Origin of the sequence: Bradyrhizobium sp. U531 (assembly GCF_051710265.1) — a bacterium.
Classification (GTDB): domain Bacteria; phylum Pseudomonadota; class Alphaproteobacteria; order Rhizobiales; family Xanthobacteraceae; genus Bradyrhizobium.
Window position 1 is genome coordinate 1 of sequence record NZ_JASVEN010000015.1, and the last position, 57671, is coordinate 57671.

Here is a 57671-nt window from a genome sequence, read left to right on the forward strand (position 1 = left end):
TGCGCGCCGACGCCGTCGCGGCCACCGCATCCCGGCCCGCGTCTCGTGACGATCGCGAAACGCCCCTTGTGGCGGGCGGGATGGCCAGGTTTTTACGCCAAAACCGAACTTCTGTAAATTCGAATATTTTAACGCGCAGCTATCGACCCAACGCTGGCGTGTTTTGCCCGTCGGGCAACACAATGGATGGTGGGTGCCGATCGATCTACCCGTACAGCACCCGCGGCAGGATCGTGACGATGCCGGGCCACAGCGTCAGCAGCAGCACGAAGCCGATCATGATCATCAGGTAGGGCATCGTGACGCGCGCGATGTAGCCGAGGCCGTCATCCGTCAGGCCCTGGATCACGAACAGGTTGAAGCCGACCGGCGGCGTGATCTGCGCCATCTCGACGGCGAGCACCAGGAACACACCGAACCAGATCTCGTCGAAGCCGGCGCCCTTCACGATCGGCAGCACGATCGGCAGCGTCATCACGATCATCGAGAAGCCGTCGAGGAAGCAGCCGAGGACCAGATAGAAGACGACCAGCACGACGATCAGCATGAACGGCGACAGGCCGAGCCCCTTGACGAAGGCCGCGACCGCTTGCGGGATGCCGAGGAAGGCGGCGGCATTGCCGAGGATCGAGGCGCCGAGCACGATCAGCGCGATCATCGAGCAGGTCACGACCGAGCCAATCAGGACATCGCGTATCACCTGCGTCGACATCGATCCCTGCGCCCAGGCGACCAGCGCCGCGCCGAGCACGCCGACGGCGGCGGCCTCCGAGGGCGTGGCGAGCCCGCCATACATCGAGCCAAGCACGCAGGCGATCAGGAACAGCGCCGGCGCAAGATCCTTGAGCGCGGCGAAGCGCTCGCCCCACGGCACCTGCGAGAGCCTCGCCTCCGCCTCCGGCACCATCGCGGGCTTGAGGGTGGTGTGCAGCATCACCCAGGCCATGAAGGTGGCGGCCAGCAGAAAGCCCGGCAGTACGCCCGCGGTGAACAGCTTCAGGATCGAGACGTCGCCGAGCACACCATAGATGATCATGATGTTGGACGGCGGGATCAGGAAGCCGAGCGTGCCGGCGCCGGCGAGCGAGCCGATCGCGATATCGCGCGAATAGCCGCGGCGCAGCAGCTCGTTGAGCGACATGCGGCCGATCACCTGCGTGGTCGCGGCCGACGAGCCCGAGATGGCCGCGAAGATGGTGCAACCGATCACGTTAACGTGCAGCAGCCGGCCCGGCAGCAGGCCAGCCCAGGGCGCCAGCCCCTGGAATAGCGAGCGCGACAGGCGGGTGCGGAACAGCAATTCGCCCATCAGGATGAACAGCGGCAGCGCCAGCAGCTCCTGCGTGGTCAGGATGTTCCAGGCGTATTGCGGCAGCAGCTTGTCGAGCGGGATCGAGCGGAACATCGCGAGCAGCAGCGTCGCGGTGAGCGCAAGCGTGAGGCCGATCCAGACGCCGCAGGCCAGCAGCGCAAACAGGATCGCGAACAGGGCAACGACTTCGATGGTCATGCGATCTTGAACCTGAGAGCGAGCAAGACGGTCATTCGACGGGAGAAGCTTTCATGCGGTGATCCTCCAGCGGCAGGCCGAGCACGGCCTGGATCGTGCGCGCCAGGAACTGGAGCGTCAGCAGCAGCATGCCGAAGGTGACGACGGCTTCCGGAAACCACAGCGGCGTATCGCTGGAGGTCGACACCTGGCCGCGCGTGTAGGCGGCAAAGGCAAACTTCGCCATCGCCGAGGTCAGGAACGCCATGAACGCGAAGCCGGCCGCGGCCGAGAGGATCTCCAGCGCGCGCTGCACCGGCGCCGGCGCATTCTTCAAGAGCAGCACGACGCGGATGTGCCCGCCGACGCGCAAGGTCATCGCCGCGCCGAAGGTGAAGGACGCCGCCATCAGATAAGAAGAATATTCCCACGCGATCGAGATTGTCGGCGGAAAGAACGGCAGGAAGTTCGAGAGGAAGCGGGTGGCGACCTCGCACAGCATCAGCAGCGTCAACGTGAGCAGACAGCCGCCGCCGATCCAGCCGTCGAGCCGGCCGAGCCGGTCGATGCCGTCGAGCAGGATGCGCAGCGGCGCGGGCGCCGCTGCATTGAGGCTTTGCGGTGCTTCGTCCGTCACGCTCACCACGGCTCAGCCGCGCTTCATTTCGGCGAGATAGGAGCGCACCGGCTTGTCCGCGGCCGGCACGCGCTTGATGAAGGCATCGAGTTGCGGCGCGGTCTTGGCGCGGATGTCCGTCATCATCGCGTCCGAGACCGGCACCACCTCCATGCCGCCCTCCTTGAGGCGGTTCAGGCTGTCGACGTCGGCCTTGAGCGAATTCGCCCAGAAGCCCGGCTCCATCTTCGCGGCGATGTCTGCGACGACCTTCTGCTGATCGGCGGGAAGCGCCTTCCACGAGTCGAGATTGATGGTGAGCATCTGCGACGACCAGACGTGATTGGTCGGGTAGACATATTTGAGGAATTCCCAGAACTTGCCGTCGACGCCAGATACCGACGAGGTGGAGACGCCGGCGACCGCTCCCGAGGCGAGCGCGGGGATCGTTTCGCCCCAGGGGATCATCACCGCGGCCATGCCGATCGCATTCAGCATGTCGACCGCATTCTTGTCGGGCACGCGGATCTTGATGTTCTTCAAACCGTCGACGTCGGCGACCTTGGCCTTGAGGTGCAGGTATTGCGTCGGCCACGGCACGATGTAGAGGATCTTCTGGTTGTTGCGCGCGGCGATCTTCTCGTATTCGGGCCGCACATATTTGTGCAGCACCTTGAGCTCCTCCACGGAGCCGCAGAGAAACGGAATGCTCTCGACGCCCATGAAGGGCTCGTCGCCGACCTGCTGGATGTTGAGGACGTCGGCCAGCGGCACCAGGCCATCGCGCACGGCGCGCAGATGCTCGGGGCCCTTGAAGCCGAGTTGGCCACCCGCCTTCACGGTGATCGCGACCGCGCCACCTGTCTGCTTCTTCACCTCTTCAGCGAAGGCCATCGCATTCTGGGTGTGGAAATTGCCGTCGGGCCAGACCGTCGACATGTCCCAGCTCGTCGTCGCCGCGCGTGCGCGGGTGGAGATGTGACCGGCGGCGAGCAGCGTCGCTGCGCCCGCGGTGAAGTTCCGTCGCGTGATCATCGAGCCCCTCCGTTTGTTACCTCGCGCGCTGAGGCCTCAGCGCGCATATCCATAGATTGCAGCCGCATTGTCGGCGGACACGAGTCCGCTTTCGATGTCCTCTTTGACCGCCCCGCGCTCGCGTGTCGCGGGATCGCCGATGCCGGCGCCGCCGGGCGTCAGCACCACCAGCCGGTCGTCCGGCGGCACCTGCTGAAAGCCTTTTCCACGCAGCTTCTTGCCGGACTTGAGGCCGACATAGCCGGCCTCGCCATTCTTGCCGCCATCGCGGCCGCGCGGCGGGTGATCGATACGGTCGAACGCGGCGAGGATGTCGAACGGCGCATCGACGCCGCTGCCGACCTCGATGATCTGGCCGAGACCGCCGCGGGTGTGCCCTGCCCCGCCGGAATCCGGACGCAGCTCCTTGCGCCAGAAGATCAGCGGCGTCTGCGTCTCCGCGATCTCCACCGGCGTACCACGCACGCCGCTTGGGTAAGCGGTGGCGGACAAGCCGTCCTTGCCGAAGCGCGCGCCGGTGCCGCCATTGGAGGTTACCGCCATCGAGAACCCGTAATTGCCGCCGACGCCCGAACGGGTCTGGCCGCGCACGTTGAGATTCCACAGGCACGAGGTTCCTTCGGCCGGCACGCGCTCGGGGATGATCTGGCGCAGGCAGCCGAACACGACGTCGGGCAGCATCTGGCCGATGATGTGGCGCGAAGCGACCGGCGCGGGCTTGGGCGCATTAAGGATTGCGCCCGAAGGCGCCGACACCGTCAGCGGCGACAGCGAGCCGGCATTGTTCGGGATCTGCGAGGCGACGACGCAGCCGAGGCCGAACACCGTGTAGGCGATGGTGTAGGACAAGGGCACGTTGATGCCGAATTTGGAGGCCGCCGAAGTGCCATCGAAATCGACATGGATGCCCTGGTCCGAGATCGTCAGCGTCGCCGCCAGCGTGACCGGAGCGTCATAGCCGTCGACCACCATGGTGTTGCGCCAGCTCCCCTTCGGCAGCTTGGCGATCTCGGCCAGCACCGCCTCGCGCGAGCGTTCGCAGATGTAGTCGCCGAGTTCGTCGAGCGTATCGATGCCGAACTCGGTCATCATCTCGACCAGCCGCTCGCAGCCGACGTCGTTGCAGCCCGCGAGCGAATAGGTGTCGCCCTCGGTGTCGATCGGCAGCCGCGTGTTGGTGCGGATCATCGCCATCAGCGTCTCGTTGACGACGCCCTGGTCGATCAGCTTCAGCATGGGGATGTAGAGCCCCTCCATGAACACATCGGTGGCGTCGGGGCCGAAGCCGATGCCGCCGATGTCCATGAGGTGGCTGGTGCAGGAGAATAGCGCGACCGGCTTGCCGTCCTTGAAGCAGGGCGTGGTGACGACGAAATCGTTGAGATGGCCGGTGCCCATCCAGGGATCGTTGGTGATGTAGGCGTCGCCCTCCTTCATCGTCTCCAGGGGAAAGTGGTCGATGAAGTGCTTGACCGATTCCGCCATCGAGTTGACGTGGCCGGGCGTTCCGGTCACCGCCTGTGCCAGCATCCGCCCCTTGAGGTCGAACACGCCGGCCGAGAGGTCGCCGCATTCGCGCACGATCGGGCTGAAGGCGGTGCGGAGCAGCACCTGGGCCTGCTCCTCGACCACGGCGATCAGCCGGTGCCACATGATCTGCAGGTCGATCAGGCTCGCGCCATTTGCCTTGCTCATGATCAGGCCGCCTTCCGTTCCATGACGATGCTGCCGGCACCGTCGATATGCGCGTCGAAACTGGTCGAAACAAAAGTAGACGTCTCGTCCTCGGCGATCACGGCGGGCCCGGCGATGGTCGCGCCCGGCGCCATGTCCTCGCGGCGATAGAGCGGAATCTCGATCACCTCGCCTGCCCTTCCGTCGAAGAATTTCCGGCTGCCGGACGCCTTGCCCGCGGGCATGCGCGCGACGGCGGCAACAGTGGATGGATTGCGCGCATCGGTGGTCGCAAGCACCGACCAGCTCAGCACCTCGATCGCGGCGCCCGGAATCGATCGCTCGAACAACGCGGAGTAATCCGCCTCGAACTTCTGGCGGAGGCTGGCAAGATCGGCCGAATTCAGCGGCCGGTTCGGCAGCTCCACAGTGATTTCGTGGCCCTGGCCGACATAGCGCATGAAGGCCGCACGGCGTTCGCGCACCGGCGCACCGGCCGCACCCGGCTCGACCAGCGCACGCGCCTCGGTCACCATCTCCTGGAGGAGATCGGAGACCGCCTGGGTGTCGAAATCGTCGAGCCGCACATGGCGGCTGCGCACCAGTTCATAGGCGATGGGAGCTGCAAGGAAGCCGACCGCCGAGCCGACGCCGGCATTGGACGGCACGATCACGCGGGAGACGCCGATCTTCTCGGCAACGCGCGCCGCATGCAGCGGCGCCGCGCCGCCGAAGGCGATCAGCGTGTGCTGGCCGACGATCTCGCCGCGCTCGACCGCGTGCACGCGCGCCGCGCTCGCCATGTTCTCGCAGACGACCTCGTGAACGGCATAGGCCGCGGTCTCGGCGGAAAGCCCCAGCGGCTCGCCGACGCTGCTCAACAAAGCCTTCTTCGAAAGCTCGGGATCGAGCTTGATCGTGCCGCCCGCAAAAGCGTCGGGATCGATCATGCCGAGCGCAACGTCGGCATCCGTCACCGCGGGACGCAGGCCGCCGCGGCCGTAACAGGCCGGGCCCGGCTCGGACGACGCACTCTCCGGCCCCACGGTGACGCGCTTCATCGCATCGACATGGGCGATCGAGCCGCCGCCGGCGCCGATCTCGACCATCTCGATCACGGGGATGCGCACCGGCAGGCCTGAACCTTTCAGGAAGCGCGCGGCGCGATCGACTTCGAATACGCGCGAGGTCTCGGGCTGGTACTTCTCGATCAGGCAGATCTTTGCGGTGGTGCCGCCCATGTCGAAGGAGAGCACCTTGCTCTCGCCGAGCCTTGCCGCGATCTGCGCCGCGGGCCGGGCCGGATTCGACGAGACGCACCGGAAAGCGCCGCGCCGTCTCGATCGAGGTGACACCGCCGCCCGACGTGACGAGGTAGATCGCACCGCGAAATTGCTCGACCTGCAGGGCATCGGCCATGCGGGCGAGATAACCGTCGATCAGGGGTTGCACATAGGCGTTCGCAACCGCAGTCGATGTGCGTTCATACTCGCGAATTTCGGGGCAGACGGCGGACGACACGGTCACGGAGATGCCGGGCATCTCCTCGGCTAGGATCGCGGCCGCGCGCCGCTCGTGCTCGGGATTGGCGTAGGAGTGCAGGAAGGCGATGGCGACGCTCTGGACGCCCAGCTCGCGCAATTTTGGCGCGAGTGCGCGCACCGAGGCTTCATCGAGCGCGAGGCGAACGGCGCCGTGGGCGTCGATGCGCTCGGGTACGGTGAAGCGCAACGACCGCGGCGCCAGCGGCCTCGGCTTATCGATGCCGAGATCGTACTGGTCGTAGCGGCTCTCGGTGCCGATATCGAGCACGTCGCGAAAGCCCTCGGTCGCGATCAGGGCCGTTTTTGCGCCACGGCGCTCGATGATCGCATTGGTCGCGAGCGTCGTGCCGTGAATGAAGACGTCGATGTCGCTGATATGGGCACGGGCATCGGCGAGGATGAGGCGCATGCCGTCCAGCACCGCCTGCTCCGGACGCTGCGGCGTCGTCAGCAGCTTGCGTGTCTTGCGATCCAGACCCACGTCCAGCACGATGTCGGTGAACGTGCCACCGATATCAACGGCAAGCCGCACCTCGGCTCCCTCAAGCATTCCAAATTCTCCGCGCTGATCGTCAAGACTGAGGTCGAAAGCGCAGCAATTTCCATGCCATGGACGACAGAGACAAGGCCGCGCCCGGCCATTCTGCTTGGCACCTATGCAATAGGCAAGGCGTGTTCGCGAGCCTCGCGATCAGAGCAGGAATGCAAGCGCCGCTTCGCAGCGCTCCTCGACCTTGAGCGTCAGGAGATCGTCGGCGCGGGTGCGGCCGAGATTGACCGCGGCAATCGGAATATTGCGCTGCGCAGCGGCCTGCACGAAGCGGAATCCGGAATAGACCATCAGCGAGGAGCCGACGATCAGCATCGCGTCGGCCTGCGACAAATGATCCTGCGCGGTCGCGACGACATCGCGCGGCACGTTCTCGCCGAAGAACACGACGTCAGGCTTGAGGATGCCGCCGCAGGCTTCGCATGCCGGCACCTGGAAGGAGGAAAAATCCTCGTGCTCCAGATCGGCATCGCCGTCGGGCGCATCGGCGGCATCGAGCGCGAGCCATTCCGCATTGGCGCGGCCGAGTGCATGCTGGAATTCGCTCCGCGGCGTCTTCGCGCCGCAACCCATGCAGCGGACCAGATCGAGCCGGCCGTGCAAATCGATCACCTGGCGATGGCCGGCGGATTGATGCAGCCGGTCGACGTTCTGGGTCAGCAGCATCTCGCAGCGCCCGCTTGCCTCGAGCCGGGCCAGCGCGCGATGCGCGTCGTTCGGCTTCGCCTGGCCGAACCGCCGCCAGCCGATCAGGCTGCGCGCCCAATAGCGCTGGCGCGTGTGCTGCTCCGACATGAAGGACTGGAAATTGACCGGCTGGGTCCGCTTCCAGTTGCCGTTGCTGTCGCGATAGTCGGGAATGCCCGAATTGGTGCTGCAGCCGGCGCCGGTCAGCACGAACAGCTTTTCGTGCCGGTCGACGAAGTCCTCGAGCGGCGGGGCGACCGGCGAAACATGTGTCATGCCGCAGATGTAGTCCGCGGGAGCGGGTTTTGCCAGATGTCCGCCGCCGCACCGCTGCCAACCGCACCCAGTCGAAGCTAGCTCGCCCAGTTGTCTCGAAACTCGGGAAACAGCGTCAGGCCTCCGCACGCATAGAGGGTCTGCCCGGTGATGTAGCTCGCGTCATCCGAGGCGAGGAAGGCGAACACGGCGGCGATCTCTTCCGGCGTGCCGACGCGGCCCATGGGAATGTGGCTGGTGACGACGCCGCGCTTCTCGGGGTCGCCGGTCCAGGCCTCGTTGATCGGCGTGTCGATCGCGCCGGGGCCGACCGCGTTGACGCGGATACCTCGGCCGGCGAACTCCAGCGCCAGCGTCCGCGTCAGATTGGCCATGCCGCCCTTGCTGATGGAGTAAGCGAGATAGCCGGGCTTGGGGATGATCTGATGGACACTCGAGCAGTTGATGATGCTGCCCCCTCCGCCCCGCGCGACGAAATGCGCGAGCGCCTTCTGCGCACAGAGCACGGCGCCGTTGAGATTGACGTCGATGATGCGGCGATAGGTTTCGATGTCGAGCGCCTCGCTCGGCGATTCCTTCTGGAAGCCGGCGTTGTTGACGAGACAGTCGAGGCGCTTCCAGCGAGACAGGATCGCCTCGAACATCGCAGCGATGTCCTGCTCATCGCCGACATTGGCCTTGACGATGCAATGATCGGGCTTGCCGTGGCCGCGATCGCTCGAAGCTTCCCGCGCGAGCGCAAGCGTTTCCTCCGCCCGGTCCTCGTGCTCGAAATAATTGATGGCGACGGTCGCCCCCTCCTGGGCAAGCCGGACGGCAACCGCCCGGCCAATACCTTGTGATGCCCCGGTCACCAGCGCGTATTGGCCGGCGAGGCGCGAGTGAAAAGAGCTTGAGCGTTCGGTTTGCGGCATGGGGTCTCTCCGGGATAATCTGATCATCGACGGAACCGGGGATTTGTTCCATCTCGCCGTGCATACGGGGGAGGACGCATGACAGCGCCATTCTCTATCGTCATCGCCCGCGAAGGCGGGCGATCCAGTATTCCGTGACGGTGCGATTGAGCCGAGAAGCCGCGGCGTACTGGATTCCCCGCCTTCGCGGGGAATGACACCTGCGTTCGTGGCGCAATCCGAGGCTTCACTCTGCGCGTCGCCCCAGGATCAGGATCTGGTAGAGGAGAATGGCGCCGAAGGTTGCGGTGCCGATTCCGCCGATGGTGAAAGCGCCGAATTTGAGCGTGAGATCGCCCGCACCCGCGGTCAACGCCACGGCAGCGGTGATCAGGTTTGCAGGATTGGCGAAATCCACCTTATTCTCGACCCAGATCCGACCCGCCATCGCCGCGATCAGCCCGAACAGCACGATCGAAAGACCGCCGATGACGGGTCCGGGGATCGACAGGATCAGCGCGCCGAATTTCGGCGAGAAGCCGAGCAGTATCGACACGATGGCGGCGAAGGCGAACAGCAAGGTCGAATAGACCTTCGTCGCCGCCATGACGCCGATGTTCTCTGCGTAGGTCGTGACGCCGGTGCCGCCGCCGCTGGCTGCGACGATGGTAGCTAAGCTGTCGGCGAACAGCGCGCGCCCGAGATAGGCGTCGAGGCTCCGGCCCGTCATGGCGCCGACGGCCTTGATGTGACCGAGGTTCTCGGCGACGAGAATGATCGCGACCGGCGCAATCAGGAAAATCGCATCGGCCTGGAACGTCGGCGCCGTGAAGTTCGGCAGCCCGAGCCACGGTGCGGCCGCCAATGCTGCGAAGTCGACCGGCTTTCCGAAGCCGAGCCCGTTGGCGAACAGCAGGTAGAGAAGGTAGCCGCCGATCGCGCCGAGGATGATCGGCAGCCGGCGCCACAGGCCGGGCGCAGCAACGGCGACCACGCCGATGATCAGCACGGTGGCAAGCCCGATTCCGGTGTCGAACGCGTTGGCGCTCACCGCCTTGACCGCCACGGGCGCGAGGTTGAGGCCGATGGCGGCGACCACGGCACCGGTGACGGCCGGAGGCAGCAACCGCTCGACCCAGCCGACCCCGGACCACATCACGATCAGCGCGATCACCCCGTACAGCACGCCGGCTCCGACGATGCCGCCGAGCGCCACGGAAATATTGGGATTGGCCCCGTGCCCGGCGTAACCGGTGGCCGCGATGACGACGGCGATGAACGCGAAGCTCGACCCGAGATAGCTCGGCACGCGGCCCGCGACGATGACGAAGAAGATCAGCGTGCCCACGCCGGAGAACAGGACCGCGACATTGGGGTCGAACCCCATCAGCAACGGCGCGATGATCGTCGAGCCGGACATTGCGACGCAATGCTGGAGACCGGAGACGATGGTCTGGCCCCAGGACAGCCGCTCCTCCGGCATGATCACGCCCGACGTCTTCAGCGTCCAGTGTGGAAAATAGCTCCGTCCCTGCTCGTCCGAGCCCGTTGCAGTCGACATGTTCCCCCCATTGCGGTGCAGCGATCGATCGTCGTGCGATCCGACAAAAATGTGATTGTCGCTTCTGCGGTGACCATCACATGATGCAAGGATTCAATTCTTTGCAAGATCGATGCGTTCCAGGGCCCACACTATGACACAACTCGCGATCCAGCCAGCCATCCACCGGCGGCATCAGCCCTGGTACAAGATCCTCTATGTGCAGGTCCTGATCGCCATCGCGTTCGGAGTCCTGATCGGTTATTTCTATCCCGATCTCGGCAAGGCCCTGAAGCCGCTCGGCGACGGCTTCATCGCGCTGATCAAGATGATGATCGCGCCGGTGATCTTCTGCACCGTGGTGCACGGCATCTCCTCGATGGGCGACCTCAAGCGCGTCGGCCGCGTCGGACTGAAGTCGCTGATCTATTTCGAGGCGGTCTCGACCGTCGCGCTCGCGGTGGGCCTTTTGGTCGGCGAAATCCTCCAGCCGGGCCACGGTTTCAACATCGACCCCGCCACGATCGACCCGAAATCGGTGGCGACCTACGTCACCAAGGCCAAGGAAGAAGGCATCGTCGCCCATCTGATGGCGATCATCCCCGACAGCTATCTGGGCGCGATCGCGCGCGGCGACCTGCTCCAGGTGCTGTTGATCTCGATCCTGTCCGGTTTCGCCATCGCCTTCCTCGGCAAAGCGGGCGAGCCCATCGCGGATGCGATCGACAAGGCGGCGAAGATGTTCTTCGGCATCATCCGCATCATCGTGCGCGTGGCGCCGATCGGCGCGTTCGGCGCGATGGCGTTCACGGTCGGTGCCTACGGCCTCGGCTCGCTGCTCAACCTCGCCGCCCTGATCGGCACGTTCTATCTCACCAGCATCCTGTTCGTGCTGGTCGTGCTGGGTGCGATCGCGCGGCTCGCCGGCTTCTCGATCCTGCGCTTCATCGCCTACATCAAGGACGAGCTCCTGATCGTGCTCGGCACCTCGTCGTCGGAGACGGTGCTGCCGCAGATGATCCAGAAGATGGAGCATCTCGGCGCCTCGCGCTCCGTGGTCGGCCTCGTGATCCCGACCGGCTACAGCTTCAACCTCGACGGCACCAACATCTACATGACGTTGGCGACGCTGTTCCTGGCGCAGGCGACCAACACCCATCTGACCATCTGGCAGGAGCTCGGCATTCTCGGCATTGCCATGATCACCTCGAAAGGCGCCTCGGGCGTCACCGGCGCCGGCTTCATCACGCTCGCCGCGACGCTCTCGATCGTGCCCGACATCCCGATCCAGTCGATCGCGATCCTGGTCGGCATCGACAAGTTCATGAGCGAGTGCCGCGCGCTGACCAATTTGATCGGCAACGGCGTTGCCTGTGTCGTCATCAGCATCTCCGAAGGCGAGCTCGATCGCGAGGCGCTGCACGAGACCATGGCGCATCCGCTGGAGATGGGCGAAGCTCTGGAACCGGGTGGAAGCGTGGCCTCATAGCCGCGCGCGCGAGGACGACCGCCTGGTTCCAACGCGGTAGTTTCCCGGAGTAGTAAAATGATGCCGTACGCGTCACAACAATCGCGTTGGGATCACGGATTGATACTCATTTTATCCACCCGACGCGCTGGGGGCAGGGCGTCGGGTTTTTGAAAATCACTGCCATATCCAAATGGCCGGGCGGGATCAGATGGTCCCGCCATTGTGCAGCGCGCCGGCGGCAAGCCCGATCCGCCGCGTCATCCCGATCGCTTCCAGGAACGCTTCGTCATGACTGACGACCAGCAGCGCGCCGTCATAGGCCCGCAAGCCGGCCTCGACGGCTTCGATGGATGCGACGTCGAGATGATTGGTCGGCTCGTCCAGGATCAGCAGTGACGGGGGCGTCTGCCCACCGAGCACACAGGCAAGCCCGGCGCGAAACATCTGCCCGCCACTCAGGCTTCCGGCCATCTGCAAGGCTGCATCGGCGCGAAACATGAACCTTGCCAGCGCGGCGTGGCACGCGTTCGCATCTGCCTTCGGATTGAGGCGCCGAAAATTCTCCAGGATTGAGAGCGCGGGATCGAGCAGGCTGACCTTCTGGTCGAACAGCGCGAAATCCGGCCGGACCCGCACGGTGCCAGAGAACGGATGCAGCTCGCCCGCGATCAGCTTCAGCAGCGTGGTCTTACCCGAGCCGTTCGGCCCGACCAGCGCGACCCGCTCCGGGCCGACGATCGCAAGCGACAGATTGCGCAGGATCGGTCGCTCCGGCCGATAGCCCGCGCTGACGCCGTCGAACGAGACCACCTCCCTGCCCGCCGGCAGGTTCGTTGCGGGCAGCTTCACCGACAGCGGCTGAAGGATCTCGACGCGCCGGCGTGCCGCATCGACGGCCTCGAGCGCCTCTGCCCGCCGGCGCTCGGCGATCTGCGCGGTCTTGCCGCCGGTGTCCTCGCTGCGATCCTTGCGCGCGCCGGCCAGGATGCGCGGCATGTCGCCCTTGGCGCGTTTGTTCCGGCCGCCGCTGTCCTTGCGCGCCTTCCTCTCCGCGGCCTCCTGCGTCTTTCCGTCGATTTCGGACAGGCGTTTCTCGGCATGGGCGAGATCGTGCCTGACGGCCGCGAGCTCGACGGCCTTGTGCGCGCGATAGCTGCTCCAGTTGCCGCCGTATCGTGCCGCGCTCAGTGACGTCAGCTCGACGATCGCATCCATGGTGTCGAGCAGCTCCCGGTCGTGGCTAACCACGATCGCGCCGCCGCGCCACGCCGCCAGCAGATCGATGACGGCCTTGCGTCCGTGCCGATCGAGATTGTTGGTGGGCTCGTCCAGCAGCAGGAAGTCGGGCCCAGCGAAGATCAGCGCAGCAAGCCGGACCCGCGTAATCTGGCCACCGGACAGGCACGACAGCTCCGTGTCGGGAGACGGATCGAAGCCAAGGCGCGCCAGCGCCGCCTCGAGCCGCGCTTCGAGCGTCCAGTCCACGTCCGCAAGTTCGTCGGCCGAGGCCTCGCCCCGCTCGGCACGTCGCAGCAGCGCGAGGGCCGGCCGTACGCCGAACAGATCGGCCACGGTCGCCCCTGCAGCCAATTGCACGTCCTGGCGCAGCAAGCCGATGCTGCCGTTGACCATGAAGCGTCCGGACTGGGGAAGATGGTGCCCCGAGATCGCAGCAAGCAGCGTGGTCTTCCCGACGCCGTTGCGGCCGACGAGGCCGGTCCGCTCGGCCGCGAATGTCAGATCGACGTTGGAGAAGAGAGAACGGCCGTCAGGCGTGGACAGCGACAGGTTCGACAGGATGATTGAAGCAGGCATGGAATTCCCTGTGAGCAATGCGGATGGGCTTTGCGACCGGGGTGAAATCCATGGCTTTCGAATATCCTGATTGAGGAAGCCTCTTCCTAATCGCGCAATCGGGCGAGATCAAGGTCGCGGGGACGGCAGCGCGGTTGCGCTGACGTCCCTCGCTGTCTCAGCGATCAGGCTTTGAGCGCGGTGACCACCACTTCGATCAGCGCGCCGCCGAGATCGGCGACGCCGACGGTGGCGCGGGTCGGCAGGTTGTCGCCGAAGAACTCGGTCCAGACCGGGTCCATCTCGTTCTTCTTGGAGAGATCGGTCACGAAGATCGAGGAGCTGACGACGCGCGACTTGTCGGTGCCGGCTTCCTTCAGGTAGCCGGCGATCTTGCCGAGGATGTTGCGGGTTTGATCGCCCATCGAGCCCTTGATGTCGTCGGCGATGGTGCCGCCGATGAAGACGAAGCCGTTGGCCTCGACGGCGCGGTGCTGAATGGGCGTGCGGATTTTGCGGGTGATGCTCATGATGTCCTCTTGGGGTTAGAGCGTTGAAGGGTGGAAGCGGTCGATGCCGAGATCGCTGACGCGGGTCTGGCTGCCACCGTTGACGATCAGCTCCGCCATCACGGCGCCGGCGCCGGGGCCGAGCTGGAAGCCGTGCAGCGAGAAGCCGAACTGGTGATAGAGCCCCTTGTGCCGGCTGCTCGGCCCAAACACGGGAATGTCGTCCTTCATCTTGGCCTCGATGCCGGCCCAGGCGCGCACGATGGTGGCGCTGCGCATGACCGGGAACAGCTCGAACACGGTCTGCGCGCTGGTCGCAAGGCTCTTCCAGTCCAGCACCGTCTCGTTGCGGTCCTGATAGGGCGTGGCCAGATGGCCGCCGCCGATCAGCACGGTACCGTTCTTGAACTGCTTGAAGGACAGCTTCCGGCCGCGCAGGATCACGACGGGATCGATGAAGTGCGGCACGCGCGAGGTGATCATCAGCATCGGCGCCACGGTCTCGACCGGCACGGGCTCGCCGAGATCGGCCGCGATCCTGCCGGCCCAGGCGCCGGCGGCGTTGACAAGGACCGGCGCGGCAAAGCTCTCGGCACCGACATCGACAGACCAGAGGCCATCGCCGTAGCGGACATTCGTGGCGGCAACGCCTTCGCGCACGGTGGCGCCAAGCTGCTGGGCCTTGCGCCGGAACGCCGTCGTCGTCTGCGCGGGATTGGCCGCACCGTCGCGGCGCGAGACCACGCCGCCGGGACAGGTCTCGGCGACCGCCGGTACCAGCCTGCGCAGCTCGGTCGCGTCGATCAGCTCCTCATGGGTGAAGCCGAGTGCGTTGAGCTCGGCGACGCGCACGCGGCAGACGGCGAGCTCCTCCTCGTTCTCGGCGACCAGCACCTGGCCGTAGCTTTCAAAGCTGCAATCGTCGTCGAGGAGATCGTTGATCCTCTCCCAGATCCCCATCGAACGGATCGAGAGCGGGATCTCGGGGATGTGCCGCGCCAGCTGGCGGACGCCGCCGGCATTGACGCCCGACGCGTGGCGGCCGGCATAGTCCTTCTCGATCAGCACGGGCTTCAGGCCGGCGAGGCACAGATGCAGCGTGGTCGAGCATCCGTGGATGCCGCCGCCAATGACGATCGCATCCACGTTCACAGTCATCCGCGCACCACGGCCTTGACGTCGGCCTCGCTCTTGGGAACGGCGGCGAGCTCGGCGAGCGTGATCGGCTTCACCGGCGCGCGCAGCCGGTAGTAACCGATCTCCTGCGGAGACTTGCCACGCGCCTGCGCCATCAGCTCGGTGACGGTGAGGCCGCAGAGCCGGCCCTGGCACGGCCCCATGCCGGTGCGGCGATAGGCCTTGAGCTGGTTCGGCCCGGTCGCGCCGATCGCGACGGAATCGAGCACGTCCTTGGCAGTCACCTCTTCGCAGCGACAGACGATGGTATCGCCCGAGGGAATCCGGAACTGCGGCGCGGGGCGGAACAGCGTGTCGAGGAAGACGCGCCCACGCTCGGCCTTGGCAAGATCGGAACGGAGCGTCGCCATTGCGGGCAGCTTTGCGGCAGCCGCGGGCGCCAGCGCCTCCACCGCCGCACGCGCCGCGATGCGGCCGCGCACCACGGCGGCATTCGCGCCGCCAATGCCCGCGCCGTCGCCGGCGATCGCAATGCCGGGAACGGAAGAATTGCCGCTCGCATCCAGCACCGGCGACCAGCACAGTTGCAGATCATCCCAGCGATGCTCGACGCCTGCCGCCATCGCCAGGTTGACGTTGGGTACGACGCCCTGATGCAGCAGCAACAGATCCGCTGAAATGGTCTCGCGCTTGCCGCCGGCGACATAGCTGACGCTGGCGAGCTGGCCGTCGCCGGAAGCCGCAAGCTCGGTAACGCCGGAGACGATTTGCACCTTGGCCTTGACCTCACGCATCATCGACAGGCCCTTGGCGAAATAGGGCGAGGTCAGGAAGGCGAAGGCGTGCGGCAGCGCGGTGAAATAATTGCCGCGCTCGGTGGTGTCGAGGATGCGGTCGATGCGGCCGCCGAGGCGCAGGATCTGCGCGGCGAGCAGCCAGAGCAGCGGCCCCTGCCCCGCGATCACCGTGCGCCCGTCGGGCACCAGAGCCGAGGATTTCAACATCGTCTGCGCTGCGCCTGCGGTCATCACGCCCGGCAATGTCCAGCCGGGAATCGGGAACGGCCGCTCCAGCGCGCCGGTCGCGAGGATCACGCGCTTCGCCTTGACGAAGGCCGAGGCGCCACCGATCGAGATGGCGATGTCGAGATTGCGGTCGAGGCTCCAGACTGTGGCGCGGTGGATCACCTCGGCATTGCCCGCCCGCAGCGCCTGCACGAGATCGGCGCCGACCCAATAGTCCGCGCCGAGCTGATCGCGGTCGGTCACGGGCGTCGACGAGATGGCGCGGAACACCTGGCCGCCGGGGCCGATATTCTCGTCGAGCATCAGCGTCGTGAGACCGGCTTCGGCGGAGGCCGCAGCAGCGGCGAGGCCCGCGGGCCCCGCGCCGATCACCACGACGTCGTAATCTTCGCGCTTGGGAGCCACGCTCATCGTCCGATCTCCCGCTTGCCCTTCTGGATTTCGACCTGCATGCCCTCGGCGACGGGCACGAGGCAGCCCTGGCGGTTGCCGACGCCGTCGATGGTGACGAGGCAATCGAAGCACACGCCCATCATGCAGTAAGGCAGGCGCGGCGCGCCGCTCACCGCCGTCGAGCGCCGCGCGTCGACGCCGGAGGCCAGCAGCGCGGCGGAGACGGTGTCGCCCTGACGCGCCGCGACGGACACGCCGTCGACGAAGATCTGCACCTGCGGTCGCTTGTCCTGTTCGGATCGTTTGAACATCTTGGCTTCCTCAAAATCTCTAATAGCCGCTGTTGTTCGCCGCGCCCGCGCCGCCGAAGCGGCTGGCGGAGAACGCTCCGACCAGTTCGGGCTCGAGCGCGCCCTGCGCGACCATGCGCGCGATCTCGAAGGCGTGGTTGGAGGCGAGCGTCACGCCGGAATGGCAGCAGGCGACGAAGGCGCCGGGATGCGTCTCCGACTGGTCGTAGATCGGAAAGCCGTCCTGCGGCATGACGCGGATGCCGGCCCAGCTCCTGACCACGTTGAGCCGCGACAGATGCGGGAACATGCGCTGCGCGCGATCGGTCATGACGGCGCTGATCGAATGCTTCAGCGCGCGATCGTCCAGCTCGTCCTCCTTGCTGTCGCCGATCATCACCGTGCCCTCGTCGGTCTGGCGGATCGTGGTCAGCGGATGCGGCAGGAACGGCATGGTGCGCTCGGTCACCACGATCTGGCCGCGGGTCGGGCCCATCGGCGCGAAGAGGCCGACCATCGGCGCCAGCGTCTGGTTGGCATTGCCGGCGGCGAGCACGATCTTGGCGGCGCGCAGCTCGCCCTTCGGCGTGGTCAGGCAGAATTCGCCGCCGTTCTTGCTGATCGCCGAGACCGGCCGCTCCGGGAGATAGTCGATGCCGAACGCTTTGAAGCCGGTGTGGAAGGCGCGGAAGGTGCGCAGCGAATTGACGTGACCGTCGAGCGGGCAATAGCTGCCGCCGGACACTTCGGGGCCGATCAGCGGCAGCGACTTCTTCACCTCCGACGCCGACAGCATCTCCATCTTGTAGTCGGCAGCGCCGGTCTGGTTGTGCATGCGCTTGACCAGCTCGGTGCGCTGGCCGAACTCGTCGTCGCCGAGCGTGAGATGAAAGCCGCCGTTCTGCTGCAGGCTGACGTCGAGCCCGGTCTGCTGCTTCAGCTCCGAAGCGAGCCGGCCCCACGCCTGCGAGGCCTGCACGGTCCACACCGTATAAGCGGGCATGCCGAGCCCCTTGCTCTGGACCCAGACCAGCGCAAAGTTCGCGCGCGAGGCGCGCTTGGTGATGTCACCTTCGTCGAGCACGGCCACGCTCTTGCCGAGTCGGCCGAGGCCCCAGGCAATGGCGGAGCCGAGCAATCCGCCGCCGACCACGGCGACGTCGTAATCTTTGGCCATAGGTTCTCCTATCGTCCGCTATCGCCCTTGCCGGCGAGCACGCGGTCGAGCCCGTAGAAGCGGTCGAGCAGAATGAGGGCGGTCATGGTCACAGCGATCACGCAGGCCGAGACCGACGTCACCAGCGGATCGATGTTGTCCTGGATATAAAGGAACATGCGCACCGGCAACGTCTCGGTGCCGGGCGCCGCGAGGAAGACGGTCATGGTGAGATCGTCGAAGGACTGGATGAAGGCGAGCGCCCAGCCGCTGATGACGCCGGGCAGGATCAGAGGCAGGGTCACGCGGCGGAACAGCGTCCAGCCGCCGGCGCCGAGCGAGACCGCGGCCATCTCGACCGTGCGGTCCATGCCGGTCGCCGCCGCCAGCGTCAGCCGCAGCGCGAACGGAAACACGATAATGACGTGCGCGATGATCAGCGCGGCAAAGCTGCCGCCGAGGCCGACCGAGGTGAAGAAGCGCAGGAAAGCGATGCCGAGCACCACATGCGGGATCATCAGCGGCGACAGGAACAGCGCCGCCAGCGCGTCGCGGCCGCGGAAGCGATGGCGCGCGATCGCCAGCGCCGCCGGCACCGCGAACAGCAGCGCGACAAAGGATGACAGCGCACCGAGGCCGAGGCTGACCCAGAAGGCGTGGATGAATTCAGGGTAATTCGCGATGGCCCTGAACCAGCGCAACGAGAAGCCGTTGGTCGGCAGCGACAGGAAACCTTCGGGCGTGAAGGCGACGAGGCATACCACCAGGATCGGCGCTACCATCACGATGACGAAGATGGTGTGGAAGATCAGCGCCAGCGGGCCGTTCCGTCTCATCGGAACACCTCCGCATAGCGCCGCTCGATCAGCGCGTTGCTGCCGACGACAATCAGCACCAGCGCGGCCAGCAGCAGCGTCGCGACGGCGGCGCCGAGCGGCCAGTTCAGCGTATTGAGGAATTCGTCATAGGCCAGCGTCGCCGCGACCTTGAGCCGGCGGCCGCCGATGATCGCCGGCGTCGCAAAGGCGCTGGCCGAGAGCGAGAACACGATGATCGCGCCCGACAGCACGCCCGGCATGATCTGCGGCATGATGATGCGGCGGATGATGGTCACGGGTCCAGCACCCAGCGACATCGCGGCGTTCTCGATCTGCGGATCGAGCCGCTGCAGCGCCGCCCACACCGACAGCACCATGAACGGCATCATGACATGCGCGAGCGCGACGACCATGCCGGTTTCGGTGAACATGAAGGGGATGGGGGAGCGCATCACCCCGAGTGACATCAGCAGCTTGTTGACGAGACCGTTGTTGCCGCCGAACAGCAGCGCCCAGCCGAGCGTGCGCGCGACGACGGAGATCAGCAGCGGCCCGAGGATGACGAGCAGGAAGAAGCTCTTCCAGCGGCCGCTCATGCGGTTGAGGATGTAGGCCTCCGGTGCACCGAGTAGCGCGGTGAGCAGCGTGGTCAGGATCGCGATGCGAAAGGTCCGCCAGAACATTTCGGCGTAATAGGGATCGGTCGCGATCTCGTGCCAGTTCTTGAGGATGAAGACCGGTTCGATGCCCTTGTACTGGCCCCAATCGTGAAACGACAGCATCACGGTCATCGCGAGCGGAATCAGCAGCACGCCGACGAACAGCATCAAGGCGGGCGCGGACATAGCCCAGGGTGTCCGTACGCTGCGCTCCTCGGCGGCCGCGCTCATGCGCCGGCCCTCGCGCGCACGCTCATGTCCTGGGGTTGCCAGGTGAGGCGAACCGCCTCGCCTTCGGCCGGCTGCGTCGTGCCGTCATTCTGGCGGATCACGATCGCCGGGCCGCATTCGCTGTCGCATTGGAACAACCAATGATTGCCCTGGAAGATGCGCGTGACGATCTTGGCGCCGAGGCCGGCATCGCCGAAGCCGATGCGCTCGGGGCGAATGCTGACGGTGACGGGCCCATTCAGCCCTGCCGGCGCCGGCGCGCTCCATGAGCCCGCCGCCAGTTGCGCCGGCGTGACGGTCCGGTCGATCGCGCCGGCGAAATCGTTGGTCTTGCCCAGAAACTGCGAGACGAAGGCCGAAGCCGGCTTCTCATAAGTCTCCTGCGGCGTGCCGATCTGCTCGATCTTGCCCTGGCTCATCACCACGATGCGGTCCGACAGCGACATCGCCTCGTTCTGGTCGTGGGTGACGAGGATCGTGGTGGTGCCGATGGTGCGCTGGATCTGGCGCAGCTCGATCTGCATCTCCTCGCGCAGCTTGGCGTCGAGGTTGGACAAGGGCTCGTCGAGCAAGAGCACGCTCGGCTTGATCACCAGCGCGCGGGCCAGCGCCACGCGCTGTTGCTGACCGCCGGACATGCGGCGGGGATGGCGGTCCTCAAAGCCGGCGAGGCCGACCATCGCGAGCGCGGCTCGGACGCGCTCGGCCTTTTCGGCGCGCGCCACACCACGCATCTCGAGGCCGAAGGCCACGTTCTCCGCCGCCGTCATGTGAGGAAACAGCGCGTAGCTCTGGAACACGATGCCAAGGCCACGCTTGGCCGGATGGATCGCGGTGAGGTCCTTGCCCTCGAGGCGGATCGCGCCGCGCGAGGGATCGAGGAAGCCCGCGATCATCTGCAAGGTCGTGGTCTTGCCGCAGCCGGAGGGGCCGAGGAAGGAGATGAACTCCCCCTTCCCCACCGACAGGCTGAAGTCGTCGACCACGGTTTGCGCGCCGAACTGCTTTGCGACCCGGTCGAGCTCGAGATAGGCCATGCGCTGTCTCCGCGAACGTCTAGATCAGCGCTCGACCTCGCGATTCCAGCGCTTGGTCCACTCCTCGCGCTTCTCGTTGATGACGGTCCAGTCCGGATTATAGAGCTTGGCCGCGCGCTCGCCGATCGGTGCCATCTTGCCGAGCTCGGGCGGGATCACCAGCGATTTCAGCACCGGGCCGTAGCCGTAGTCCTTCAGCATCACGAGCTGGATCTTCGGGTCGAGCAGCATCTTCGCGAAGCTGGACGCGAGCGGCGAGGCATTGGGCTTGTTGATCGGACACGCCGTCGTCAGCAGGGTCGCTGCGCCTTCCTTGGGGTAGACGAAGTCGACGGGGAAGCCGGTATTGGCAAAGCTCTGCACGCGGCCGGTGCCCCACACCGCGAGCACGGCCTGACCGGACTGGAACAGCTCGGTCATCTTGCCTGGCGACGGCTCATAGGCGAGCACGTTTGGATTGATCTCTTCCTTGAAAATCTTGAAGCCGGAATCGACATTGGTCTCGCCGCCGCCGTTCATCTTCGACAGCATCACCAGCGCTTCGAGCCCGTAGGTGTTGTTGATCGGCGGGATCACGAGCTGTTTGGCGTATTTCTTGTCCTTCAGGTCGTTCCACGAGGTCGGCGGCGCCCAGCCTTTCTCGGCGAACACCTTGGTGTTGTACATCAGGCCGGTGGCGACGATGCCGATGGCGACGGCGCGATCGTCCTTGAAGCGCGCGGCGTCGTAGAGATCGGCGGGCAGACCGTCGAGCTTGCCGCAGAAGCCGAGCTGGATCGCCTGGTACATCGGGCCGTCATCGACGATGGCGACGTCGATCTGCTGGTTGCCCTTCTGCGCCTGCAGCTTGGCCAGCGTGTCGGTGGAATTGCCGGCGACGTACTCGACCTTGACGCCGTTCTCCTTCTCGAAAGCCGGGATCACCTCGTCGCGGATGGTCTTCTCGAACGAGCCGCCATAGCCGGCGACATAGAGTGTCTTTTGCTGGGCCGAAGCAACCGACGGGGCGGCGATCAGCGCTGCGATGCTGACCGCGGTCAGAAGGCGGAAAGTCTTCATGTGGACCGATCTCCATACCGGGATGAGGTGACGTGCCGACAAATCTCCGGCTGGGGCGCCTTCCGCATTTCCTTCCGCGCGATTCCCTGACCTCACAGGGCTCCGGCCCCTGTTTGGCGGGTTTTCGCGCGATTTGGAGGTTTGAACCCCTCCAATCTGCCGAAAAAGCGGGCTGGCTCCAGCTCTGATGAAAAAGATCGCAGACCTATACTTCCATCGTCCAATGAATAATGGCACCCTTTGCATGTCAAAATGTTATGATTGGATTTCGCCATGGCGCGGATCAATTCGCGGCAGGTAGAGGCCTTCCGCGCGATGATGTTGACCGGCAGCGTCACCGAGGCGGCGAAGCTGATGGTGGTGACGCAACCGGCGGTGAGCCGGCTGCTGCGCGACCTTCAGGCCCTGCTGAAGATGACGCTGTTCGAGCGGCGCGGCACCGGCCTAGTGCCGACCGCGGCGGCAATGGCGCTTTACACCGAGGTCGAGCGTTCCTTCGTCGGCCTCGAGCGCATCACGGCCGCGGCCGAGGAAATCCGCGGCCGCCGCACCGGCTCGCTGCGCATCGCGGCGCTGCCGGCGCTGGCGAACGGCTATTTGCCGCGCCTCGCCGGGCACTTCCTGCAGGAGCGGCCGAACCTCAACCTCGCCTTCTTCGGCGTGATCTCGCCGATCGTGGTCGACTGGGTGCTGAACAATCAATGCGACATCGGCTTTGCCGAGGTGCCGATCGCCCATTCCGGCCTGCCGAGCCTGCGACTGCCTGCGCCTGCGCGCGTCGCGGTGCTGCCGACCGGTCATCGTCTCGCGGAAAAGGAGGTGCTGGAGCCCCACGATTTCGAGGGCGAGACGTTCATCTCGCTGTCGGCGGGATCATCGAGCCGGCACCTCGTCGACCAGGTCTTCAATCGCCACGAGGTCCGCCGCGTGCTCCGGGTCGAAACCACCTTGTCGGAGATCATGTGCGGCATGGTCTCTTCGGGGCTTGGCGTTGCGATCTGCGATCCCTTTACCGCCAGGGAATTCGCCACCCGCGGCGTGGTCGCGCGCCGCTTCCTGCCGCGCATCGAGTTCGAGTTCTCCGCCGTCTTCCCGGCGCAGCGCAGTCCGTCGCCGGTGGCGCTCGACCTCGTGGAGACCATGCGCAAGGCACTCGAAACCTTCGAGGATTAAAACGGCGCGTGCGCTTGGAGGCGGTTGACGAGAACGCCAAAGGCGCAGTGTTATAGCGACGCAACCGAAGCAGGTCACATGGCACGCATCACCATCATCGAGACCGGGCTCGTTCCCAAAGAGTATCGCGAGCGCCACGGCTCTTTTCCCGACATGTTCGAGCGCATGGTACGCGCCGAGGATCCGGCGGCCACCGTCGAAATCGTCAGCATCCCCAACGGCGATCCCCTCCCCGATCCGGGCAAGCTCGAGGCGGTGCTGATCACCGGCGCGGCCGCCGGCGTCTATGACGGGCTCGACTGGATCGCGCCCCTGGAAAATTTCGTACGCACCGCCTACGCCAACAAGACACCGATGGTCGGAATCTGCTTCGGCCATCAGCTGATCGCGCAGGCGCTCGGCGGCACCGTGCGCCAATCGGAGAAGGGCTGGGGCATCGGCCGGCACGTCTATCAGGTGCTGCCGGAGAACGGCGTCGTCGACGGCGAAGAGGTCGCCCTCGCCGCCTCGCATCAGGACCAGGTGATCGAGCCCCCGAACGACGCGCTGACGATCCTGTCGTCCGAATTCACGCCCCATGCCGGCCTGCTCTATGCCAACGGCGCAACGCTCACCGTGCAGCCGCACCCGGAATTCGACCTCGGCTTCGCGCAAGTGTGCTGCGAGCTGCGCGACGGCAAGGCGCCGGATGATGTCGTGGCGACGGCAAGGGCCTCGCTGGCGAAGCCGATGGACAGCGCAAAGCTCGGCGGGGCGATCACGAGATTCTTGGCGAGGCGGACAGCGCCTTAGTCCACAGCATTCGTGGCACGAAGTCTTCCCTTCGCCCCTTGTGGGAGAAGGTGGCGCGAAGCGCCGGATGAGGGGTATCTCTCATCGGATTCAAGTGAGATTGGACTCGCGGAGAGATACCCCTCACCCGTCTTCGCTTCGCGAAGCCACCCTCTCCCACAGGGGGAGAGGGTGCAGTGTGCGCGCTGCGCTATCTTGCGAACTTCAGAACGGCTCCGTCCCCAAACCCGGCACATCCGCCGGACGCGGCCCGGGCGCCGCCCAATGAAAGCGGCGGTCCGTCTCGGCGATCGCGATGTCGTTGATCGACGCCTCGCGCCGCTTCATCAGGCCGTGCTCGTCGAACTCCCACTGCTCGTTGCCGTAGGAGCGATACCACTGGCCGTTTCCATCGTGCCATTCGTACTGGAAGCGCACGGCGATGCGGTTCTCGTCGAAGGCCCAGAGGTCCTTGATCAGGCGGTAGTCCTGCTCTTTCTCCCATTTGCGGGTGAGAAACGCGACGATGGCTTCGCGCCCCTGGAGCACTTCCGAACGATTGCGCCAGCGGCTGTCCTCGGTATAGGCGAGCGAGACGCGCACCGGATCGCGTGAATTCCAGGCGTCCTCGGCCATGCGCGCCTTTTGCGCGGCGGTCTCACGGGTGAAGGGCGGAAGCGGCGGGCGCGACATGATGGCCTCATCGGTTGGCGGAGCCGCAATCTATCGCCGCACGCCGCCGAGTCGAGAGGCCATCGCTTATCGGGCGATCAGGAAATCAGATCGGCCTTCATCAGCGCGCGGATTGATTTCGGGATCGGTTGCGCGCGGCCGCCGCTGATGAAGGCGACGCGGACCTCGGCCTTCACCAGCACGTCGTCGCCGCGCCGCACCTCCTGCGCCAGCATGATCGAGGCGCCCTTCACCGCGACCGGCCAGGTCACGACGTCGAGCACGTCGTCCATCCGCGCGGGCTTGAGGAAGTCCAGATGCATCGAGCGCACCACGAAAGCAAAGCCCGTGCCTTCCGTCTCAGCCTGCTCGAACAGCGCCTGCTGCTCGGCGCCCATCAAGCGCAGATGATTGGTGCGTCCACGCTCCATGTAGCGCAGATAATTGGCGTGATAGACGATGCCGGAAAACTCGGATTTGACGATATCGCAACAGAATACCAACTGCTTGATTTCGTTGGGGCGCTGGAGGGCGGTAGCGTGAACAAGCGCAGATTTTTCTACGTCCCTTTCATGGCGAGCCGCAGCGCCTTCGGGATCAGCTTCAGTGTTCACCTAGCTCGCCTCGAGAGAAATGTCAGCCCGGCCGCGAGCATAGCGGCCCGAAGGGGCATGCGGGACGAGTGCAGCGACAACACCGGTGTTTGAGCGGCACGCGGGAACGGGGCCGTAATAACGCTCGCCACAGGCGAGCCCGTTTTCCGAGTGCCCCCGGCGAGGAGCACTTTATGGCTTGCGCGAGGCATCGTGATCCGAAAGGCCGAGACAGCATGGCTCGGCAAGCTGGCTCATAGAGCCCCGTCCGCGGAGCGGACGCGCCCACAACCTAATCGGACCCGTACTTGTGGCATGGGCGAAAACCGCGGCACTTATGAGCCTGATTTCGGGAGATCCTATCGCGGACCTCACACCACTGACCCACATTAAGAACGTGTGCGGTTATTTGCGTGAGAGTTTCCAGGTTCGTTGCTCCGTCGGCGCCGCCCCTGACCGAAAGCCCAACCGATCGCTCCTGCATTGACGGTTTCATCCGCGGAGCCGGAGCAGGACTGGCGTGTATCGTACTCCGTCAACCCAGCTCCATGGTCTGGCCGGAATAGTCGACGAACAGCTTCTCGCCGGCGACATGGACCTGGGGACAGGATGGGCTTGAGGGGGCCGGCCCATTGCTTGTAGCGTTCGCATAGCTGAAGCAGTCGGAGTTAGGCAAAAGACCAAGGTAGCCGGGTTGCAGACTGTCAGCGGTGCGCGCCTCCTGGTTACCCCGATCGCAATCGCTGAAATAGCGATCACGATCGGCTGGAAACGGTGATCACGATGCTCTGGAATGGGCGATCACGATGGCTTGGACTCCGTGATCACGAACGGCTGGAACACGCACTTACCGGGCGCCCCGTCGACCTACCACGCTACTACGTCGCGAGGTGGAGCATGCCGTCAAGCTGTCGGGTGCGCGAGAGGCAGGACACCGCGCTGATCTACGCTCGCAAGCGAAGGGGCATGTCAAGGAGTTGGAAATATCTGCAACGCCGCAACCTGACGCGGCGTTTGTTTCACGCATTTCTTCCAGCGCCAATGTTGCGATGCAGTTACAGCAATTTGCGTGCACGTTGTTAAGACGCAGCAGGCTCGGGGGCACTCAAGACATGGGAATAGAAATGAAGAACTTGTTGCTTATGACAGTCAGTACGGTGGCGCTTGCTGCGGTGGCCCCCGCATTCAGTGCTGATCTGCCTGCGCAACCCATCAGGCCTCTCTACACCACCGCTCCGGGACCTGTCGCGGCTGCAATCTACGATTGGAGTGCTTACTATTTCGGCGTGAACGGTGGTCTGAGCTCAGGCGAGAGTTGTTGGGAGTACCTTGGCAGCAAGCCCGAGGGCTGTCATCATCCGACAGGCGGTAGCGTGGGTCTCCAGATCGGCTATCGATGGCAGATGGGCCAGATCGTGCTGGGTGTTGAGGGCCAGGGCAACTGGGCTGATTTGACCGGGTCCAATCACAGCATCCCGTTTTCCGATACTACCAACCAGACTAAGATTGACGCGTTCGGTCTCATGACGGGGCAGATTGGTTATGCCTTTGGGAATAACGTACTTTACGGCAAAGGCGGCGCCGCAGTCACGAGCAACATCCATCAGATCAGCTCGACCGTGGCAGGAGCCGCTAGGAAAAGTGACGTTCTTTGGGGCGGTGTGTTGGGGGTCGGATTCGAGCACGGCATCGCACCGAACTGGACGGTGGGCTTCGAGTACGACCACCTGTTCTTCCAGCCCCGCACGGTGAAATTCAGCGGGAACATTGGTGGGGCCGATCGCATCCGCGAGGATCTCGATCTTATCACGGTACGGGTCAACTATAAGTTTGGCGGTCCGATTCTCCTGAAATATTGATCCCTAGTTGCGTCGATGGCCCCGGCCTAGCCGGGGCCATTTGAAGGGAAGCATGGCCCGCTCAGAGCCCGGCCATTCAGGCAATTCCGACGTGAGATTCAAGCGCCGCCTGCGCGATCCCGGCCCCTTTCGCTGGCCTGCGACCCCTCCTTCTCCGGACGGCAAGCTCAGCACTTCGCGGGGAACCGCCGGCTCAGCGCTGAGCACACTCGACACCGAAAGTCAGCCGTAATCGTGGAGAGGGGTAGTCGCAAGGGCGACGAGCTCGGAACCTGCGTCGATGCCGCGGGAATGATACTGCTTGGCTTGCGGCTGCCGCCTTGCCAGGGTAAGCGGCGCATCGCCGTCGCAATCGAGGCAGACGAGATCGTCGAACACAGCTGCCTCCGCTGAGGCGGCCACGGCAAGAGTCCGCCTGCAAGCGTTGAGGACATAATAGATCGGCTCATCCGCGTCTGTCGCGAACCCGGACGATAGGCAGCTCGGCTTTCCAACATCTCACCGGCCCGTCCGATCTTTCGGATCACTCGGCCTCGCCCGCTTCGGCTACTAGCGGCAACCGGGCAGGCGAGCACCCTGCCCTCCGACATCGCCGATATCGCGCGCCAAGCGCCGATGCGGACAGAGGAGAAATCCATATGTGCCGCGGGCGGGGCGCAATGACGTCAGTGAAAGCCGCGGACACGGGCGACCTCATGATGGAGCAAGGCGGCATCCACAGCAGGACTGACCCGAGTTTCTCCGGGCAGGACGCCATAACCCTCGCGCTCAGATGGCATCGCTGCCGGGCGCAAGCTCCATGGCCGGGCAGACCTCTAATCTCGCGCCGCCTTGCAACCCGCCGAAACCCAGGCGGTCAGCCACGCCGGAGCGCGGGGAATAGGTTTGGAGTTCATTCTCGGTCCTTCACACCTCGAAGGGGGTTCTGCAGTTCGCACCCGTAGCAACCACAACAGGATTCCTGCAGACTCCGTAGCGCGAGACGCGTCAAGACAGTTGGATCCAAGTGACCTTTTGCGGCCAGAGCTAATACCTTTTCGGCGAGGCACGCCTTCAACGAAGACGTCCGGTTTGCTTCGGGCACCATCCCGATCGCATCGTCCAGAACACCTCGCAACAAAGCGCATAGTTTGGTTTTCGGTGTCATGGCGCTAATCCAAAAACAACGGAGATCTGGCCGACCTCGGCTCCGGCCCGCCTGGCCGGTGGCCCCCGGAAAGCCGTGCGGAATAAACCTTCTTCGCTCCAGGGAGCGGGAGGAGTAAGGGAGACGGCCGAGCCTACAAGTACAAGAGCTAGGTTTCGGTAATGTGACAGTTCGTGCTCCGCTCATTCTGGATGCATGACGGCTTAAGAAAGCATCCTGCGGATAGGTCCTTTGGTTTTCAAGTCGACGCTTGCTGACGCTATCAACAAAAGTTCGTAAAGCATTTGGTGAGGATCGCCGAGCCGTGAATTGGGCAGCCTTAGTGGATTGCTTGTTCCGATCGCGCCAATTCCAGCTTAGGAGCTCGTCGCGCCTTTTGAGCCGGATGTGCGGCGCGGTTGCTATAGTCGGCGAGCCACGCTTGTGAATCCACGCTGCTCAATCTGGCGGTCATGTTCACGGCCAGAGCTCCGGCTCGGCGGAAACGGATTGGTCCCCAGGCTCAGAGTTGTCAAATCCCGGTTCTGGTAGTTGAAACACGACGCAACATCATCTTGAACTCTTCTGGCACGGTTCACAGTTGAGCTTACGGTGATAAGAATTTCTCTTCGAGATAATTTCGGCGTGCTCCGGCCAGCCCAGCTTGTCGCCGTCCAGGATCGCTGGTTCGAGTGGCTCGATATTCGCACCGAAACTTTCGCCCAGCTGCGCGATCCAGTGACGCTAGAACGAGCTTGGGTGCCACTGGGCTCGATTACCGTTCCGCCAGAACCAGAATGGACACCAACACATCCGGCGGTCACAAGGGCTCGCCGCCCCACGTAATGCCTACCCCTGTTTAGCACCGTATTCCATGGAGGCGGATCAAGTTTGAAACATCCCGCATGGTCGTTCTGGCTAGTCAGTCAGTGTCCGGTGCCATGTGTGACACAATTATGATTGCTCGCTGGACAACACCGTTGAGGCGTGTCTGACTCACACTGTCGAACTTACGACACGCTGGTACTTATTTGTAGAGCTAGGCGGTGTGGACTCTGAGAACCCATTTCCAGGAGCAAATCAGATTCATGGCTGTTTTCTCGGAGCAAGTCTTCGGTGTCATGAACCCGCTGGCTCGACTGCAGGTCGAACGCGACGCGGCTGCTTTGTAGCTTACCCGCCGCGGCTGTAATGGCCCCTACAGCCATCCGCCGCCCCTTTGCCTCAGTCCGCGCGCTGCAACAGCGCGCTAGCCGTCATCCACAACAACACGTCACGGGGGTTCCGATATGCAGTTGCTAAGTTTCTCCACGCCGAGCGCCATTCTCTCGAGTGCCCCTTCTCACAACTTAAGCAATTCAGCAGCGTTGCGACCGTTTGACGCGGAACGGAAGGTCAGGTGTCCGTCAACTCCCTATAGCTATAGGAATCATGTGGCTGGCTTCCTTATCTCGATCGACGGCAGTGGCCCACCGTGGATCTTTGCCTCAAAGCTCCGCAGCCGCTGATAGATCGAGATCAGTTCGACGATCGTGCTCCAGGAGTTGACGAGATACTGAAACGAGGTTCGTACTTGCGTGAACGCGTTGAGGATCTGGTTCATCGCGCCGAGGGTGATCCTGCCCGCGATGATTGTGGGCGCAAGCAGCAGATAAGGAAAGATGACGTCAGTCTGCAGATAGACGATCCGGCCGATATTGAAGTACATGAAGTTCAGATAGAGCCGGAAGTAATTCCTGCGAATGTCGCTAAACAGCACGCTCAATGTCGGCGCATTGGCACGCGCCGTATCATCCTCGCCGAGCACGAGCTCCTTGCGATAGGCCGCTTCGACCCGCTGGTTGAAAAATTCAATTCCGGGCAGGCGGATGCCGATAAGCGCGAGAACGCCGGTGCCCAGGATCGACCAGATCACCGCGGCGAACACCAGCGGATAGGCAATCGAGCCGAACAGAGGCAGCTCCGTGACGTTGCTGGACAGCCTCACCAGAACCGGCAGGAACGCCAACAGTGTCAGCACCGCGCTGATGAGATTGACGCCTAGACCTTCCATGGTGCTGGCGAAGCGCATGGTGTCTTCCTGGATCCGCTGGGAGGCGCCTTCGATCGTGCGCAGCCGTGGCCAGTTGGCCACATAAAAATCGTTCATCGCCGTGCGCCAGCGGAAGATGTAGTGGCTGACGAAGAATCGCGTCATCACGCCGACCACGACGGCCACGAGCGCTATGCCGGCAAAGGTCGACAACTCGCTGTAGAACTGCTCGACCGTGACCGGCGCCGACTTCGAAAGCGCAGCCTGGATCATGTCATAGAACGGTCCATACCAGCTGTTGATCGCGACCGAGACCTGGACCTGAAAGTAAGAGGTGAACAGGATCAGCGCCGAACCAAGAATGGACCACGTCGCCCAGGGATGCGGGGCAAATAACATCCATGCCGCCGCGAACACCGTAACGGCCAGCGCAAAATAGAGATCAAACCACAGCGCCGAGGCCGACCAGAACGTCGCAAGCCCGACCGGCTTCTCCGGGGCTGGAAAGAGATTGCCGGCAAATACATACCAAAACGCCATCGCCAACGCCGTCCAAAGAATTGACGACGCAAAGAACAACTTTGGTCGAGGGAAGAATGAAACGAACATGCTCGCTGTCCTTTATCGATTTAGAACTTCAGCTCAGAAGATGAACTCGCCGCGGTTTCGCTAACTGTTCCTGACTTCCGGTCACCCGCCAGTCGCGTCGCACGCGCGATGCCTGAAAGGCCCCGGTCTAGCCGGGGCCTTCGATTCACCAGTCCGACTTCAGATCAATATTTGAGCAGAATCGGGCCGCCGAACTTATAGTTGAGCCGCGCAGTCACAAGATCGAAATCCTGGCGGATGCGGTCGCCGCCCAGCGAACCAGCAGCCACGACAAAGTTCACGTCGGCATCCCGCATGAACAAGTGGTCGTACTCGACGCTTACCGACCAGTTCGGCGCGAAACCGACTTCGATCCCGGCGCCCACAGTAGCACCCCAAGGGCTGCTATCAGCGCCCGCGAACTGCGCGCCCGTGACCGCGGAGTTGACTCGATACGTGTTGCTCGCCACTGCGACGCCGCCCTTGGCGTAAAACAGTACGGTGTCGAGCGCATAACCGATCTGCCCAGTCATCGTACCGAACGCACCAATCTTGCTCTGGTCGACATCGCCGAACGCAATGCTGACGTTGGATCCGCTCAGATCAGCCCAGTTCCCCTGACCTTCAACGCCCAGCACGATCTGGCCGATCTGCCATCGATAGCCGATCTGCCCGCCGACGGTAATGCCGGTCGCATCATGACAGCCCTCAGGGGTGCGACCATTGTAGTCCCAGCAATTCGAGCTTGAGCCCAAGCCGCCGTTCACACCGACGTAGAGGCCGCTCCAGTCGTAAATTGCAGCCGCGACAGGCGGCGGAGCTTTGGAGTAGAGAGGTTGGACGGGCTGCGCAGCCAGGTCTGCACCGGATGCGGACGCAATTGCGCCAAGCGCCACAATGCTCACAGTCGTAAGCAAGAAGTTCTTCATTTCTACTCTCATGTCTTGAGTGCCCCGAGCCTCATGCGTCTTAACAACGTGCGCGCGAATTGCTGTAGCTGCGTCACAACATTCGTGCCGAAAGAAATGCGTGAACCGGACGCTGCGTTAGGTTCTGCGTTGCAGATCATTCCCAAGTGTCCCCTTACGGCGGCCACCATGGGCGGAGCGCCACATCGGCATGCGTTTCTTGGAATCCCGGGCCCACCTTGATATCCCGCATTCCAAGTTCGGCGGAGACATCGAGCAGTTTGCTGACGGAATTTGTCGGATTCCATTCGCTTCTCGTCAGTCCGGTACCAATCGAGCAGAAATTCAATCTTCAGATATTTGATGCCATTGTCTTGAAGAATGCGTCTCATTTCCGCAAAACCAATCTTGCTTTGCGCGACCATCGTGTCTTCGTAGTGAAGACCGAACCCGTTGAACCCCGCGCGCGCTGCCCCTTCGACCCTGCCTTTGAATTGGAATGGAGTGACCTCAGCAGGCCCCCAGCGGGTAAACGTGCCCCGAAAGCGCGAAATACGAGATCAGAAGCTCTACGTCATTAACCACGGCACTATCCTCGCGCGTTCAAGCGGTGAAGTAAGGTATGGCAGCCCACAGGCCACCGGTTGCCATTCTGATATCATGGCACTCGCTGACATAAAGTGGGCGCCCCACGAAACAGTTTTGCCTATTGGAGGCCCGGACCAACTTCGAAAATGGCCGCGCGGCCCTTCATTCGATTGGCGGCGCATCCGGCGCAATGTTGTTGTCGGCACGGCACGCGGCATAAAGAGCGCTAGCCGATGCGCGGTCTCGAACGTAAGCGGCATTTCCGCGACGATATCCATCCTCTTTGAGCGACGGTGAATGACGATCGCTCGATCGTGCTGATCCGCATTCCAGAAAACAACATAAAGATTGAACCTTCTACTGAATCCGACAAACGTGCCTTTGATGTTTTCAGACCCAAGGACGAGGCCGCCGGCCGCCTTCGATTGGGCCGGCTCCTGGACCGTCTTGACCATCTCGTCGAAAATGATCGCGCTCGGTTCCGCCCTCTTCCATGATTTTTTATCCGGAGTGGCAAGAGCACCGAGCGTTGGCGCGCAGCTCGGAAACCATCCGCCTCGCTGCCGTCAGCCAGATGGAGCATGGGGCAATGGAGACGGTGCCGCCATTTGAGAAGAGCCGCGAAATGCGATCGCGCAAGTTCGCCACGGCAGCGCCGCCGGGATAGCCGCGCCAGTCGCCAATCGGCCAGTCATCCTTGACGTGGGTTTCGCTGTGGTCGCTGTGACCAAAGCGGCCGACGAAGTCCGATTTATTTTCGTTCTTAGCCGGCTTCTGATTCATTCGGCTGGACTGTGCAATTGAGCCACCCCGGGTGTGCCGCAGCCCATTTGCTTTAACTTACGCCGCCATGATGACTTGAATTCGTTGGAGCGCTGCAAGGCAAACGCGTGAATGAGGCGGCAGATTTATCTATGCCCTTCCATAGCGAGCCGCAGCGACTTCGGGATGCGCTGCGCCTTTCCAGCTGAGATAAACGCTACCCGTACACGTGCTGTGACCAGGAGATCGTCGCCACGCCTGCATTCCTGCAGCAAGGCAATCGACGCGCCCCTCACCTCTTGCGGGACTGTGACGACGTCAAGAATGTCATCCAAGACCGCCGGTTTTAGAAAATCGATCGTCATCGAGCGCACAACGAAGGCAACACCGGGCGCATCGTTCTTGGCTTCTTTGAGTAATGCTTGCTGATTCGTTCCGAGCAGGCGCAAGTAGTTCGTTCTGCCGCGTTCCATGAAGCGCAAGAAATTTGCGTGATAAACAATCTGGCCGGAGTCGGTATCTTCGAAATAGACCCGGATCTGCATATGATGGCGGCCGTCGCGAATTTCGCCATCAAGAGAGGCTCTCACGGTGTGGTCCCCTTGCTGCCCTTTTGGGACCCATTGTCTCGCACAAAGGCGCGTTCCAGAGCAAGCGCCGAGGGGCTTTGGCTTTGTTCGCGCAGTCGGAGCTCCGGCGCACCGCCGCGTGGGTGCTGCGCGTGCCCTCAACAGATCAACAACTTAGTAGCTCGGCCTGATCTTCGGGGTGATGACGAACTGCCCTTTTGGCCTGCGATTTGCCTGCCGGTGTGGCGCTGGCACGTCAGTGTTGGAAGCTAGGGAGGTCCGCTTGGATACTAGAGAGGTCCGCCAGAACTTAGCGGTATTCACGATGGCTGCTGGAGCTCGGGTCGATCAAGAAGCTACTTGTAAGAGGATTGGCGGATGCGAAACAATCGACGATCACACGGACTGTGGGTGCTGACTGCGCCACCAGCGCCACAAACTGCTCCACTTACTGATGAAATTGCAGCGGATATCGTCGTGATTGGCGGTGGATATACCGGGCTGTCGGCGGCCCTTCATCTAGCTGAAGGTGGAGCGCGTGTTGCGCTTTTGGAGGCGTCTGAAATAGGATTCGGCGGGTCCGGGCGGAACGTCGGACTCGTGAATGCGGGCATGTGGCTCATGCCTGAGTCGCTTCCGGCCGCGCTCCGCGCGCCTTTTGGAGAACGGTTACTTGAACAGCTCGGCCGCGGACCGCAGACGGTATTCGAGCTCATCGAAAAGCACCACATCGAATGTGAAGTCGAACGTGCCGGCACCTTGCATTGTGCGGTCGGACGTAAGGGCTTGGAGGAGGTTGAGGCCCGTGCCGAACAGTGGCAGAAGCGTGGAGCGCCCGTCCTGGTGCTAAATGCGGAGGCAACACGCAGCAAAGTAGGCGGTGGCGACTACACCGGCGCGCTGCTCGATAAGCGCGCCGGCACCATACAGCCATTGGCTTATGTGCGAGGGTTAGCGCGGGCCGCGCTTGCGATGGGAGCCAGGATATTTACGCATAGTGAGGCCGTCATGGCGCAACAGAATGGTTTCCGCTGGAGAGTCGGCACCGAAAGCGGATCTGTAGAGGCCGACTGGGTGGTCGTCGCGACGGATGCTTATAGCAAGGGACTTTGGTCTGAGGTACGGCAGGAACAGATTCAACTGCCCTATTTCAACTTTGGCACGCCATGTCTGCCCGATGATCTGAGAAAGTCGATCCTGCCTGAGCGGCAGGGTGTGTGGGACACTCGAGAAGTCCTCTCTTCGTTTCGTCTCGATCGCTCCGGGCGACTCGTGTTTGGCAGTGTTGGTGCGCTTGAGGGGATTGGGCGATCTATTCACCGCGCTTGGGCCCAAAGATCGTTGCACAAGCTTTTTCCAGGACTTCGGGGCGTCCAGTTTGAAACCGGCTGGTTTGGCATGATTGGAATGACCTCCGACAACTTGCCCCGGCTTCACAAGCTGGACCGCAAAGTCATCGGTTTCAGTGGCTATAACGGCCGCGGAATCGCACCAGGCACTGTGTTTGGCAGTGTTTTGGCTTCGTATGTATTGGGGCAGATCGCGGAGAACGACCTGCCGTTGCCGGTCACCGCCGTTGAAGCCCAGCGCTTTCGTGCAGCGCAGGAGGCGTTTTATACGGCGGGCTCCCAGCTTGTTCACCTGATGGATTCCTGGTTCTGATCACCCCAGCAACCCGGTTGGCTTCACAAGCTGCCCTCGCTCGAAGCATGCCGGTCCTCGTGATGTTGTTATGATGTGTTCAAGGGCGCCGTCATGGAACTTAGCATACCTCGGGTAGACAATCGGATGGTGAAAACGACGAGCTTGCGAGGGGTGACGTTCATGACTCGAGCTGTCGGTTCTCCGCCGAATGCCAGTCCGCACCGTGGAGGCGGATCATCTCCCCGACGGATCGCTCGATGAAGACGCGCTCAACGCAAAAGCCGACAGTGACCGAAGCCGCACTTTAAAAGGGTTTCTCGATATCGCGAGACACCAGCGCGAAGGCCCACCCCAAACTGGAAGCGCTCATGAGTTGCCGTCACGGGGTCGAAAGGGAAGCGCCAGCCTGTGAGGCGAGTTCTGCGTCATTTCGTTTCGCTGAACCCGTCTGGAAACTCCCTTATGATGGACAGGGCAACTTCGCCTCCCTGCTTTATCCCGGCATCGTAGTGCTAGATGCCAGCGTGGCTTTCTGTTGGGGTGTCATAATAATCCATGCGCCGAGCGCGTGCGGTGCGCGGTCGAAATCTCTTCCGAATAATGAGGTTGTCCACAGGAAGCTGTGAATAGCCGGCATAAGGTTCCGCTATTTGCGGTTGCACGCCGGGAAACGTGTTCCACTGCTCGTAACGAATCGGGGAGAACCGCCAGCTTGCGACTGGCGGCCCCGATTGCCCGCGCAACGCTGCGGACTGCGGGCCAAACGCCGATGTTAGCAGCAACAGCATTACATTCGGTAAGCCCCGAGAGGTCAAGTCCGGCTTTACTCTAGTGACAGAATTCGAATGGCTACCTATAAGAACGCCAACTACCTACCGCAATCTAACAGCGACTGTTTCGATCAGGATCAGGGGCCGGGAGTCGCGGCTCCCTTTGCCGCTCTCTACCGATGCACGGGCTGTCATCGCGAAATCGGAATTGCAGCAGGCCACACATTGCCTCCGCAAAGCAATCATGCGCATACGTTGTCAAACGCCATCCGGAACTGCCCCCTTTGCGTCATGAAGAACTGCCCCCACCCTCGGTTTCATGATGTCGTTTGATGGTTGTTTCCGCCGGTGACGGGACGGAGGGAGGCGGAGCCGACCGGAGGGCCGTCACCGGCGGGCGGCGCCTTGATGAGGCCGCTCTTCCGTTTGGCGCGGAGCCGGTAGCTGTCGCCGCGGATCGTCAGCACGTGGCTGTGGTGCAGGAGCCGGTCGAGGATCGCGGTGGCGACCACGGGATCGGCGAACACGGTGCCCCATTCGGCAACGCTGCGGTTCGACGTGATCAGCATGGCACCGCTTTCGTAACGGCGGCTGACCAGTTGGAAGAACAGATGCGCGGCGTCCGGCTCCAGCGGCAGATAGCCGAGCTCGTCAACGATAAGCAGCTTTGGCTTCACCAGCGCGAGCAGCTTCTCGTCCAGGCGCCGCTCGCCATGCGCCTTGGCCAGGCCCGCGACGAGCGTCGTCGCCGTGGTGAACTGCACGGTGTAACCGGCCAGGATCGCTTCTCGCCCGAGTGCGATCGACAAGTGCGTCTTACCGACGCCCGGCGGGCCGAGCAGCAGCACATTCTCGCCGTTGGCGATCCAACGTGACGCGGCCAAGTCGCGGATCTGCTTGGGATCGATCGAGGGCTGCGCCTCGAAGTCGAAGCCTGCGAGCTCCTTTACGGCCGGGAAGTGTGCAAGCTTCAGCGCCATATCGATGCGACGATGATCCTTGCGCGCGATCTCACGTTCGCACAGCAGGATCAGCGTCTCACGCGCCGACAGGTTCGCGCGCGCAGCCTCGTCGAGCAAACTATCAAGCTGATCGCGGATGCCGGAGAGCTGCAATCGCGCCAGCATGGCATCAAGGGGATCAGTCGGTGCTTCGGTTGCCTTCTTTGCGCGCGTCATCAGAAGCTTCCCCCGATCACGGCTTCGTATTCGGCAAGCGGACGCAACAATGAATGCGGGGGAGACGATTCCTGCACCGCCGCTGCAATCTCCGGGCGGCGGACCGCGCCATTGCGCCCGGCAACACCATCGAGATGGATCGGATCGACGATCCGCAGCCGGCGCCCCTTCGATTGCTCGTGAACCGCGACCTGGTGCACGCCATGGCGGATCCGCACCTCGCCGGCCGCGACGGTCACCGCGACCCGCTCACCAATAAGGCGCCACGGTACCGAGTAACTGTTGGTGTCGATCTCGATGGCACAATCATTGCCGACGATCCGGGTTATCCATCAGCACTTCCTCGGGTACACCGCTGAAGGTGGTGAATGTGCTCTCGAGCCCGGCAAACCAGTGTTCTTGCTTTTCGGCCCGGAACGCTCGCACATGGAGCCGTCGCGAATGTCCGAGCGTCGCCACGAACACGAATGCCTTGACCTTCGTTCCGCCGATCTCGACCAGACGCTCCCCGAAGTCGATTTGCAGCTGGCGACCCGGAGGTGTCTCGAACCGCGTCGTCGCAAGCGCCTCCGCCTTCAGCGCCTGCCGATAAGGCTGCACCGTGCGCTGCAGCGTTCGCCGGCTGACGGTCACGCCTTTCTCATTCAATAGATCCTGGCGCACCACGTCCGCATTGCCACGATGGCGAATGAACCTCTCACGCAGCCAGCCCTCAAGGCCATGGAGCCGTTGCGGCCTATCGGGCGACTTAAACGGCTTCACCCCGCCCGCCGCCACATAACCCTTCACCGTGTGATGGCTGCAGCCCAGCTCGCGCGCAATCCGCTTCAGCCCCCATCCGCACGCCCTCAGGCGCAACATCTCCGCCACGTCATCCGGCGTCTTCATTACCTGCCCCCGTGGATCACTCCACGACGAGCCTCTAGTGATTCGCTCCTCGTTCATTTGCTCTCTCCTTGGCTACCCAAGGAGGGGGCAATTCCTCATGGCGCCGAGGGGGCAGTTTTCCATGGCGCGCGACACATACGTCAGCACAAGCACCATTCGATGGCGTCTGATCGTATGGGCAGATCACAATCCGAAGTGAGCGACCGACAACAGCGGAAGTCCGGTTCAGCCGGGCTTCTACACTCTTGTTTGGAGATGCCCATTCAGGCGAGAGTACTTGAGAATGAGCTAGAAGTATTCGCGGCCGGGTCTTCAGCATCTTCCACTTCCGGCATCATTACTTTCGATGCATCGGACAGCGAGCCGCCAATGGAATTCAGCATCATTCTGAGAAGATTCAGAGCTTTCGCAAACGTCTTCGCCTCCGATTTGCCGCGCAACCAGCCCACTTGCCATTGCCACTAGCGTCCGGTGGCTCCGGGTTGAACCATCGAAGGTCATCAGACAGCGTTCGCCGCGCCTCGCGCTCGTGCGGTTTGCCTAAGCATTTCGGCGGTTCGCCTAACGGACCCAAGCCGTTTGGCTCTTTGCGGCCCGAAAATCGTTTTGGATTCTTGCGAGTGCGGCCGGTCGCCCGGGCTTTGCTGAGAGGAACGCATGCGCGTGCCATTGAAATTCATTCCTTTATATAAATTGGGTATGGGGACTCCATTTGCAGCTGTGCGCGTGAACGACCCGGTCTGTGTTTGGGTTGGCCGTTCTGTGCCTTTCGAGATGCCCTACCCATGTGGAACCACGCGAGCGCGACAAAGATTGCAATCAGGTGCATGCTCCGAACAAACATCTTCTCGGAAGCAACGGCAATACGGGCAACGGCGATGAATGAAGTTACGATGCTCAACGCGGAGTTAGATCGCTGCAAGGCTGAGCTGAGGGACCTTAACGCGAAGATGAGCTCAATTTCCTGCACGCAGCCGGTGGACATGACCGCAGTCGAGGACGTGGCGAGGCGAATTCGCCAAATTGCCGAACGGGTCGAAGTCTTGACGCGCACCATCCTCCACGGTCCACAAGCCGGAAAACAATAAGGCTGCCAGGAGCGCTGCCGGGCGGCCAGTTACAAAGTTAACCCGGCAGGGAGATGCCCAGGTTAGATCATATTTCTAAGCCTTGCGTGTTCTTGCAGCAGCTCAACTTCTTCTGTCTGAGCCCCTGTTGCTTTCGTCAACTGTCGGCCACCTAATCTTGCGAAGCGATTCGCGATCACCGTAGGTCGCAGGAACGTGCGCTTTTAGATGACGTAACGTGCGCGACACGCGATGCAGCTTCTGCGCTGCTACGGTAGAAAATGTCTTAAGCGGGCAGATATTCTGGCGGGAATTGTGCGAGGGCTTTAGCCTCTTCGCCCTGCCCGTGCGTTGGATGTAACCGTTGACATAAGTGCGATGGCAAGGGCCGCGTCCCCAAGCCGGATGATGAGCGGACCTGAGGCGCATTCAGCGAAGCTCGAGTCTGCCAAGGACCGCGAGTGCTCGCCACGAAAGATCGCTTCGCGGTCCTCAAATCGCGTGTTGCTCAGGCAGTCGCCTGCCGAAGCCCGACTTCCCCATGCCAACCGGAGCGTCTTCAGCGCAAAGGCCCCGTCTCCATGGAGCGCCGCCCGCGAACACTTGCGAATGGCGCCTCCTTCATACTCAACATTTCGCGTTGTCGTGTTCAGCCGTATCCGGCTGAAGACGTTAATGTCGGAGACCAGACACTAACGCGCGAGTATTCCGTCGCCTGAGCCGAAGAACATGGTTTTGCCCTCTTCAAGCGGGGCTCGCAAATGGCTTTGGTGGCACGTGGATTGCTGGGACACCGAAAAGAGCCCGTACGATCATGACGGCCTCGCAGTCGCCGGCCCAGGAGTCCAAATGAAACTTGCTCGATTGATCGCGGGCGTCAATCATCTCCATTCTCGCCAGCATTTCAACTCATCTAGTGTGTCGATGCCCATGCCGTAGTAGTTCGGTGCTACTATACGTGGCGAACGACGGTGGCACCCGCACGGAATCTATGCTTAAGGTCAGATCATGAAACCGGTTCTCGTCTTCGATTGGAATGGAACGTTGCTCGATGATGCATACGCACTGCTCGAAACCACCAATGCAATTCTAGATCGCTTTGGTCGTACAACGATCGACATGAAGACGCTTCGGGAACATTGCGACGTTCCGCTGTCTCTTCTTTATCGCAGCCTCGGACTATCGCGAGACGAGCTTGCGACGGTGGATCGCGATGGGAGTGCAATGTTTCACGACGCCTATGAGGCTCTTGCGGGCAGAGCCGATCTACGCGAGGGCGCGCGCAGAGTCTTGGAGTTGGCGCGCCGAGAAGGGGCTTCGTCCATCATCGTGAGCAACCATATAGTCGACCCTCTGCGCTACCAATTGAGAAGACTTGGAATCAATGACTGCATCGACGATGTGCTCGCGTTCGAAAGCCGCGACACGCAATACAAATCGACAAGCAAAGGAGAGCGACTTCGTCTATACATGCAGAAGAACAACTTGAAACCAGCGTCAACTTTCATCATCGGCGATATGCCGATCGAAACGGATATTGCACGGAATCTCGGACTGATAAGTATAGCCATTACCGGGGGATTTGTTTCCGAGGCGCGCCTGCAAGCGGCGCATCCAGACTACACGATTAACAACCTTCATGAGCTGTTGCCAATCTTACGAAGCTACGGTTTTTTTGGAATGCACAAATCATGATCGGCGAAGATCACCGCACAGCGTCTGTAAAACCTTGATCATGTCGTCCATGTTGAACGAGTTTATCTCGGCGATTCGAACTCCGCCTTCGACATCGCACGCGTCGCATGGCTCAACTCAGTCGCGAGTCCAGCATCTGCAATACCGAACCCGTAATCGGGTACCTGCCGCACTCGCGGCATTCCAGGCGCCTGTAGTCGTCACCGGTGGACTGCTCGAGGCTTGACGATGCCAGATCGAACAATAACCCATCTCTCACCCACACATTGCCGCTCTTACGACCTCAGCGATCCCAGATAGTCGAGCGTGTTGGCAAGCGTCACATTGTAGAATCGGAGAGCAACTTCACCCCGTGCGTCGAACGCTGACCCCAGCTATTCCATCGCAAGTCAGTACTGGTCTGGACGAAATCAGCAGTAGGCCGGGGTCATGGTTGGACGCTGACGGGGCCAGTTGGGCATCCGGAACTCCGCAACCGTAACAGCACCAGCGCTCGTGCCGCACGGTACGCCAAAGGCACCGGTTCGGTTTGACGCGCGGGTCGCGCTGCCGGATGGAGATGCGCTTCGCCGCTGCTGGCGGACATAGTCCAATTCGCTCCCACACCCCCTACCCAGGGGACCTGTTCGTGTGCGCCACAGGCGAGTCAACGACCTGACTTTCTGAGCCGCTGGGAGAACTCGGCGGCTGCTCCTCAAGATGCATGCGCTCGCGCGCGTTCGCGGGCTTCGCGGCGACGCTGGAAGCGCTCGCGTCAGCGGTTCGCTCGTTCCGAGGGCTGGGCAGCGATGGCACCGGCCCGGCCGTTTCGACTGGGACCTTCTCCGTCGGCTCGTCTTGGCCTCGGCGCGCCTCCATGGTCTCGAGCACAACTCGCCCTCTCACCGTGATTCTCCAACCGCCGTTTTGGCGCTCAACGAGGCCGTCCGAAAAAATGTCCAGCCCGGGAACGCGCGCGGCCAGCCGTTTGGTGCGCTCGGCCCATTCCGGGCCGCTGGTCGCGAGGATTGCCATGTCCCGCTTGAGGTCTGCCATCACGGCAAATCCTTGGGGGTAACTCACCAGGATCTTCAAGACTGTGACCTGGAAGTTCACTCCGCACCTCGCCCGATCAACGCCACATGATCGACGCTCGGGCCAGGGCTTTACGCCCTATATGCCGCAGCAGCTTCGGCGTTGTTTCGTCGGTCTTTGCGGCTTCGACGATCTCGGAGGCCAAACCAGCGCCGCTCCCCTTGCGCGGTAGCGTCTGGCAGACCTCGTCAAGTACCGCTTGCGATAGAGCGGTCGTGGGGTGTTCAAACATGGACGCCTATCCTACCGTAAGTCTTTCGACCTTGGGATTCCCGCAGTTGAGGTAAACTCTGCCGCGTTGCGCACGAGGGCTCGCGCTCTACTGATGTACCGCGGTTTTGATTCTGATCGATGCGGACTCAAATTGGTAGGCCGAGCTGCAGCTCGGCCTACGGTTCACCCTGGCGTGAAGACAAGAAGGCGGATCGGCTTTGGAGCGGGTATCTCGTTTGAAGGAAGACGAGCGACAAGTTTCGAGCTCGCAGCGGCTCGAAATCGGGACGCGTCCGGTCCTGCTCCGCGTGATGATCTCGAGATCGTTGAACCTGCCCCTCAGTTTAACCGTCCGGCCCCGCGAACCTTTGTCCTCGCAGTGCATCCAGACCTTCTCGATGAGCGGCTGTGCCTTCCTGACAACGGGGGGGACGCCGGGGTGTCGACACCCAGTCAAGGCGATGCCGGTGATCTTGACGACGCGGCGCCGCGTGCAACCGCCCGCAACTGACTGGAAAGCGCACACAGCAAATATCAGTCTCCTCACACCGGCGTCGGACTTGAACGCTTCCCCGATGGTAGCAAGCGGACTTTCTACGTGGCCACCCCGCGCCGCAACAATGTGACGAATTCATTTGCATATCCGTCACGTGCAGCGACGCTGCCTGCATCAGCCGAGCGACTCGGTCGTAAGCTCGTCGTGCAGCAGATGTTCGCGATTGAACATGAGAGGCCTCCATCATCATTCAACATTCCGCGTTTGTCGTGTTCAGCCGTGTCCGGCTGAAGACGTTAATGTCGGGGACCAGACACTGAGGCGCGAGTATCCCGCCGTTGGCGCCGAAGAACATGGTTTTGCCCTCTTCAAGCGAGGCTCGCAAGCGGCTTTGGTGGCACGTGGATTGCTGGGACACCCCAAAGATTCTGTACGACCATGACGGCCTTGCTGTCGCTGACCCAGGACTTCAAATGAAGCTTGCTCGATTGATCGAAAATGCCATGGACATTGCGCTGTTGCCTACGTCCGGCTTAAAGCTTTGCCGCGTTGCCCCGCGGGTGGCTATCTCCGAGGTCGAGCACCATTTTCTCGAGGAGTATTCGCACCCTCTGCGCCTGAAGTCTTCCTCGGTGCCGTTTAGCAACGCCCGAGGGGGCATTCGCGTGGGCCACGGCATCTGTCTACCTCGCCGAACCATAATCGACCCTCGCGTGTAGCCGAGCGGATGGCGGCCCGTGTTCTGATCTACGGTGGTTGCCTCGAGGGGGAGCCGACAACCCCGCGCCTTTTATCGAAACGCATGGCCACGGTATCGAGCACGAGCTGAAGAGCGGAATGTGAAGCGAGGGACGGAGGTGCCATCGCCCCTTGCTTCACACGAAAGCTAGAGGAGTTCAACAAAATGCGCGCCCCGACCTATTCCGAAGCCTTGGAATTCGCGATCGACCGATCCTACGACATTAACCTCGACATGTTGAGGTCACGGAATTTGCACCTTGACACGCACAACGATTATCTCGTCGGCACATATCCGCCTCTCAAGGCAATGGGCGATCTAGATGCCGAAAACTTGTTGCTTCAGGTTACGCCGTCAATTGATCTCTACTTTCACGTCCCCTTCTGTGATCAGCATTGCACCTTTTGCCACTTCGCCAAAGAAATCCATCCATCTCCCGAGCGAGTGGAGCGCTATCTGGCGGCCTTAGATAAAGAGATGAGTTGGTCGGACGCGGCACTGGCTGACAGAGCTGTTGAGACTGCTTTCTTCGGAGGCGGTACCCCCTCGTTCCTGACCAACAGTCAACTCAAAACGCTATTTGGTATGATTGGCCGGCGCTTTGATCTGTCTAAATCGGAGGTGAGCTTCGAATTACATCCCTCTCTTGCAAAGCAAGTGGATGCTGCAGATCGCATATCGACACTGCTCAGATCCGGCGTAAACCGCTTTGTATTGGGCGTTCAGAGTCTAGATCCGAGCATTTTACGCATACTAAACCGCGGACACCGCGTGGACGAGGTAGTACAACTCGTAAGATTGCTGAATGAGATGGGCGTTGAGAATCTCTCGCTCGACCTCATGTATGGATTGCCGCAGCAAACGCTCCGTAGCTGGTACGACTCACTCATCGGCTTACTAGATTTGGGGATAGAGAAGTTCAATGTATTCCCCTTGATGTTCAAATCTACAGACCCCGTGGCCCGCCATTTGGCTCAGGGACGATATCAATTCGCCGGGGCTAAGGAGCGCATTATCATGCATTTTATGGCCGAGCACATCCTCACGACACTGGGCTATCGTCACGGGCCGATTTTCTACTGGAGTAAGCAGTCGCAGCCACACTCGGTTCAACAGCGCCGCAAATACGATTCCTGGAACGACAATAATCTGGTTCCGTTTGGGGTTGCCGGATTTGGCTACATGAGCCAGTGCCAGTTCTATAACGAGGCAGATTTAGATCGCTACCTATATAGGGTCGAGGCTGGCGAGAAGCCAGTGTGGAAGGGTGTTGTCCTGTCGCAAGATGATCTCATGCGCAGAACAGTAATGTTTGCCCTGCGAAGCAGTGGAGTGTCGCTCTCCCGCTTCGAGCGGGAGTTTGGGGTGTCGATTGAGAAATGCTTTGGCCGCGAGCTGGAAAAGTTGAATGAGGCAGGCCTCATCTACATTTCAAATGACGGCCTGCTTTCGTTAACTGCCGCCGGCACCATCAATTCGGGCGCGGTATCGCTGCTATTCTTCTCGAACAATATACTTGAGCAGGTCGCGTATAACGACAGTAGGATAGCAGACAAACGAACTGATCTGCTCGAAAAGCATGATTACTCACCGGCCGCTCGATACGGATCAAGTACCGAAATGCAAGTTGCATTTCGATGAAGCCGCGGGCGGGCTCGTTTATGGTCACTCCTTTTTCCGTTTCCACTCCGCAAAGCTCGCCTTGCGAAGGGCACGACATATTTTTGCATCTGGCCGATAGTATTGATCGGCGGCAGCGAGAACGTCCGCTTGGGCTGGTCAGCAATTTTGTCACCGATGAACTGCCGCACTGCATTGCGGAAATCAAATGCAGTGAACGACCAGATGAAGCGGTTAAGGCGCTTGGACGCAGCGTCCACGCGATGATCGCCGCGAGTGACTATGATGCGTTGCTGCGAAGTCTTCCGCAGTCCGACTTCGAGATCGCTAAGACAGATATCCAATATCTCGTAAATTGTGCTTATCAGATGTCTGCGTTTGCCGGCCTTCACCCCCTGGACGCCGAGCTGACGGTGGGAGAGGCACTGAGCCGCCTTGCGCGATCAAGTTGTGACCGGCAACCCGGCATCGAGGTCCTCTCCTATGAAGATATGATCCTTACGAATCCGTTGCAGAACGATCCACGCGTATACTGCCTCGGCGCGGCCGGGGTCGAGGAACGAGATTTTTGCTTAGGCCATCAGATCATCGAGAGCGAATTGCAGTCAGCAATGGACGCTCTCCTTGACTTGCGTGATGCGGCCGAGGTGGATGCGGGGCAATGTCTTGCGCTTTGCTTGGCGCGCCTTGAGTCAGCAAACTATATTCTGACGCGCTTTTATGAACATATGTCACCGGACCTATTTGGCCAATTTCGTGTGTTTTACGGAAAAAATCCTTACAAGAATACGCTTGGTCCAAGCGGCCGCTTCTCGGCCCGGATCGTGGCAGTGTCGGTGCTACTACTAGGTGAAGAACTCTTCCACCAGAAACCGCAATTCTATAGTGATCTATATCGGCTTTCCGAATATTATCCGCAGAGGTGCATTCACGAGGTATTCCGCTGGCTCTCGTCAGACAACGGGAGTGCACCGATCAAGCCGAGTTGGCTAGAAGGGAAAGCGGAGTTTCCCAGGCTTGCGACGATTTCGCCAGTAGTGGAGCATCACGGCGACGAAATCGGAAGGCTGCGCGCGTCCTGCATTTGTGCGCTGGATCGGTTTACCCTGATGCACCGAAGTACGGCGTTAAAATATACCGTCGAGCCGGGTCGTCCAATCGTCGGCGTTGAGGTATCGGAGAATGTTGAGGCTGTCCTTTCTCAGCGACTGTTGACAGAGGCGGGTCGGTAAGCTGACGGTGGCCCTGCTTGGCTAAACAGAAACGATGCCATAGGCGCGGTGTTCGACGCCCGTCGAGAGGTGATAATCGATGTCTCAAGACGAACTGATCGTTCGTCGGTTCGAGTCCGGGGATGGCGATGGTGTATGGCATCTGCACAGAAGCGCATCGCAGCATGTTGGTGTGTGTGGCCCGGAAGGGACCTGGGAAGATGATTTACGCAGTATCGGCGCAGTATACATCGGGTCGGGCGGAGACTTCGTAGTTGCCTATATTGGTCCCCAACTCGCTGCCATGGGTGGGCTGAAACGTGTCGATGACGATGTCGCAGAAGTTAAACGTATGCGAGTCGATCCCGACTTTCAGCGACGAGGGCTTGGAAGGAGGGTTCTTCGTGAATTGGAGTCGCGAGCTGTTGCTCTCGGTGTCAAGTGGATACTGCTCGACACAACAACGATCCAAGCAGGGGCTCAGAGACTTTACGAGACCGCTGGCTATGTTCGCCGCAAGGAAGGGACGTTGCACGGATATGCAGTGATCTTTTACGAGAAGCGGCTCATTGGCCAGGACGACCCCACATGAGCAAATGATGCGGATATTCGAATGAAGCTCTACGGACCGCTCAGATAAAACCGTCACATCCCGCGAAGACCCCCTTTCAACAGTCCCGCGAGATCTGGGGCCGGAATGAATCGTGTCACTGTAGCTGACGAGGACTAAAGATTTCGCAACCGACAGCCCTCGAACGCACGCCCAAACTCACACCTGCCTGAATCAGCGTTGAGCTCAAAAGAGAGCTGGAGCGGTGTGCCCGCGACTTATCGGCATCCGAGATCAGCTGGAACAGCTCAACGCGTCGACCTTGCCGCGGCACCGAAGCGCGTATCACTTATCAGCCCCCAGTCTTCCAGCAGACAAGACCTGCTCAAGGCCAATCTGTCGGCACGGCGCTCGGTCGGACAATGAGTAATCGGCTGCCAGCGGCTCCAAGTTACGAGCGTCTGTGTAGCGCGTCGATCTGGATGGGAAGGCGCGGCAATCTGGATGGCGACAGTGTCGCGGCGGAGAGATGATTGCCGCGCAGATTGTCGCGCAAGAGTTTTGTTGAAGTCTGATTGTCGCGGAGCGCCAATCAGCGACGGTTTTCGGTGCCGCGTGTGAGCCGCGCCCTGGACCACGCTTCCGTTCGAGCGCGGTGCGCCTGCGACATGAGGTGCCCCCAAGAGGGAACACCCGATCCTAACCGGTCTTGCCGACTTGTGGATTCAGGAATGTTAAACTTCGCCCCAAGTACAGCATCGAATTGGCGAGCAGAATTGTCTCAAAGGCCGCTCAGAGCGCAGGCAACGCACCCGGTGACGTTGCACGCCCTGGCTTTTTGAGCTGGGCCAGGCCATCTTCTTCAAGTGTCGCACGGAACTCACGATACATTCCACTCGTTCCTGCCCATCTCTCTTCCCGTCGTCCAGCCATGGCTCGAAATCAACTCTGCCTCGCCGCCTGCAGCCCATGCTGGCCACTCTGACAGATTCGGCCTTCGACGATCCCAATTGGGTCTTCGAGGACAAATTCGATGGTTTTCGCATGGTCGCGGAAATCCGGGGTGGTCGGGTCGCACTCTACAGTCGCAACGGGAAGATCATCAGCCACTCCTATGTCGAGGTCGCGAAAGCACTTGAAGGCGTGAAGGCGGACGCTGTCATCGATGGCGAGCTGGTTGCGATCGGAAAGGACGGCGTATCCCATTTCCAGTTGCTTCAGAACGCCCTGCGCCATGAGGCTAAAGCTCGTGAAGCTCAAGACCGCCAAGTCGCCGTTCCCTGCCAAGGTGAAGGATGAGCAGGTCACGACCTGGGTACGCCCTGCATTGGTCGCAGAAGTGAAGTTCGCGGAGTGGACCAGCAAGGGCGAGCTGCGCCAGCCGGTCTATCTCGGGCTGCGGTCTGACAAAAACGCGAAGGACGTTGTTCGCGAAAGGAGCCGGTCGCGAAAATAATGCGCTTGTGACGAAGCATACGACTTAGAATTCAGCCGGCTTCGCGCTCGGACGCCGAAGGCCACGGCGGCAGGGGCGGCAACCCGAGAGCCTTGCGTACCGGTCCGAACGATCGCCGGTGAGCTGCGCATGCACCAAGCCTGGCGAGCGCCTCATAATGAGCCGGCACCGGGTAGCCCTTGTGATCCGCGAATCCGTAGCCGGGGTGACGCTCGTCGAGCGTCCGCATGACCGTGTCGCGCTCGACTTTCGCCAGGATGGAGGCGGCCGCAATGCTGGCGGACTTGGCGTCGCCTTTAACGATAGCCTGCTGAGGGATGTCGATTTCCTTCAACCGCTTCGCATCGATCAGCAAGTGCTGCGGCGTCAACCCTAGCCCCCGGACCGCCCGCTGCATCGCCTGGATGCCCGCCCAATAGATGTTGATTGCGTCGATCTCCTCGACCTCGACGAATGCTACGGACCAACTCTCTGCCTTTTCCTTGATTTCCTTCGCGAGTTCTTCGCGAGCTGCGGCGTCGAGTTTTTTTGAATCGTCGATCCCGACTATCCGCGTGCCTGGTTTAAGGATCACGGCTCCAGCGGACACGGGCCCGGCGAGAGGGCTCATTCCGGCCTCGTCCACGCCTGCCACGGCATGATGGCCGCTTTCCCAGAGCGAGGTCTCGAACCGGAGCATCTTGCGGAGGCGCTGCCCTTCGGACCTATTTTCGGAGCGCCGTTTATCGATTGAAGCAAGGATGGCACGGGCTCCCGCGCGGTTGTCGGCCCGCAAAATCTGCTCGACGTCGGCCTCGAGCGGTCTTTTCTCGACGACATAGCGCCGACGCAATACATCGAGTGAATACTGGGACATAACGCCCTTCGTGAAGACTGTCTGTAGGGAAGCGTGTCGGTGAATTTTGTGGCGATTGTCTGAAGTACCTATACCGCCTCATCGGCTGCGCAACGCCCTCTCGAAGGAACTGGCCCGCTTTCACTTCCGCGTCGCCACTGACACCGCGTCCATCTGCCTCAGAGGGAACCAACGGGTGTGTTCATCCCGAGCAAGGCCAATACGTCATGCCCGCGACAGAGAAATGGCGATGGCATGCTAGCCGCGCTAGCCGAGCGCCCGCTTAACCTCGTCCACGGCCCTATGCCCCGTTGCTTCGGCTTCGCCCTCTCGCCTTTCCTGGCGTCGCGCACCGCCCGCCGGGCCACCATTAGCCTGTCGACGAAATGATCTCGCGTGACATCTCGAGAGTGTGATTTGCCCTCCGCCAGAGCCAGCCGCGAACAACAAAACAGTGGCCGTCCGGCGTCACCGAATGCCTCACGAGAAACCTAAGCCGACTTCCGCTGCGGCTTGGCCGCCGGCTTCTTCGCCGCGGCCTCTTTCGCCGGCTTTTTGCCTGCGATCGGCATCAGCATTTCCTTCTGCCCGGCGGCCGCCTTGCGCGGCTTTTTTCCTGATTTCTTGGATGCCTCTGCCGCGGCCCCCTCTCGTCCGATGCTCTTGCGCAGTGCTTCCATCAGATCGACCACGTTCTCGCCGCGGGGGCGCGCTTTCGCGGTGATGGGTTTGCCGGCGCGCTTCTGGTTGATGAGCTCGATGAGAGCGGTTTCGTACTGGTCTTCGAACTTGTCCGGCTCGAAATGTCCCGCCTTCTGGTTGACGATATGCCTGGCGAGATCGAGCATGTCCTTGGTGACTTTGACGTCCTGGATGTCGTCGAAATACTCATCCGCGGAACGGACTTCGTAGGGATAACGCAGCAGCGTCCCCATCAGCCCTTTGTCGAGCGGCTCGAGCGCGATGATGTGTTCGCGATTGGTCAGCACCACCCGACCGATCGCGACCTTGTTCATCTCGCGGATCGTTTCGCGGATGACGGCGAAGGCATCGTGACCGACCTTACCGTCTGGACGCAGATAGTAGGGACGGATCAGATATCTCGGATCGATCTCGCTGCGGTCGACGAATTCGTCGATCTCGATGGTTCGCGTCGATTCCAGAGCGACGTTCTCGAGCTCCTCCTTGGTCACCTCGATGAATGTGTCGGTGTCGACCTTGTAGCCTTTGACGATGTCTTCGTTGTCGACCTCCTCGCCGGTGTCGGCATCCACCTTGGCGTATTTGATGCGATGGCCGGTCTTCCGATTGAGCTGGTTGAACGAGACTTTTTCGGATTCCGATGTGGCCGGATAGAGCGCGACCGGACAGGTGACGAGCGAAAGACGCAGGAAGCCTTTCCAGTTGGCGCGAGGGCCATGACGGGGGAACTCCATACTGATGCCGGATTCAAGACGAATGGCCCGGCTTGGTTCCGACATCGCGGCCTTCCAAACAGGACGATTTTTTCCCGCGACCGCTTGGGCGGACTCGACTTTTGTTCTCTTTATGTTCTAATTCGAAAATGACCGATCGACCCGCGAGCTGGCGCATGCCGACCCCAAAGCAGATGGAAAAACTGGCCGCAGAAGCCGCCCGTAGGCTCGGCCCCTCCGCTGCGGGTCCGGATGCGCCGCTCCCGGCCGAATACTGGGAATCGGTCCTCAAAGACCCGCGCGCCGAGGCGACCGGAGCCCAGATGCGGCAGCGGCGTCTTTCCGAAATTCAGCGCCACGTCCTGCGGATCTCCTGCCGCCGCTGCGAGCGAACCGTGGAAATCCAGACCGCTGATGCAGTCCGATTATATGGCGGCAACGCCGTCTGGAAGGACGTGGCGCAGCGGCTGCTCGACAACACCTGCCAGCAGCGCACCGGCAGGCATGAGGAAGAACCGATAGATCCGTCGCCTACCATCGACCAAGCGGTGAATGGAGGCTTCCCTTGGCTTGAGATTCAGTGCGCGCGCTGCAAGACGCCGAGCGACGTCGACCTCGCGGCGATGAAACATCCACCGACCACCTTCGCGCACGATCTCGCCAGCCGGCTGCGCTGCCGCAAATGCGCCAAGGCGGGCCGGCGTCCATCTGCGACTCTGCTACAATTGGCGTGGCAGCCGCGCCACCCTCGGACCGAAGCCTGACCGATGTGCAATCTCTACTCGATCACGACCAACCAAGCCGCAATCAGCGCGTTGTTTCGCGTCGTGAACCGATACGTCGGCAATCTGGCGCCGATGCCCGGGGTTTTTCCTGATTACAAGGCTCCGATCGTGCGCAACGGGGCCGAGGGCCGCAAACTCACCACGGCGCGCTGGGGAATGCCGTCTTCGTCAAAAGCCCTGATGGACGCCACCAAGAAACGAGCCGAGAAGCTGCAGGCCAAGGGCAAGACCGTCGATTTCAAGGAGCTGCTACGGATGGAGCCCGACGGCGGCACGACGAACATCCGCAACGTGAAGAGCAAGCACTGGACGCGATGGCTAGGAGCCGAAAACCGCTGCGTGGTGCCGTTCAACTCGTTTAGCGAGTTCAACAAGGCCGAGGGCGGCGATATCTGGTTCGCGCTCGACGAGACCCGCCCCCTCGCCTGCTTCGCTGGAATCTGGACCAACTGGACGTCCGTCCGGAAGGTCAAAGAAGGCGAGACGACCAACGACCTCTTCGCGTTCCCCACGACGGAGCCGAACGCAGAGGTCGGCGCCATCCACCCGAAGGCGATGCCGGTGATCCTGACGACCCCGGACGAGGTCGAGTCCTGGATGACGGCCCCTCCGGACGAGGCCCTGAAGCTGCAGCGGCCGCTTCCGGACGACACGCTCCGGATTGTCGCCCGCGGCGTCAAGGAAGATCCTGCCGGGCCGGCCACGTGACCGTCGAGGACGATGGCTGACCAGGCGGCACCCCCGCCCCGTCAGCGCAAGATCATTCATGTCGACATGGACGCCTTTTACGCATCGGTCGAGCAGCGGGACAATCCGGATCTGCGCGGCAAGCCGGTCGCCGTCGGCGGATCGCGCGAACGCGGCGTCGTGGCGGCGGCGAGCTACGAAGCCCGAGAGTTCGGCGTCCGCTCGGCGATGCCTTCGGTGACCGCGAAGCGGCAGTGCCCCGACCTGATCTTCGTCAAGCCGCGTTTGGAGGTGTACAAGGCGGTCTCCCAGCAAATACGCGAGATCTTCGCCGAGCACACCCCGATCATCGAGCCGCTGTCGCTGGACGAGGCCTACCTCGACGTGACCGAAAATCTGCAGAGCATTCCGTTGGCCCGGGACGTCGCGTTGGCGATCCGTGCGAAGATCAAGGAGGTAACCGGCCTCAACGCTTCCGCCGGCATCTCCTACAACAAGTTTCTGGCCAAGCTCGCCTCCGACCACCGCAAGCCGAACGGTCAGTACGTCATCACGCCGGAGATGGGGCCGGCGTTCGTAGAAACCCTCCCCGTCGGCAGATTCCATGGCATAGGGCCTGCAACCAGCGCCAAGATGAATGCGCTGGGCCTGTACACAGGGCTCGATATGCGCAATCAGTCGCTCGAATTCATGCAGGCAAACTTCGGCAAGGCCGGAAGCTACTACTACTGGATCTCGCGGGGCGTCGACAATCGTGAGGTCCGCACCGACCGGATCCGTAAATCCGTCGGTGCCGAAAACACGTTCTCTACCGACCTCACCGACTTCGACGCCATGGTACTCGAACTCAAGCCTCTCATCGACAAGGTCTGGCGGTACTGCGAAGGAGCCGGCAACCGGGGGCGCACGGTGACGCTGAAGGTGAAGTTCAACGACTTCGAGATCATCACGCGCAGCAGATCCGTACCTGTCGCCGTTTCGTGCCACAGCGACCTGGAGCGCTTGTTATTCAGCCTGCTCGAGAACGAAATGCCTCTGGCAAGACCGGTGCGCCTCTTAGGCATCTCACTCTCATCGCTGCAAGCCGAAGATGGCGCTGAGCCACAACTGGATCTGCCAATCTGAAGCAGAGTAGATTATGACTCCGCGTCAGCGATGGAAGCCCGACCGAGGATAGCCTGGCTTTTCAACAAAGCCGACAGCACGCCCCCTCGAAGGGGAGGACGCACCGTTGTTTTCTAAGAGCGATTACTTCTCGTTCGCGAGCTATGAACGGAGCTGCTGGCGCCCGCTCCTCACTAGAGGTAGCCGCACCGGCTGGCGCCGAAGCGTGCTGATGATACGACTTGATTGCCTCAATTGTCGCTTAAAGGAATTAGAAGAAACCATCGTGAGACACGTGCTTTTGCTCCTCCAAGATCAACGTTTTCAAATTCGTTTTGAAAAACTCGAGTAAATTGCGTTCGTCGGCGTCTCGAAGAATCTGGACGGACAGGCTGCGGGATGGTTCTCGATCCGATGACGGAATGGACAATCCACCTCCGGTACATAAAAATCGGGCAAAACCCGGTTTGGGATCGGTAACTCGTTTTATAAGCATATACTGTCTCCCCTTATTCGAATCACCCATATCTGCATTGCCTTAAGACGGATTATGGCTCCATGGCGCGGGTTCCCACGCACGGCAAATCGACGCTCGATGAACGATTTAAGTTCGCTGACACTGCGTTTGCCGGCGGCATCGAGGGATGGACTTCTCAACTTCGCTTCGCAACGGGCATTGAGGATGGCGAGCACTACCTGCTGCGCCTTTTCAAGAAAACCGGGACCGCGCTCGACGAAGATCTAAAACGGCTGATGACGCACGGCCTCAGGCGGGTACGCCGCGTTCTCTCATCGCGCCATGCACGGCAGCTGCTGGTCGAGGTTCTTGAAATCGTCGAGGACCAACATGAGATCGGCATCCTGATGGTCGATCCTGGCAGCCCCATTTGTGGGTCATCGCATAGGGTTCGAGCTCGCGAAAGCCGCCTACTTACGACGACCGGTCGTAAGGCGTTTTGGCGCAACATCGTGCGCGTCGCTGAAGGCCTCGCACTGTGCCACGATGCGGGCATCGTGCATGGCGCGGTCAGCGAACACGCAATCTTCTCGCATAGTGATGAGAAAGAGGATTTCCGACTCGGAGGCTACGAAGCGTGCGTGCACATCGCCGATGGCGATATGGGCGGTGCGGGACATCTGCTGCGGCCCTCTGGCACCGTTTCGTTTCGGCGGGACTGGAGTGATCTTGGGCAGACCGCGTCCCGTATCCTTGGCCTAACTGAGGACGGCGGCGGACCTTCCCTACTGTCGATTGAACGGCGCATGCTCAATCGCCTTGCCGATCCACCACACTATCAGCTTTTCGACGGGAGCATTGTCCTGAGCGAGTTGGCCGAGGTCGTGGCCGATCTTGACCGGTCGGGATCAAGCGGCGAAGGTGAGCTCATTCTTTACCCTTCGCCCCAAGTTACCCAAAGCGACCTTGCAGCTCTCACGTCGGGCACCATTCCGGCTGACGACAGGGATGCGGTTCTCCGTTTTGTCGAAGAGGACCTGAGTGGACCGACGGTACGTACTGTTGTCGTAGATCAAGCCTTCGTGCGTGTCGTTACCGATCTTGCCGCCTATGGCGTAAAAGTCGTCGATGATTGCGTCGGCATGATCGAGAATGCCAATAAGAGGCGGCCTGACGACTACATCTATGATGCCGTCGAGGTTCGCCACCGAATTCATCTTGCGCGAACCCGAAGAAGCGCCGAAGAGCGAGTCCGCAGGCTTGGCCCTGGTGCGAAGCCGTGGATTGACGCCAATGGCTCAATACGCGCCAGTCGATCAGTTGACGAGATTCCAACTTGGTACGCCCTCATTCTCCTCGAAGCCTTTACTTGGCTGCGAGAACAGTTTCGCATCTATCCCGTCGAGGTGCTTCAGCCGCCATCGGACGGCGATACCGATTTGGCTTGGATCGCCTCTCGCGAAGATACCGACCGGGACATGCGACGCAAGTTGATGGGGCTGCGCTCGGCATACGACGCCTTGGGTCGCGAATTGAAATACGACGACGGTAAGCCGAATTGGACGCTATCACGCGCCGATACTCTCGCCGGCGATCGCGAGCGCCTTCCCGAACTCAGTTTTGAGGGAACGGGCGGCGTCGTAGACGGACGCCTAGCATTCACATTCGCGACAAGCGAAGCGGTCGTACCGGGTCAGATCCTTTTTCTTCGCCCTCGACGCGACAGTGGATTCGAACGCGCGATTCGCCGCCGCCTTCAAAACATCGTAGCCGCCCGGACGAATATTGAACTCTTGAGAGCGATCGACGATCCGGCGCAGGTCGCGCTGGACCATGTGCTGCGCGATATTGCGGCTCCCGGTGCAGCGCCGCCGGACGAAATGGATGCGTCGAAAAAGGTCGCATGGGACGCCATTGCGTCAGGCAAATCCATTAATGTTGTTGTCGGCCCTCCAGGCGTCGGCAAGACCTTTCTGATTTCGCATCTCGTCAAAAGCATTCTGGAAAAGACGCCGGACGCCCGGCTTCTGGTCTCGGCCCAAAACCACGAGACCTTGATCCAGATGGAGGACGAACTCAAAAAGACTCTGGCGAGCGGCACGACGATCGTCGTTCGCGTCGAGCGCACACGATCGACCGATGAAGTTAGCTCCCTGCGCGCGAGTTCCGTCAATCTCCTCCGGTCCGTTTCGGCGGTCGACCATGCTGCTGAAGGCATGATGGTCAACCAACGCTACCAAATCAAACAGGCCCTCCGGCCCGTTGATCCGTCAGAAGCGACGATTGCGGAGCGTGTGTTTCGCGATACCGACAATCTGTTGCTACGATCCTCCGATGTCACGCTTGCTACGACATCGTCGCACATCATCGAAGAAATGATCGCCGACGGCGACCAATTCGACTGGGTCATCGTCGAGGAAGCGGCTCGCGCGAACGGCGCGGAATTGATCGGTGCGTTGTTGCTGGGCAACAGGAGGATCATGGTTGGCGATCACAACCAGCTCTCTCCGTTCGATGCTGGCCAACGGCAAAAGTTCTACGATCCGGAACGCGCAGCTGAGCTACTGCGGGACGCGAAAGAGCAGCTTGATACCATTTCTGATCTGCCGCCAGAAGTTAACGAGGCGCTCGATACCATCAAGTCGAACGAGCTTCTAACGAGGGAGGTACTCGCGACAGCGGCACGTCTTGAAGAGCCGTTTCGATCGATCGCCGAGCGTGAAGTTCAACGTGAAACGGACACAGGACGTGCGAGCGCGATCGTCAATACGCTGCTGGAACAAAGCCGCATGCACCCCGCCATCGGGGATCTTGTCTCAAATACTTTCTATGACAAAAAGCTTATTCCCTCTGAGCGCGTCAAGCGTCGCACGCTGACCATTGCGTCAACCGTCCCGCACCTCGCCTCGCCGATCGTTCTTCTCGATTTTCCGCCGCTCAGCATGGCTAAGAGAGCGTACCTGGAGAAGAAAGTGAAGCGGTCATACCGCAACGAACTCGAGGCGCAGGCCTTGATTGCGGCTTTAAAAGGTCTTCGGCCGGTAGTTGGGGCGGACGGCCGCCGGCCCACGCTAGTGATCCTCTCGCCCTACCTGGCGCAAGTCAATTGGTTCAAGCACTTGCTCAATCAACAAGTTAAGAAGGACAAGACGTTGTTCGGCTTCGCCAGTCCTCGCGGCAACGGAGAGTTTATCTACACGAGCGACAGCTTCCAAGGAGGTGAAGCCGACGTTGTCGCCGCCAGCCTCACGCGCAACAATGTGATGGTGGGGTCGCGCGCGCTTGGTTTCGTTAAAAACCCACAGCGCATGAATGTGTTGCTCAGCCGCGCCAAGCAAAAACTGGTTCTTGCCACAAGTCAGCGCTTCATTCGCGAGGTGGTCGAAGGAATAGATCCCGACGGAAAAAAGGACGAGCTTGAGTTTCTCCGAAAGATGCTGAAGGAGCTTTCGACGCTGGCCGGGACCGATTACGAGCTCGTCGGGAAAGATGCTTCCACCGCCAAGGTCAAGGGCGCATCCGTCATTGCGATCGACGAAAACGGGAGGTTTCCGGCGTGAAAATCTACCTCCCCGCCTGGCACTATCGCGCGCGCGCCATCGTCCAACGCACTTGGGGATGGAGCCCGATCGAAGAGATGATCCTGCTCGCGCTCGATCGCGCCCCAGGCACGATCGAGGAGGTCGCAAAGTCTCTCGGAATCCCTATTCAGGTCGCCGGCTCGACCATCGCGAGGTTGATGCAGTTCGGTCTGATCGAAGTTCGCCTGTCTCCTGTTCCCCAACTCGCAACAAGTAGTGTCGGTCAAGAATTCATCCGGTTAGGCGGCGCCTTGCCCGAGCGGACCGAAGATCGGGATATTCACATTGGCCTCGTGCTGGAGAAGGTCGGACACTCCGTCTTTCGCAATCGCGACGTCGAGACCGCGCCGCTCTATCGACTGACCCACGCGGATCACAAGGTCAACTTCCCTTCGGGGCCGGATGAGACCGATGACACGATGGCGGCGCGCGTAACCCAGCTCGTCGCCGGAATGCTTCGCCCCGGCGAATGGCTGCGTGGCGTCCAGACGATCAACTCGGTCCTTGAGAGAAAATACCTCGCTATTGAGCTCAACGACGTGAAAAACGGACTACTGCCCGAAGGCGCCAGTCAGGACTTGATCGGAGCTCTTCAAGCAACGATTAGAACCGGCATTCTGCCTGAGGCTAGCGATCCGCAACCAAGCCGATCAGTGAACATCGATACAATGATTGGCGCCGA

General features: G+C 61.6%; 48 protein-coding genes and 2 pseudogenes (1 of these 50 running past the window's edge). 18 read left to right on the forward strand and 32 right to left on the reverse strand.

The annotated features are described in order from the left end of the window. Positions 1-205: 205 nt before the first annotated feature. The 8 genes and pseudogenes from QRQ56_RS37235 to QRQ56_RS37270 form a co-directional block, all read right to left on the reverse strand. Positions 206-1510 carry a TRAP transporter large permease gene (locus QRQ56_RS37235; protein ID WP_438746719.1) on the reverse strand — a complete coding sequence of 435 codons (1305 nt, stop codon included), beginning with the start codon at positions 1508-1510 and terminating at the stop codon, positions 206-208. Between the two features lie 31 nt (positions 1511-1541). Then, complete coding sequence (locus tag QRQ56_RS37240) at positions 1542-2135, reverse strand: TRAP transporter small permease subunit (RefSeq protein WP_438746721.1); 594 nt, start codon at positions 2133-2135, stop codon at positions 1542-1544. Between the two features lie 3 nt (positions 2136-2138). Further along, positions 2139-3140, reverse strand: coding sequence for a TRAP transporter substrate-binding protein (locus QRQ56_RS37245; protein ID WP_438746723.1), 1002 nt, complete (start codon positions 3138-3140; stop codon positions 2139-2141). 36 nt (positions 3141-3176) lie between these two features. Next, entirely contained in the window at positions 3177-4835 is a 1659-nt protein-coding gene (locus QRQ56_RS37250; RefSeq protein ID WP_438746725.1) for a hydantoinase B/oxoprolinase family protein, read from the reverse strand. A 2-nt stretch (positions 4836-4837) separates the two neighbouring features. Next, positions 4838-6908 (reverse strand): annotated as a pseudogene (locus QRQ56_RS37255) (hydantoinase/oxoprolinase family protein). Between the two features lie 141 nt (positions 6909-7049). Then, positions 7050-7871, reverse strand: coding sequence for an NAD-dependent protein deacetylase (locus tag QRQ56_RS37260; RefSeq protein WP_438746726.1), 822 nt, complete (start codon positions 7869-7871; stop codon positions 7050-7052). A 77-nt stretch (positions 7872-7948) separates the two neighbouring features. Continuing rightward, on the reverse strand, positions 7949-8785 hold the full coding sequence (locus QRQ56_RS37265) for an SDR family oxidoreductase (protein WP_438746727.1): 837 nt from the start codon (positions 8783-8785) through the stop codon (positions 7949-7951). Between the two features lie 226 nt (positions 8786-9011). Beyond that, the gene (locus QRQ56_RS37270; RefSeq protein ID WP_438746728.1) at positions 9012-10325 is read right to left on the reverse strand and encodes a solute carrier family 23 protein; all 1314 of its coding nucleotides are present in this window, start codon (positions 10323-10325) and stop codon (positions 9012-9014) included. A 133-nt stretch (positions 10326-10458) separates the two neighbouring features. Here QRQ56_RS37270 and QRQ56_RS37275 point away from each other — a divergent pair, with 133 nt between their 5' ends. Next, positions 10459-11793 carry a dicarboxylate/amino acid:cation symporter gene (locus tag QRQ56_RS37275; RefSeq protein ID WP_438746729.1) on the forward strand — a complete coding sequence of 445 codons (1335 nt, stop codon included), beginning with the start codon at positions 10459-10461 and terminating at the stop codon, positions 11791-11793. Positions 11794-11979: 186 nt separating this feature from the next. Here QRQ56_RS37275 and QRQ56_RS37280 read toward each other — a convergent pair whose 3' ends face one another. The 10 genes from QRQ56_RS37280 to QRQ56_RS37325 all read right to left on the reverse strand — a co-directional run bounded on the left by QRQ56_RS37280 (position 11980) and on the right by QRQ56_RS37325 (position 21883). Beyond that, entirely contained in the window at positions 11980-13590 is a 1611-nt protein-coding gene (locus tag QRQ56_RS37280; RefSeq protein ID WP_438746730.1) for an ABC-F family ATP-binding cassette domain-containing protein, read from the reverse strand. Positions 13591-13754: 164 nt separating this feature from the next. Beyond that, positions 13755-14099, reverse strand: coding sequence for a RidA family protein (locus QRQ56_RS37285; RefSeq protein ID WP_438746731.1), 345 nt, complete (start codon positions 14097-14099; stop codon positions 13755-13757). A gap of 15 nt (positions 14100-14114) precedes the next feature. After that, positions 14115-15236, reverse strand: a complete 1122-nt coding sequence (locus QRQ56_RS37290) for an NAD(P)/FAD-dependent oxidoreductase (RefSeq protein ID WP_438746733.1) — start codon at positions 15234-15236, stop codon at positions 14115-14117. Next, entirely contained in the window at positions 15233-16651 is a 1419-nt protein-coding gene (locus QRQ56_RS37295; protein ID WP_438746735.1) for an NAD(P)/FAD-dependent oxidoreductase, read from the reverse strand. Before QRQ56_RS37295 ends, QRQ56_RS37290 begins: the two co-directional genes overlap by 4 nt. Beyond that, entirely contained in the window at positions 16648-16944 is a 297-nt protein-coding gene (locus tag QRQ56_RS37300; RefSeq protein WP_438746736.1) for a (2Fe-2S)-binding protein, read from the reverse strand. The genes QRQ56_RS37295 and QRQ56_RS37300 overlap by 4 nt, the downstream gene beginning before the upstream one ends. A 19-nt stretch (positions 16945-16963) precedes the next feature. Next, the gene (locus QRQ56_RS37305) at positions 16964-18100 is read right to left on the reverse strand and encodes an NAD(P)/FAD-dependent oxidoreductase (protein WP_438746737.1); all 1137 of its coding nucleotides are present in this window, start codon (positions 18098-18100) and stop codon (positions 16964-16966) included. Between the two features lie 8 nt (positions 18101-18108). Beyond that, positions 18109-18915: an ABC transporter permease gene (locus QRQ56_RS37310; RefSeq protein WP_438746738.1), complete on the reverse strand. Its 807-nt coding sequence runs from the start codon at positions 18913-18915 to the stop codon at positions 18109-18111. Next, entirely contained in the window at positions 18912-19787 is an 876-nt protein-coding gene (locus QRQ56_RS37315) for an ABC transporter permease (protein ID WP_438746739.1), read from the reverse strand. The genes QRQ56_RS37310 and QRQ56_RS37315 overlap by 4 nt, the downstream gene beginning before the upstream one ends. Beyond that, positions 19784-20824: an ABC transporter ATP-binding protein gene (locus QRQ56_RS37320; RefSeq protein WP_438746741.1), complete on the reverse strand. Its 1041-nt coding sequence runs from the start codon at positions 20822-20824 to the stop codon at positions 19784-19786. The genes QRQ56_RS37315 and QRQ56_RS37320 overlap by 4 nt, the downstream gene beginning before the upstream one ends. A 24-nt stretch (positions 20825-20848) precedes the next feature. After that, positions 20849-21883: an ABC transporter substrate-binding protein gene (locus tag QRQ56_RS37325; RefSeq protein WP_438746743.1), complete on the reverse strand. Its 1035-nt coding sequence runs from the start codon at positions 21881-21883 to the stop codon at positions 20849-20851. A 273-nt stretch (positions 21884-22156) separates the two neighbouring features. On the opposite strand from QRQ56_RS37325, the gene QRQ56_RS37330 reads away from it, so the two are divergent. Continuing rightward, entirely contained in the window at positions 22157-23056 is a 900-nt protein-coding gene (locus tag QRQ56_RS37330) for a LysR substrate-binding domain-containing protein (RefSeq protein WP_438746745.1), read from the forward strand. 78 nt (positions 23057-23134) lie between these two features. Continuing rightward, complete coding sequence (locus tag QRQ56_RS37335; protein WP_438746747.1) at positions 23135-23848, forward strand: type 1 glutamine amidotransferase; 714 nt, start codon at positions 23135-23137, stop codon at positions 23846-23848. A gap of 204 nt (positions 23849-24052) precedes the next feature. Here QRQ56_RS37335 and QRQ56_RS37340 read toward each other — a convergent pair whose 3' ends face one another. Further along, positions 24053-24520, reverse strand: a complete 468-nt coding sequence (locus QRQ56_RS37340) for a DUF1348 family protein (RefSeq protein ID WP_438746748.1) — start codon at positions 24518-24520, stop codon at positions 24053-24055. Between the two features lie 77 nt (positions 24521-24597). Then, positions 24598-25002, reverse strand: coding sequence for a YbgC/FadM family acyl-CoA thioesterase (locus QRQ56_RS37345; RefSeq protein WP_438746750.1), 405 nt, complete (start codon positions 25000-25002; stop codon positions 24598-24600). 1214 nt (positions 25003-26216) lie between these two features. Here QRQ56_RS37345 and QRQ56_RS37350 point away from each other — a divergent pair. Further along, positions 26217-26951 carry an outer membrane protein gene (locus QRQ56_RS37350; protein ID WP_085348947.1) on the forward strand — a complete coding sequence of 245 codons (735 nt, stop codon included), beginning with the start codon at positions 26217-26219 and terminating at the stop codon, positions 26949-26951. 291 nt (positions 26952-27242) lie between these two features. Beyond that, positions 27243-27344 (forward strand): hypothetical protein, encoded by a 102-nt coding sequence (locus QRQ56_RS37355; protein WP_369126693.1) that lies wholly within the window; start codon positions 27243-27245, stop codon positions 27342-27344. Between the two features lie 2162 nt (positions 27345-29506). On the opposite strand, the gene sbmA is transcribed toward QRQ56_RS37355, so the two are convergent. Both sbmA and QRQ56_RS37365 read right to left on the reverse strand, forming a co-directional pair. Then, positions 29507-30718 (reverse strand): peptide antibiotic transporter SbmA, encoded by a 1212-nt coding sequence (gene sbmA, locus QRQ56_RS37360; RefSeq protein ID WP_438746752.1) that lies wholly within the window; start codon positions 30716-30718, stop codon positions 29507-29509. A gap of 164 nt (positions 30719-30882) precedes the next feature. Further along, positions 30883-31626 carry an outer membrane protein gene (locus QRQ56_RS37365; protein WP_035974413.1) on the reverse strand — a complete coding sequence of 248 codons (744 nt, stop codon included), beginning with the start codon at positions 31624-31626 and terminating at the stop codon, positions 30883-30885. 860 nt (positions 31627-32486) lie between these two features. On the opposite strand from QRQ56_RS37365, the gene QRQ56_RS37370 reads away from it, so the two are divergent. Next, on the forward strand, positions 32487-32690 hold the full coding sequence (locus QRQ56_RS37370) for a hypothetical protein (RefSeq protein WP_438746753.1): 204 nt from the start codon (positions 32487-32489) through the stop codon (positions 32688-32690). 4 nt (positions 32691-32694) lie between these two features. On the opposite strand, the gene QRQ56_RS37375 is transcribed toward QRQ56_RS37370, so the two are convergent. Continuing rightward, positions 32695-32976: a hypothetical protein gene (locus QRQ56_RS37375; RefSeq protein WP_438746756.1), complete on the reverse strand. Its 282-nt coding sequence runs from the start codon at positions 32974-32976 to the stop codon at positions 32695-32697. A gap of 125 nt (positions 32977-33101) precedes the next feature. Then, the gene (gene ybgC, locus QRQ56_RS37380; protein ID WP_007596415.1) at positions 33102-33545 is read right to left on the reverse strand and encodes a tol-pal system-associated acyl-CoA thioesterase; all 444 of its coding nucleotides are present in this window, start codon (positions 33543-33545) and stop codon (positions 33102-33104) included. A gap of 357 nt (positions 33546-33902) precedes the next feature. Between ybgC and QRQ56_RS37385 the strand changes: the two genes are divergently transcribed. Then, positions 33903-35186: an NAD(P)/FAD-dependent oxidoreductase gene (locus tag QRQ56_RS37385; RefSeq protein WP_007614421.1), complete on the forward strand. Its 1284-nt coding sequence runs from the start codon at positions 33903-33905 to the stop codon at positions 35184-35186. Positions 35187-36255: 1069 nt separating this feature from the next. Here QRQ56_RS37385 and istB read toward each other — a convergent pair. From istB to QRQ56_RS37400, 3 genes are read right to left on the reverse strand one after another with little or no spacing between them, the layout of a single operon-like run. Next, positions 36256-37116 (reverse strand): IS21-like element helper ATPase IstB, encoded by an 861-nt coding sequence (gene istB / locus QRQ56_RS37390; protein ID WP_438746758.1) that lies wholly within the window; start codon positions 37114-37116, stop codon positions 36256-36258. Then, the gene (locus tag QRQ56_RS37395; RefSeq protein WP_438746805.1) at positions 37116-37445 is read right to left on the reverse strand and encodes a Mu transposase domain-containing protein; all 330 of its coding nucleotides are present in this window, start codon (positions 37443-37445) and stop codon (positions 37116-37118) included. Before QRQ56_RS37395 ends, istB begins: the two co-directional genes overlap by 1 nt. Further along, a complete protein-coding gene (locus QRQ56_RS37400; RefSeq protein ID WP_438746760.1) occupies positions 37423-38004 on the reverse strand; it encodes a helix-turn-helix domain-containing protein in 582 nt (193 codons plus the stop codon). The genes QRQ56_RS37395 and QRQ56_RS37400 overlap by 23 nt, the downstream gene beginning before the upstream one ends. An 878-nt stretch (positions 38005-38882) precedes the next feature. Between QRQ56_RS37400 and QRQ56_RS37405 the strand changes: the two genes are divergently transcribed. After that, positions 38883-39092, forward strand: a complete 210-nt coding sequence (locus tag QRQ56_RS37405; RefSeq protein WP_143272998.1) for a hypothetical protein — start codon at positions 38883-38885, stop codon at positions 39090-39092. A gap of 987 nt (positions 39093-40079) precedes the next feature. Then, positions 40080-40766, forward strand: a complete 687-nt coding sequence (locus QRQ56_RS37410; protein ID WP_007596419.1) for an HAD family hydrolase — start codon at positions 40080-40082, stop codon at positions 40764-40766. 609 nt (positions 40767-41375) lie between these two features. On the opposite strand, the gene QRQ56_RS37415 is transcribed toward QRQ56_RS37410, so the two are convergent. From QRQ56_RS37415 to QRQ56_RS37425, 3 genes are all read right to left on the reverse strand, one after another. Then, complete coding sequence (locus tag QRQ56_RS37415; RefSeq protein ID WP_438746763.1) at positions 41376-41861, reverse strand: hypothetical protein; 486 nt, start codon at positions 41859-41861, stop codon at positions 41376-41378. Between the two features lie 16 nt (positions 41862-41877). Continuing rightward, positions 41878-42072: a hypothetical protein gene (locus QRQ56_RS37420; RefSeq protein ID WP_007596423.1), complete on the reverse strand. Its 195-nt coding sequence runs from the start codon at positions 42070-42072 to the stop codon at positions 41878-41880. An 87-nt stretch (positions 42073-42159) separates the two neighbouring features. Then, positions 42160-42600 carry a DinB/UmuC family translesion DNA polymerase gene (locus QRQ56_RS37425; protein WP_438746765.1) on the reverse strand — a complete coding sequence of 147 codons (441 nt, stop codon included), beginning with the start codon at positions 42598-42600 and terminating at the stop codon, positions 42160-42162. A gap of 853 nt (positions 42601-43453) precedes the next feature. On the opposite strand from QRQ56_RS37425, the gene QRQ56_RS37430 reads away from it, so the two are divergent. From QRQ56_RS37430 to QRQ56_RS37445, 4 genes and pseudogenes are all read left to right on the forward strand, one after another. Beyond that, the gene (locus QRQ56_RS37430; protein WP_438746766.1) at positions 43454-44929 is read left to right on the forward strand and encodes a coproporphyrinogen-III oxidase family protein; all 1476 of its coding nucleotides are present in this window, start codon (positions 43454-43456) and stop codon (positions 44927-44929) included. Next, positions 44926-46140 (forward strand): hypothetical protein, encoded by a 1215-nt coding sequence (locus QRQ56_RS37435; protein ID WP_438746767.1) that lies wholly within the window; start codon positions 44926-44928, stop codon positions 46138-46140. The genes QRQ56_RS37430 and QRQ56_RS37435 overlap by 4 nt, the downstream gene beginning before the upstream one ends. A 79-nt stretch (positions 46141-46219) precedes the next feature. Then, the gene (locus QRQ56_RS37440; RefSeq protein ID WP_438746768.1) at positions 46220-46711 is read left to right on the forward strand and encodes a GNAT family N-acetyltransferase; all 492 of its coding nucleotides are present in this window, start codon (positions 46220-46222) and stop codon (positions 46709-46711) included. A 927-nt stretch (positions 46712-47638) separates the two neighbouring features. After that, positions 47639-48125, forward strand: a pseudogene (locus QRQ56_RS37445) (ATP-dependent DNA ligase). Positions 48126-48156: 31 nt separating this feature from the next. Here the strand turns inward: QRQ56_RS37445 and QRQ56_RS37450 are convergent. Both QRQ56_RS37450 and QRQ56_RS37455 read right to left on the reverse strand, forming a co-directional pair. Next, on the reverse strand, positions 48157-48981 hold the full coding sequence (locus QRQ56_RS37450; RefSeq protein WP_438746770.1) for a ribonuclease HII: 825 nt from the start codon (positions 48979-48981) through the stop codon (positions 48157-48159). A 470-nt stretch (positions 48982-49451) separates the two neighbouring features. Then, positions 49452-50396, reverse strand: a complete 945-nt coding sequence (locus QRQ56_RS37455) for a Ku protein (RefSeq protein ID WP_438746806.1) — start codon at positions 50394-50396, stop codon at positions 49452-49454. A 155-nt stretch (positions 50397-50551) separates the two neighbouring features. Between QRQ56_RS37455 and QRQ56_RS37460 the strand changes: the two genes are divergently transcribed. From QRQ56_RS37460 to QRQ56_RS37480, 5 genes are all read left to right on the forward strand, one after another. Beyond that, a complete protein-coding gene (locus QRQ56_RS37460; RefSeq protein WP_438746771.1) occupies positions 50552-51139 on the forward strand; it encodes a hypothetical protein in 588 nt (195 codons plus the stop codon). 3 nt (positions 51140-51142) lie between these two features. Beyond that, complete coding sequence (locus QRQ56_RS37465) at positions 51143-51868, forward strand: SOS response-associated peptidase (protein WP_438746772.1); 726 nt, start codon at positions 51143-51145, stop codon at positions 51866-51868. 12 nt (positions 51869-51880) lie between these two features. Next, the gene (gene dinB, locus QRQ56_RS37470; RefSeq protein ID WP_438746773.1) at positions 51881-52972 is read left to right on the forward strand and encodes a DNA polymerase IV; all 1092 of its coding nucleotides are present in this window, start codon (positions 51881-51883) and stop codon (positions 52970-52972) included. A 537-nt stretch (positions 52973-53509) separates the two neighbouring features. Beyond that, the gene (locus QRQ56_RS37475; protein ID WP_438746774.1) at positions 53510-56968 is read left to right on the forward strand and encodes a DEAD/DEAH box helicase; all 3459 of its coding nucleotides are present in this window, start codon (positions 53510-53512) and stop codon (positions 56966-56968) included. Next, positions 56965-57671: the start of a hypothetical protein gene (locus QRQ56_RS37480; protein ID WP_438746775.1), read on the forward strand. The gene runs 1030 nt beyond the window's last position; only the first 707 of its 1737 coding nucleotides appear in the window; its start codon is at positions 56965-56967; the stop codon falls past the right edge of the window. The genes QRQ56_RS37475 and QRQ56_RS37480 overlap by 4 nt, the downstream gene beginning before the upstream one ends.

Bases quoted from the DNA above. Each gene is read 5' to 3' on its own strand.
- QRQ56_RS37265 (WP_438746727.1), bottom strand. From the start codon at position 8,785: ATGCCGCAAACCGAACGCTCAAGCTCTTTTCACTCGCGCCTCGCCGGC.
- QRQ56_RS37420 (WP_007596423.1), bottom strand. From the start codon at position 42,072: ATGTTTGAACACCCCACGACCGCTCTATCGCAAGCGGTACTTGACGAG.
- QRQ56_RS37385 (WP_007614421.1), top strand. From the start codon at position 33,903: ATGCGAAACAATCGACGATCACACGGACTGTGGGTGCTGACTGCGCCA.
- QRQ56_RS37300 (WP_438746736.1), bottom strand. From the start codon at position 16,944: ATGTTCAAACGATCCGAACAGGACAAGCGACCGCAGGTGCAGATCTTC.
- QRQ56_RS37305 (WP_438746737.1), bottom strand. From the start codon at position 18,100: ATGGCCAAAGATTACGACGTCGCCGTGGTCGGCGGCGGATTGCTCGGC.
- sbmA (WP_438746752.1), bottom strand. From the start codon at position 30,718: ATGTTCGTTTCATTCTTCCCTCGACCAAAGTTGTTCTTTGCGTCGTCA.
- QRQ56_RS37410 (WP_007596419.1), top strand. From the start codon at position 40,080: ATGAAACCGGTTCTCGTCTTCGATTGGAATGGAACGTTGCTCGATGAT.
- QRQ56_RS37310 (WP_438746738.1), bottom strand. From the start codon at position 18,915: ATGAGACGGAACGGCCCGCTGGCGCTGATCTTCCACACCATCTTCGTC.
- QRQ56_RS37235 (WP_438746719.1), bottom strand. From the start codon at position 1,510: ATGACCATCGAAGTCGTTGCCCTGTTCGCGATCCTGTTTGCGCTGCTG.
- QRQ56_RS37260 (WP_438746726.1), bottom strand. From the start codon at position 7,871: ATGACACATGTTTCGCCGGTCGCCCCGCCGCTCGAGGACTTCGTCGAC.
- dinB (WP_438746773.1), top strand. From the start codon at position 51,881: ATGGCTGACCAGGCGGCACCCCCGCCCCGTCAGCGCAAGATCATTCAT.
- QRQ56_RS37350 (WP_085348947.1), top strand. From the start codon at position 26,217: ATGAAGAACTTGTTGCTTATGACAGTCAGTACGGTGGCGCTTGCTGCG.
- QRQ56_RS37330 (WP_438746745.1), top strand. From the start codon at position 22,157: ATGGCGCGGATCAATTCGCGGCAGGTAGAGGCCTTCCGCGCGATGATG.
- QRQ56_RS37285 (WP_438746731.1), bottom strand. From the start codon at position 14,099: ATGAGCATCACCCGCAAAATCCGCACGCCCATTCAGCACCGCGCCGTC.
- QRQ56_RS37435 (WP_438746767.1), top strand. From the start codon at position 44,926: ATGAAGCCGCGGGCGGGCTCGTTTATGGTCACTCCTTTTTCCGTTTCC.
- QRQ56_RS37250 (WP_438746725.1), bottom strand. From the start codon at position 4,835: ATGAGCAAGGCAAATGGCGCGAGCCTGATCGACCTGCAGATCATGTGG.
- QRQ56_RS37365 (WP_035974413.1), bottom strand. From the start codon at position 31,626: ATGAAGAACTTCTTGCTTACGACTGTGAGCATTGTGGCGCTTGGCGCA.
- QRQ56_RS37465 (WP_438746772.1), top strand. From the start codon at position 51,143: ATGTGCAATCTCTACTCGATCACGACCAACCAAGCCGCAATCAGCGCG.
- QRQ56_RS37315 (WP_438746739.1), bottom strand. From the start codon at position 19,787: ATGAGCGCGGCCGCCGAGGAGCGCAGCGTACGGACACCCTGGGCTATG.
- QRQ56_RS37375 (WP_438746756.1), bottom strand. From the start codon at position 32,976: ATGAATCAGAAGCCGGCTAAGAACGAAAATAAATCGGACTTCGTCGGC.
- istB (WP_438746758.1), bottom strand. From the start codon at position 37,116: ATGACGCGCGCAAAGAAGGCAACCGAAGCACCGACTGATCCCCTTGAT.
- QRQ56_RS37450 (WP_438746770.1), bottom strand. From the start codon at position 48,981: ATGTCCCAGTATTCACTCGATGTATTGCGTCGGCGCTATGTCGTCGAG.
- QRQ56_RS37440 (WP_438746768.1), top strand. From the start codon at position 46,220: ATGTCTCAAGACGAACTGATCGTTCGTCGGTTCGAGTCCGGGGATGGC.
- QRQ56_RS37355 (WP_369126693.1), top strand. From the start codon at position 27,243: ATGATACTGCTTGGCTTGCGGCTGCCGCCTTGCCAGGGTAAGCGGCGC.
- QRQ56_RS37455 (WP_438746806.1), bottom strand. From the start codon at position 50,396: ATGGAGTTCCCCCGTCATGGCCCTCGCGCCAACTGGAAAGGCTTCCTG.
- QRQ56_RS37430 (WP_438746766.1), top strand. From the start codon at position 43,454: ATGCGCGCCCCGACCTATTCCGAAGCCTTGGAATTCGCGATCGACCGA.
- QRQ56_RS37270 (WP_438746728.1), bottom strand. From the start codon at position 10,325: ATGTCGACTGCAACGGGCTCGGACGAGCAGGGACGGAGCTATTTTCCA.
- QRQ56_RS37320 (WP_438746741.1), bottom strand. From the start codon at position 20,824: ATGGCCTATCTCGAGCTCGACCGGGTCGCAAAGCAGTTCGGCGCGCAA.
- QRQ56_RS37405 (WP_143272998.1), top strand. From the start codon at position 38,883: ATGAATGAAGTTACGATGCTCAACGCGGAGTTAGATCGCTGCAAGGCT.
- QRQ56_RS37280 (WP_438746730.1), bottom strand. From the start codon at position 13,590: ATGCCTGCTTCAATCATCCTGTCGAACCTGTCGCTGTCCACGCCTGAC.
- QRQ56_RS37400 (WP_438746760.1), bottom strand. From the start codon at position 38,004: ATGAAGACGCCGGATGACGTGGCGGAGATGTTGCGCCTGAGGGCGTGC.
- QRQ56_RS37475 (WP_438746774.1), top strand. From the start codon at position 53,510: ATGGCGCGGGTTCCCACGCACGGCAAATCGACGCTCGATGAACGATTT.
- QRQ56_RS37335 (WP_438746747.1), top strand. From the start codon at position 23,135: ATGGCACGCATCACCATCATCGAGACCGGGCTCGTTCCCAAAGAGTAT.
- QRQ56_RS37325 (WP_438746743.1), bottom strand. From the start codon at position 21,883: ATGAAGACTTTCCGCCTTCTGACCGCGGTCAGCATCGCAGCGCTGATC.
- QRQ56_RS37245 (WP_438746723.1), bottom strand. From the start codon at position 3,140: ATGATCACGCGACGGAACTTCACCGCGGGCGCAGCGACGCTGCTCGCC.
- QRQ56_RS37290 (WP_438746733.1), bottom strand. From the start codon at position 15,236: ATGACTGTGAACGTGGATGCGATCGTCATTGGCGGCGGCATCCACGGA.
- QRQ56_RS37340 (WP_438746748.1), bottom strand. From the start codon at position 24,520: ATGTCGCGCCCGCCGCTTCCGCCCTTCACCCGTGAGACCGCCGCGCAA.
- QRQ56_RS37275 (WP_438746729.1), top strand. From the start codon at position 10,459: ATGACACAACTCGCGATCCAGCCAGCCATCCACCGGCGGCATCAGCCC.
- QRQ56_RS37295 (WP_438746735.1), bottom strand. From the start codon at position 16,651: ATGAGCGTGGCTCCCAAGCGCGAAGATTACGACGTCGTGGTGATCGGC.
- QRQ56_RS37460 (WP_438746771.1), top strand. From the start codon at position 50,552: ATGCCGACCCCAAAGCAGATGGAAAAACTGGCCGCAGAAGCCGCCCGT.